The 57,671-nt window shown below is 44.3% G+C and carries 46 protein-coding genes and 1 tRNA gene (1 of these 47 running past the window's edge); 31 read left to right on the plus strand and 16 right to left on the minus strand.

Going from position 1 to position 57,671, the window contains the following annotated elements; all coding sequences use genetic code 11:
• The 8 genes from ACESTD_RS13815 to rplT form a co-directional block, all read left to right on the plus strand.
• A partial coding sequence (locus tag ACESTD_RS13815; RefSeq protein WP_217722568.1) for a hypothetical protein occupies nucleotides 1-187 on the plus strand: 187 nt, incomplete at its 5' end.
• A 6-nt stretch (nucleotides 188-193) separates the two neighbouring features.
• A complete protein-coding gene (gene ruvX / locus ACESTD_RS13820; RefSeq protein ID WP_005827870.1) occupies nucleotides 194-619 on the plus strand; it encodes a Holliday junction resolvase RuvX in 426 nt (141 codons plus the stop codon).
• Between the two features lie 43 nt (nucleotides 620-662).
• Complete coding sequence (gene def, locus ACESTD_RS13825) at nucleotides 663-1,220, plus strand: peptide deformylase (RefSeq protein ID WP_022402114.1); 558 nt, start codon at nucleotides 663-665, stop codon at nucleotides 1,218-1,220.
• A 116-nt stretch (nucleotides 1,221-1,336) separates the two neighbouring features.
• On the plus strand, nucleotides 1,337-3,397 hold the full coding sequence (locus tag ACESTD_RS13830) for a tetratricopeptide repeat protein (RefSeq protein WP_022402115.1): 2,061 nt from the start codon (nucleotides 1,337-1,339) through the stop codon (nucleotides 3,395-3,397).
• A gap of 79 nt (nucleotides 3,398-3,476) precedes the next feature.
• Nucleotides 3,477-5,417: a threonine--tRNA ligase gene (gene thrS / locus ACESTD_RS13835; RefSeq protein WP_005836068.1), complete on the plus strand. Its 1,941-nt coding sequence runs from the start codon at nucleotides 3,477-3,479 to the stop codon at nucleotides 5,415-5,417.
• 120 nt (nucleotides 5,418-5,537) lie between these two features.
• Nucleotides 5,538-6,140 carry a translation initiation factor IF-3 gene (infC, locus tag ACESTD_RS13840; protein ID WP_005827878.1) on the plus strand — a complete coding sequence of 201 codons (603 nt, stop codon included), beginning with the start codon at nucleotides 5,538-5,540 and terminating at the stop codon, nucleotides 6,138-6,140.
• A gap of 67 nt (nucleotides 6,141-6,207) precedes the next feature.
• Nucleotides 6,208-6,405 (plus strand): 50S ribosomal protein L35, encoded by a 198-nt coding sequence (gene rpmI / locus ACESTD_RS13845; RefSeq protein ID WP_005827880.1) that lies wholly within the window; start codon nucleotides 6,208-6,210, stop codon nucleotides 6,403-6,405.
• A 100-nt stretch (nucleotides 6,406-6,505) separates the two neighbouring features.
• Entirely contained in the window at nucleotides 6,506-6,856 is a 351-nt protein-coding gene (gene rplT / locus ACESTD_RS13850; protein ID WP_004289896.1) for a 50S ribosomal protein L20, read from the plus strand.
• A 538-nt stretch (nucleotides 6,857-7,394) separates the two neighbouring features.
• Here rplT and ACESTD_RS13855 read toward each other — a convergent pair.
• The 8 genes from ACESTD_RS13855 to ACESTD_RS13890 form a co-directional block, all read right to left on the minus strand.
• Nucleotides 7,395-8,702: a phenylacetate--CoA ligase gene (locus tag ACESTD_RS13855; RefSeq protein ID WP_195288946.1), complete on the minus strand. Its 1,308-nt coding sequence runs from the start codon at nucleotides 8,700-8,702 to the stop codon at nucleotides 7,395-7,397.
• A gap of 30 nt (nucleotides 8,703-8,732) precedes the next feature.
• Nucleotides 8,733-9,314 carry an indolepyruvate oxidoreductase subunit beta gene (locus ACESTD_RS13860; RefSeq protein WP_009036846.1) on the minus strand — a complete coding sequence of 194 codons (582 nt, stop codon included), beginning with the start codon at nucleotides 9,312-9,314 and terminating at the stop codon, nucleotides 8,733-8,735.
• 4 nt (nucleotides 9,315-9,318) lie between these two features.
• Nucleotides 9,319-10,911, minus strand: a complete 1,593-nt coding sequence (locus tag ACESTD_RS13865) for a thiamine pyrophosphate-dependent enzyme (protein WP_195288947.1) — start codon at nucleotides 10,909-10,911, stop codon at nucleotides 9,319-9,321.
• Nucleotides 10,912-10,987: 76 nt separating this feature from the next.
• Complete coding sequence (gene mltG / locus ACESTD_RS13870; RefSeq protein WP_373158938.1) at nucleotides 10,988-12,019, minus strand: endolytic transglycosylase MltG; 1,032 nt, start codon at nucleotides 12,017-12,019, stop codon at nucleotides 10,988-10,990.
• A 66-nt stretch (nucleotides 12,020-12,085) separates the two neighbouring features.
• Nucleotides 12,086-12,997 (minus strand): TolB family protein, encoded by a 912-nt coding sequence (locus ACESTD_RS13875; RefSeq protein ID WP_373158950.1) that lies wholly within the window; start codon nucleotides 12,995-12,997, stop codon nucleotides 12,086-12,088.
• Between the two features lie 244 nt (nucleotides 12,998-13,241).
• On the minus strand, nucleotides 13,242-13,409 hold the full coding sequence (locus tag ACESTD_RS13880) for a hypothetical protein (protein ID WP_022402117.1): 168 nt from the start codon (nucleotides 13,407-13,409) through the stop codon (nucleotides 13,242-13,244).
• Nucleotides 13,410-13,522: 113 nt separating this feature from the next.
• Nucleotides 13,523-13,768 (minus strand): hypothetical protein, encoded by a 246-nt coding sequence (locus tag ACESTD_RS13885; protein WP_229079697.1) that lies wholly within the window; start codon nucleotides 13,766-13,768, stop codon nucleotides 13,523-13,525.
• Between the two features lie 437 nt (nucleotides 13,769-14,205).
• A tRNA-Thr gene (locus tag ACESTD_RS13890) sits at nucleotides 14,206-14,278 on the minus strand.
• Nucleotides 14,279-14,477: 199 nt separating this feature from the next.
• Between ACESTD_RS13890 and ACESTD_RS13895 the strand changes: the two genes are divergently transcribed.
• The 5 genes from ACESTD_RS13895 (at nucleotide 14,478) to ACESTD_RS13915 (ending at nucleotide 20,659) form a co-directional block, all read left to right on the plus strand.
• Nucleotides 14,478-16,151, plus strand: a complete 1,674-nt coding sequence (locus tag ACESTD_RS13895; protein ID WP_195288949.1) for an SDR family NAD(P)-dependent oxidoreductase — start codon at nucleotides 14,478-14,480, stop codon at nucleotides 16,149-16,151.
• Nucleotides 16,152-16,291: 140 nt separating this feature from the next.
• Nucleotides 16,292-18,760, plus strand: coding sequence for an SLBB domain-containing protein (locus ACESTD_RS13900; protein ID WP_373158939.1), 2,469 nt, complete (start codon nucleotides 16,292-16,294; stop codon nucleotides 18,758-18,760).
• Nucleotides 18,761-18,768: 8 nt separating this feature from the next.
• Complete coding sequence (locus ACESTD_RS13905) at nucleotides 18,769-19,875, plus strand: Wzz/FepE/Etk N-terminal domain-containing protein (protein WP_044468719.1); 1,107 nt, start codon at nucleotides 18,769-18,771, stop codon at nucleotides 19,873-19,875.
• Nucleotides 19,854-20,201 carry a UpxY family transcription antiterminator gene (locus tag ACESTD_RS13910; RefSeq protein WP_195288951.1) on the plus strand — a complete coding sequence of 116 codons (348 nt, stop codon included), beginning with the start codon at nucleotides 19,854-19,856 and terminating at the stop codon, nucleotides 20,199-20,201. Before ACESTD_RS13905 ends, ACESTD_RS13910 begins: the two co-directional genes overlap by 22 nt.
• A complete protein-coding gene (locus tag ACESTD_RS13915) occupies nucleotides 20,201-20,659 on the plus strand; it encodes a WbuC family cupin fold metalloprotein (RefSeq protein WP_057097974.1) in 459 nt (152 codons plus the stop codon). Before ACESTD_RS13910 ends, ACESTD_RS13915 begins: the two co-directional genes overlap by 1 nt.
• Here ACESTD_RS13915 and ACESTD_RS13920 read toward each other — a convergent pair.
• The gene (locus ACESTD_RS13920) at nucleotides 20,656-21,864 is read right to left on the minus strand and encodes an ROK family transcriptional regulator (RefSeq protein WP_373158940.1); all 1,209 of its coding nucleotides are present in this window, start codon (nucleotides 21,862-21,864) and stop codon (nucleotides 20,656-20,658) included. The genes ACESTD_RS13915 and ACESTD_RS13920 overlap by 4 nt on opposite strands.
• 240 nt (nucleotides 21,865-22,104) lie before the next feature.
• Between ACESTD_RS13920 and ACESTD_RS13925 the strand changes: the two genes are divergently transcribed.
• From ACESTD_RS13925 to ACESTD_RS13970, 10 genes are all read left to right on the plus strand, one after another.
• Nucleotides 22,105-23,205, plus strand: coding sequence for a DUF4434 domain-containing protein (locus ACESTD_RS13925; RefSeq protein WP_195288953.1), 1,101 nt, complete (start codon nucleotides 22,105-22,107; stop codon nucleotides 23,203-23,205).
• A gap of 20 nt (nucleotides 23,206-23,225) precedes the next feature.
• A complete protein-coding gene (locus tag ACESTD_RS13930; RefSeq protein ID WP_373158941.1) occupies nucleotides 23,226-24,626 on the plus strand; it encodes a sugar porter family MFS transporter in 1,401 nt (466 codons plus the stop codon).
• Nucleotides 24,627-24,650: 24 nt separating this feature from the next.
• On the plus strand, nucleotides 24,651-25,823 hold the full coding sequence (locus ACESTD_RS13935; RefSeq protein ID WP_195288955.1) for an AGE family epimerase/isomerase: 1,173 nt from the start codon (nucleotides 24,651-24,653) through the stop codon (nucleotides 25,821-25,823).
• A gap of 36 nt (nucleotides 25,824-25,859) precedes the next feature.
• A complete protein-coding gene (locus tag ACESTD_RS13940) occupies nucleotides 25,860-29,006 on the plus strand; it encodes a SusC/RagA family TonB-linked outer membrane protein (RefSeq protein ID WP_272203484.1) in 3,147 nt (1,048 codons plus the stop codon).
• 12 nt (nucleotides 29,007-29,018) lie between these two features.
• Nucleotides 29,019-30,653 carry a SusD/RagB family nutrient-binding outer membrane lipoprotein gene (locus tag ACESTD_RS13945; RefSeq protein ID WP_195288957.1) on the plus strand — a complete coding sequence of 545 codons (1,635 nt, stop codon included), beginning with the start codon at nucleotides 29,019-29,021 and terminating at the stop codon, nucleotides 30,651-30,653.
• Between the two features lie 85 nt (nucleotides 30,654-30,738).
• A complete protein-coding gene (locus ACESTD_RS13950; RefSeq protein ID WP_195288958.1) occupies nucleotides 30,739-32,028 on the plus strand; it encodes a DUF4434 domain-containing protein in 1,290 nt (429 codons plus the stop codon).
• Between the two features lie 11 nt (nucleotides 32,029-32,039).
• Nucleotides 32,040-33,461 (plus strand): calcineurin-like phosphoesterase C-terminal domain-containing protein, encoded by a 1,422-nt coding sequence (locus ACESTD_RS13955; protein ID WP_373158942.1) that lies wholly within the window; start codon nucleotides 32,040-32,042, stop codon nucleotides 33,459-33,461.
• 21 nt (nucleotides 33,462-33,482) lie between these two features.
• Nucleotides 33,483-34,589 (plus strand): SGNH/GDSL hydrolase family protein, encoded by a 1,107-nt coding sequence (locus ACESTD_RS13960; protein WP_098032898.1) that lies wholly within the window; start codon nucleotides 33,483-33,485, stop codon nucleotides 34,587-34,589.
• Nucleotides 34,590-34,615: 26 nt separating this feature from the next.
• Nucleotides 34,616-36,949 carry a glycoside hydrolase family 20 protein gene (locus ACESTD_RS13965; RefSeq protein WP_195288959.1) on the plus strand — a complete coding sequence of 778 codons (2,334 nt, stop codon included), beginning with the start codon at nucleotides 34,616-34,618 and terminating at the stop codon, nucleotides 36,947-36,949.
• 10 nt (nucleotides 36,950-36,959) lie between these two features.
• Nucleotides 36,960-38,471 carry a DUF4434 domain-containing protein gene (locus tag ACESTD_RS13970; RefSeq protein WP_329779307.1) on the plus strand — a complete coding sequence of 504 codons (1,512 nt, stop codon included), beginning with the start codon at nucleotides 36,960-36,962 and terminating at the stop codon, nucleotides 38,469-38,471.
• 64 nt (nucleotides 38,472-38,535) lie between these two features.
• On the opposite strand, the gene dnaJ is transcribed toward ACESTD_RS13970, so the two are convergent.
• Together dnaJ and ACESTD_RS13980 are read right to left on the minus strand one after the other, a co-directional pair.
• The gene (gene dnaJ, locus ACESTD_RS13975) at nucleotides 38,536-39,708 is read right to left on the minus strand and encodes a molecular chaperone DnaJ (RefSeq protein WP_195288960.1); all 1,173 of its coding nucleotides are present in this window, start codon (nucleotides 39,706-39,708) and stop codon (nucleotides 38,536-38,538) included.
• 11 nt (nucleotides 39,709-39,719) lie between these two features.
• On the minus strand, nucleotides 39,720-40,352 hold the full coding sequence (locus tag ACESTD_RS13980) for a nucleotide exchange factor GrpE (protein ID WP_178436947.1): 633 nt from the start codon (nucleotides 40,350-40,352) through the stop codon (nucleotides 39,720-39,722).
• A 221-nt stretch (nucleotides 40,353-40,573) separates the two neighbouring features.
• Between ACESTD_RS13980 and ACESTD_RS13985 the strand changes: the two genes are divergently transcribed.
• Nucleotides 40,574-42,193, plus strand: a complete 1,620-nt coding sequence (locus ACESTD_RS13985) for an ABC-F family ATP-binding cassette domain-containing protein (protein ID WP_373158943.1) — start codon at nucleotides 40,574-40,576, stop codon at nucleotides 42,191-42,193.
• Between the two features lie 258 nt (nucleotides 42,194-42,451).
• Here ACESTD_RS13985 and ACESTD_RS13990 read toward each other — a convergent pair whose 3' ends face one another.
• Nucleotides 42,452-43,504: a leucine-rich repeat domain-containing protein gene (locus ACESTD_RS13990; RefSeq protein WP_373158944.1), complete on the minus strand. Its 1,053-nt coding sequence runs from the start codon at nucleotides 43,502-43,504 to the stop codon at nucleotides 42,452-42,454.
• Nucleotides 43,505-43,616: 112 nt separating this feature from the next.
• Here ACESTD_RS13990 and ACESTD_RS13995 point away from each other — a divergent pair, with 112 nt between their 5' ends.
• Nucleotides 43,617-44,513: a CPBP family intramembrane glutamic endopeptidase gene (locus ACESTD_RS13995; protein ID WP_117887806.1), complete on the plus strand. Its 897-nt coding sequence runs from the start codon at nucleotides 43,617-43,619 to the stop codon at nucleotides 44,511-44,513.
• A 53-nt stretch (nucleotides 44,514-44,566) separates the two neighbouring features.
• Here the strand turns inward: ACESTD_RS13995 and ACESTD_RS14000 are convergent, their stop codons facing one another.
• On the minus strand, nucleotides 44,567-46,702 hold the full coding sequence (locus tag ACESTD_RS14000) for a Tex family protein (RefSeq protein WP_373158945.1): 2,136 nt from the start codon (nucleotides 46,700-46,702) through the stop codon (nucleotides 44,567-44,569).
• Between the two features lie 153 nt (nucleotides 46,703-46,855).
• Here ACESTD_RS14000 and ACESTD_RS14005 point away from each other — a divergent pair, with 153 nt between their 5' ends.
• The 6 genes from ACESTD_RS14005 to ACESTD_RS14030 all read left to right on the plus strand — a co-directional run bounded on the left by ACESTD_RS14005 (nucleotide 46,856) and on the right by ACESTD_RS14030 (nucleotide 55,142).
• The gene (locus tag ACESTD_RS14005) at nucleotides 46,856-48,733 is read left to right on the plus strand and encodes an ATP-binding protein (protein ID WP_373158946.1); all 1,878 of its coding nucleotides are present in this window, start codon (nucleotides 46,856-46,858) and stop codon (nucleotides 48,731-48,733) included.
• Nucleotides 48,734-48,759: 26 nt separating this feature from the next.
• Nucleotides 48,760-50,505, plus strand: a complete 1,746-nt coding sequence (locus ACESTD_RS14010) for a bifunctional UDP-sugar hydrolase/5'-nucleotidase (RefSeq protein ID WP_373158948.1) — start codon at nucleotides 48,760-48,762, stop codon at nucleotides 50,503-50,505.
• 45 nt (nucleotides 50,506-50,550) lie between these two features.
• Complete coding sequence (locus ACESTD_RS14015; protein WP_195288704.1) at nucleotides 50,551-50,889, plus strand: hypothetical protein; 339 nt, start codon at nucleotides 50,551-50,553, stop codon at nucleotides 50,887-50,889.
• Between the two features lie 151 nt (nucleotides 50,890-51,040).
• Nucleotides 51,041-53,365 carry a TonB-dependent receptor gene (locus ACESTD_RS14020; RefSeq protein WP_022402128.1) on the plus strand — a complete coding sequence of 775 codons (2,325 nt, stop codon included), beginning with the start codon at nucleotides 51,041-51,043 and terminating at the stop codon, nucleotides 53,363-53,365.
• Between the two features lie 74 nt (nucleotides 53,366-53,439).
• Nucleotides 53,440-54,318 (plus strand): AraC family transcriptional regulator, encoded by an 879-nt coding sequence (locus ACESTD_RS14025; RefSeq protein WP_009036861.1) that lies wholly within the window; start codon nucleotides 53,440-53,442, stop codon nucleotides 54,316-54,318.
• 62 nt (nucleotides 54,319-54,380) lie between these two features.
• Nucleotides 54,381-55,142 carry a creatininase family protein gene (locus ACESTD_RS14030; protein WP_022402129.1) on the plus strand — a complete coding sequence of 254 codons (762 nt, stop codon included), beginning with the start codon at nucleotides 54,381-54,383 and terminating at the stop codon, nucleotides 55,140-55,142.
• Between the two features lie 187 nt (nucleotides 55,143-55,329).
• Here ACESTD_RS14030 and ACESTD_RS14035 read toward each other — a convergent pair whose 3' ends face one another.
• The 3 genes in view from ACESTD_RS14035 to ACESTD_RS14045 are tightly spaced (at most 46 nt apart) and all read right to left on the minus strand, a layout consistent with a single transcriptional unit that may run on beyond the window.
• Nucleotides 55,330-55,752 (minus strand): BT0820 family HAD-type phosphatase, encoded by a 423-nt coding sequence (locus tag ACESTD_RS14035; protein ID WP_022402130.1) that lies wholly within the window; start codon nucleotides 55,750-55,752, stop codon nucleotides 55,330-55,332.
• Nucleotides 55,753-55,798: 46 nt separating this feature from the next.
• Nucleotides 55,799-57,124, minus strand: a complete 1,326-nt coding sequence (locus ACESTD_RS14040) for a carboxypeptidase-like regulatory domain-containing protein (RefSeq protein ID WP_057097966.1) — start codon at nucleotides 57,122-57,124, stop codon at nucleotides 55,799-55,801.
• 40 nt (nucleotides 57,125-57,164) lie between these two features.
• On the minus strand, nucleotides 57,165-57,671 hold the end of the coding sequence (locus ACESTD_RS14045) for a YjbH domain-containing protein (RefSeq protein WP_373158949.1). Its footprint extends 765 nt past the window's final position; only the last 507 of its 1,272 coding nucleotides appear in the window; its start codon lies off the right edge, out of view — the gene reads right to left on this strand; its stop codon occupies nucleotides 57,165-57,167.

Consider the following 57,671-nt stretch of genomic DNA (forward strand, 5'->3'; position numbering starts at 1 on the left):
ATCTGCATGTGCAGGTCGAAATGCAGAGGATGAAATATTTCACGGGAGGGCTGACATACAAAATTCATTTGAAATAATTAATGAAAAAATCAGCGGAGGGATGTTTGATACTATCAGACATCCCTTTTTTCTGTATTATATATGTAAGATTAACGGAGGAATTCAAATTTTAATCGTAATTTTGTAACCCATTATGAGTAGAATAATAGCCATAGACTACGGTCGGAAACGTACGGGAATAGCCGTGAGTGATACATTGCAGATGATTGCGAATGGACTGACAACTGTGCCTACACACCAATTGTTGCAGTTTCTTCTTGATTATGTGGCTAAGGAGCCGGTAGAGCGTATCTTGGTAGGCCTTCCTAAGCAGATGAATAATGAGGCTTCGGAAAACATGAAGAATATCGAACCTTTTGTCCGTTCGCTGAAGAAGAAACTGCCTGACATGCCGGTTGAATATGTAGACGAGCGTTTTACTTCTGTTCTGGCTCATCGGACGATGCTTGAGGCTGGATTGAAAAAGAAAGACCGCCAAAATAAAGCACTGGTGGATGAAATCAGTGCAACTATTATTCTGCAAACTTATTTGGAGAACAAACGTTTCTCCTTTTTATAATGTATAGAAAATAATTTGTAATTAGTAATTTGTAGTAAAGGAAATGATTTTACCCATTTATGTGTACGGTCAGCCCGTATTGAGAAAGGTAGCAGAGGATATTGCCCCGGACTATCCGAATTTGAAAGAGCTTATTGAGAATATGTTTGAAACGATGGACCATGCCGAAGGCGTAGGACTTGCAGCACCGCAGATTGGGCTTCCCATCCGCGTGGTGGTAATCGATTTGGATGTACTTTCCGAAGATATGCCAGAATATAAAGATTTCCGCAAGGCGTATATCAATGCCCATATTTTGGAGGTGTCCGGTGAGGAGGTTTCTATGGACGAGGGGTGCTTGAGCCTTCCCGGTATTCATGAGTCGGTGAAGCGTGGCAACAAAATACGTGTGCAGTACCTGGACGAGAATCTGGAACCGCACGATGAGATTATCGAAGGCTACCTGGCACGCGTGATGCAGCACGAGTTCGACCATCTGGAAGGAAAGATGTTCATCGACCATTTGTCTCCGTTGCGCAAGCAGATGATTAAAGGAAAACTGAATGCCATGTTGAAGGGCAAGGCACACTGCACTTATAAGGTGAAAACCGTAAAGAAATAAGTCAACCATATAATATGGTATAAAAGGCTCAAAAAATATAAAAAGTGTTCCGCTAATCCTGACAAGTAAACGAAAAGCGTTACTTTTGTTTCGTTTACAAGCATTTATAAAACAAGATGATAAGAAAAATACTGACAGCTATTTTGCTGTTACCCACATTGTTGTATGCGCAAATCAATACGGAACGGGTGATGACCATTGCTCGGAATGCATTGTATTTTGAGGATTACGTGCTTTCTATCCAATATTTTAATCAGGTAATCAACGCGAAACCTTATTTATATGAGCCTTATTTCTTCCGTGGACTGGCAAAAATCAATTTGGATGACTATCAGGGAGCGGAGAGTGATTGTGATGCTGCGATTCAAAGAAATCCTTTTGTGGTAGGTGCTTACCAGATCAGAGGATTGGCACGTATCCGTCAGAACAAGTTTGACGAGGCGATTGAAGATTATAAAACCGCTATCAAATACGATCCGGAGAATGTGGTGCTTTGGCATAATCTTTCCCTTTGCCATATTCAGAAAGAAGATTATGAGGCGGCTAAGGAAGATTTGGGTACGCTTCTGACAATTGCCCCCAAATATACGCGTGCCTATCTGATGCGCGGGGAAGTCTCCCTGAAACAGAACGATACGATACAAGCTTTGCGTGATTTTGACAAAGCTATTGATATGGACCGTTATGACCCGGACGGATGGGGGGCAAGAGCCATTGTACGTCTCCAGCAGGGAAAGTATAAAGAGGCTGAAGCTGATTTGGACCAGTCTATCCATCTGAGTGCAAAGAATGCCGGTAACTATATCAACCGTGCCTTGGCGCGTTTCCATCAGAATAATTTGAGAGGCGCCATGAGTGACTATGATTTGGCTTTGGATATTGATCCGAATAATTTTCTCGGGCACTACAACCGCGGTCTGCTGCGTGCCCAGGTAGGCGATGACAACCGGGCGATAGAGGATTTTGATTTTGTGTTGAAGATGGAACCGGATAATATGATGGCCATTTTCAATCGTGGTTTGTTACGTGCGCAGACGGGGGATTACCGGGGAGCTATCAGTGACTATTCCAAAGTGATTGCAGAATATCCTAACTTTATGGCCGGCTATTATCAGCGTGCCGAAGCCCGTAAAAAGATTGGCGACTGTAAAGGAGCCGAGCAGGATGAGTTCAAAATCATGAAGATGCAGATAGACAAGCGTAACGGTGTTTCTTCCGGTGACAAAAAGGAAGGTGGCGACAGTAAGGATGTTGCGGATAATTCTTCGGGGAACTCCAATGGAGATGGCGGGAAGACCCGTAAGAAATCCGACAAGAATATGGAAAATTATCGGAAAATTGTAATAGCGGACGATTCGGAAGTTGACCAGCGTTATAAGAGCGATTATCGCGGACGTGTACAAGACCGGAATGTGACCATCAAGCTCGAGCCGATGTATGCTTTGACTTATTATGAGAAACTGAGCGATGTGAAGCGTATCGTACATTATCATAAGTATATTGAGGAACTGAACCATTCGAAACTGTTCCCGAAGCCACTGCGCATCACCAATATGGAAGCTCCGCTGACGGAGGAACAAGTACGCTTCCACTTTGCTTTGATAGACGCTCATACGTCTGATGTGGTGGCTGACGAGAAGAACGCCAAGAAACGTTTCATGAGAGGTCTGGACTTCTATCTGGTTCAGGATTTTGCCAGTTCCATAGATGACTTTACAAAGAGTATCTTGTTGGACGACACTTTCTTTCCGGCATACTTTATGCGTGCTTTGGTGCGTTATAAGCAACTGGAATATAAAAAGGCCGAAGCCACAATGAGTGAAGGCGCCACTTCGGGTACAACGGAAATGAAGAAGCCAGAAGTGATGGCCATCGATTATGAAGTTGTGAAGAATGACCTGGACCACGTTATCCAATTGGCTCCTGATTTTGTCTATGGCTATTATAACCGTGGCAATGTGTCTTCGTTGCTGAAGGATTATCGTGCCGCCTTGGCGGATTATGACAAGGCGATTGAGCTGAGCCCCGATTTTGCTGAAGCATACTTTAACCGTGGATTGACGCACATCTTCCTGGGAAATAACAAACAAGGTATTGCCGATTTGAGTAAAGCAGGAGAGTTGGGTATTGTGTCGGCCTATAATATCATAAAGAGGTTTACAGATACACGTGAATAACATTTTTTTGTTAAAAAATAGAATATCAAAAAGAATTAGCTATTTTTGCGTTCTGAAAAATGAAATATACATATAAACTATGATAAAGATAACATTTCCAGACGGCTCTGTTCGTGAATATAACGAAGGAGTAACGGGACTGCAGATTGCAGAAAGCATCAGTTCTCGATTGGCACAAGATGTGCTGGCTTGTGGCGTGAACGGAGAAATTTATGATTTGGGGCGTCCTATCATGCAAGACGCTGAAGTGGTTCTTTATAAATGGGAGGATGAGCAGGGTAAGCATGCCTTTTGGCATACCAGTGCCCACCTGCTGGCCGAAGCTTTGCAGGAACTCTATCCGGGCATCCAGTTCGGTATAGGTCCTGCTATCGAAAACGGTTTCTACTATGATGTGGACCCGGGTGAAACGACTATCAAGGAAGCTGACCTGCCGGCCATTGAGAAAAAGATGGCTGAACTGGTGGCTAAGAAAGAAGCGGTTGTCAGACAAGACATTGCCAAGGCAGATGCTTTGAAGATGTTTGGTGACCGTGGAGAAACTTATAAATGCGAGCTGATTTCCGAATTGGAAGACGGCCACATCACAACTTATACGCAGGGTGCATTTACCGACTTGTGCCGTGGCCCTCACTTGATGACCACAGCTCCTATCAAGGCTATTAAGCTGACTTCCGTTGCCGGTGCTTATTGGCGTGGACAAGAAGACCGTAAGATGATGACCCGTATCTATGGTATCACCTTCCCGAAGAAGAAGATGCTGGATGAGTATCTTGTTCTGCTGGAAGAGGCAAAGAAGCGCGATCACCGTAAAATCGGTAAGGAGATGGACTTGTTCATGTTCTCCGACACTGTAGGTAAGGGACTCCCGATGTGGCTGCCCAAAGGTACTGCACTGCGTATCCGCTTGCAGGACTTCTTACGTCGCATCCAGGCCCGTTACGATTATCAGGAAGTAATGTGTCCACCCATCGGCAACAAATTGCTTTACATCACTTCCGGCCATTATGCAAAATATGGTAAGGACTCCTTCCAGCCCATACATACGCCGGAAGAAGGGGAAGAGTACTTCTTGAAACCGATGAACTGCCCTCACCACTGTATGATTTACAAGAACTCACCCCGTTCTTACAAAGACCTGCCTTTGCGTTTGGCAGAGTTCGGTACGGTTTGCCGTTACGAGCAGAGTGGCGAGTTGCACGGTCTGACACGTGTACGTAGCTTTACGCAGGATGATGCGCATATCTTCTGCCGTCCGGACCAGGTGAAGGATGAGTTCCTCCGTGTCATGGACATTATCTCCATCGTGTTCGAATCTATGGACTTCGAGAACTTCGAGGCACAGATTTCCTTGCGTGACAAGGTGAACCGCGAAAAATACATCGGTAGCGACGAGAACTGGGAAAAAGCAGAACGCGCCATCATCGAAGCTTGTGAAGAAAAGGGGCTGAAGGCAAAAATAGAATATGGAGAAGCCGCTTTCTATGGTCCTAAACTGGACTTCATGGTGAAGGATGCCATCGGTCGCCGTTGGCAGCTGGGTACCATCCAGGTGGACTACAACCTGCCGGAACGTTTCCAGCTGGAATATACCGGTGCTGACAATCAGAAGCACCGTCCCGTAATGGTTCACCGTGCTCCGTTCGGCTCCATGGAACGCTTCGTGGCTGTGCTTATTGAGCATACGGCCGGTAAGTTCCCGTTGTGGCTGACTCCTGACCAGGTTGCCATCCTGCCTATCAGCGAGAAGTTCAACGACTATGCGCATGAAGTGAAACAATATTTGAAGCGATATGACATCCGTGCCATTGTGGATGAACGTAATGAAAAGATTGGTCGTAAGATTCGTGACAATGAGATGAAGCGTATTCCGTACATGCTGGTTGTAGGTGAAAAGGAGGCTGAAAACAAGGAAGTTGCTGTCCGCAAGCAGGGAGAAGGTGATAAAGGAACCATGAAATTTGAAGAATTTGCCAAAAAAATGAACGAAGAAGTTCAGAATATGATAAATAAATGGTAACTTTGCGCCCAATTGTAGAAGCATAGCATATATTAGATGTTCTAAAGTTCGCTTTTACTTAACAAAAACATTAATTTGGGAATAGTAAATAAGAAACAAACTGGAAGTAAACGTTATTTAATGAAGAATGACAGCTTAAAAGGGCAACATCGGATTAACGAACAAATCCGGGCCAAAGAAGTCCGCATAGTGGGCGATGAAGTAGAACCAAAAGTGTATCCGATAGCGCAGGCTTTAAGACTTGCTGAAGAACATGAAGCGGATCTCGTGGAGATTTCTCCAAATGCACAACCCCCTGTTTGTCGTATTATTGATTATTCTAAATTTCTTTATCAGTTAAAGAAGCGTCAGAAAGAACAAAAGGCAAAGCAGGTGAAGGTGAACGTGAAGGAAATACGTTTTGGACCTCAGACTGATGACCATGATTATAACTTCAAGTTGAAGCATGCCAAAGGCTTTTTGGAAGATGGCGATAAGGTGAAAGCCTACGTATTCTTTAAAGGCCGTTCTATCTTGTTCAAAGAGCAAGGTGAAGTGTTGCTGCTCCGTTTTGCCAATGATTTGGAAGACTATGCGAAGGTAGACCAGATGCCGGTTTTGGAAGGAAAGAGAATGACAATCCAACTCTCTCCGAAGAAAGTGGCGGCACCTAAGAAGAGCGCGGCTCCCAAGCCTGCAGAAGATGCGCCAAAGGCTGCGTCGGCTGAAACCGAAGAAGAATAAAGAAGTGAGTAACGCCATAGGTATAGTGCGTTGCCATATAATTTAATAATTAAAAAGTTTAAAAAAGATGCCAAAGATGAAGACTAACTCCGGTTCTAAAAAGAGATTTACTCTTACCGGAACAGGTAAAATCAAAAGAAAGCACGCTTTTCATAGTCACATCCTGACTAAGAAAACTAAGAAGCAGAAAAGAAACTTGTGCTACTCTACACTTGTTAGTACAACAGATGTAAGCCAGGTGAAAGAGCTCTTAGCAATGAAGTAATTGAAAAGCGTACAAAAGTATTAAAGTTATTAACCGAATGCATTAGCTTTAAGTCCGCTGCGTGAAGTAACGGCGCTAACATTCAAAAACAAGTAAAACTATGCCAAGATCAGTAAATCATGTTGCTTCTAAAGCAAGAAGAAAGAAAATTTTGAAATTGACCAGAGGTTACTTTGGTGCAAGAAAGAACGTTTGGACTGTTGCCAAGAATACTTGGGAAAAAGGTTTGACCTATGCGTTCCGTGACCGTAAGAACAAGAAGAGAAACTTCCGTGCTTTGTGGATTCAGCGTATCAACGCTGCCGCTCGTCTGGAAGGTATGTCTTACTCTAAGCTGATGGGCGCTTTGCACAAAGCTGGTATTGAAATCAACCGCAAAGTGTTGGCTGATTTAGCGATGAACCATCCGGAAGCTTTCAAGGCTATCGTTGCTAAAGCAAAGGCTGCATAAAAACAGTTAGCAGATAAATTACGAGGTGCTGATTACTCTTTTGGTAGTCAGCACTTTTTGTTTTCTGATACTCCGGGGAGGGGTTAAAACTTGAAAAGGACTTGAAACAATTTACTGCTTTTACTTGTTTCTTTCATAGAAACTCATTACCTTTGTTATAGAAAAAATAGCCGCATTGATTGGATCGGGAAACTCATCAATTTTTATGAAATACCGAGACAAGCTTCGCTTCTCAATGGCGGGCCACGCCCTTCGGGGTAACTCTTGAGTCGGTGGATTACAAAGAGGAGGAGCACTCAAATCATGTCATACGGAGTTTCATCACATCATCGGTGCGGCTTTCTATAAAAGAGGAACGGTAATCTGTTTGGATAACCGTTCCTCTTTCGTTTTATGCGGATGTGGGTGATTGTGAAACGATGATACGTGATGCTGAAACAGATGATGTGTCAAGGGAAGATAGATGATGTGTTTATACAAGACAGACCATCTGTATCGGGTGAACAGATGGTCTGTTTTGAAAAGAGTTTTTTTAAGTTTATTTGTTGTCCCGTAAGTCTTTTACCCTGACGGCTTTTCCTTCGCTCTGCGGCAAGGAACCTTTCTTTACCAACCGTAACTTCGGAGTTACCAGAATCTCGTCTTTCAGCTGGCGGGTAATGGCTTTGCTAATCTTTTGCAGCTCGATATAATTGTCAGTAGAGAGGTCGCTAAGTTCAACTTCCACAATCATCTCATCCTGGTTATTGACCGTTTCGAGCGTGATGAGGTAATTGCTGCCCAATTCGGGGAATTGTACCAGCACCTTTTCCACCTGCATGGGGAAGATATTGACTCCCTTGATGATGAACATATCGTCGCTACGGCCTTTGATGCGGTCTATACGGATGTGGGTACGTCCGCAAGGGCACTTGCCGGGCAGGATGCGGGTAAGGTCGCGTGTACGGTAGCGGATGAGGGGCATCATCTCTCTGTCCAGCGTTGTCAGTACCAGTTCGCCGATTTCACCTTCCGGTACGGGTTCGCCGGTTTCCGGGTTAATGATTTCGACCAGGTAGCAATCTTCCCAGAAGTGCATGCCGTCTTGTTCGGTGCACTCGAAGGCTACGCCGGGACCGTTCATTTCAGTCATACCAAAGCTGTTATAGGCTTTGACGCCAAGCATGCGTTCAATCTTTCTGCGTTGCTCGTCTGTGTGGGGTTCGGCACCGATAACAAGCGTTTTCAGACTTGTGCCGGCGGGGTCCATCCCTTCTTCCTGGAATACCTCTGCCAAGCGGATGGCATAGCTGGGAATGGCATGCAGGGCAGTGGTCTTGAAGTCGGTGATGAACTTTATCTGACGCTTGCTGTTTCCGGCAGCGGCAGGAACAGTCAGCGCACCCAGACGTTCGGCTCCATACTGAAAGCCCAGTCCTCCGGTGAACATGCCGTAACCGGAGCTGTTTTGGAAAACATCCGTCTTACGGATACCTACCATATAGAGGCAGCGTGCCACTAAGTTAGCCCAAGAGTCCAAATCGTGTTGGGAGTGTACGATGACCGTCGGCGTGCCCGTAGTGCCACTGGAAGAATGGATACGTACTCCGTTCTCACGCATATCGCCTGCTACTAATCCAAAAGGATAATTGGCGCGCATATCGGCCTTGGTAGTAAACGGTATCTTACGTATGTCTTCTATAGACCGGATGCTGTCGGCAGTGATGCCATGCTCTTGGAATACCTTTTTATAATAAGGAGAGTTGGCGGCAATGCTGACAGTCTTTTTTAACCGTTGCAGTTGCAGTTCGCGCAACTGCTCACGGGGCATCGTTTCAATCTCTTCTTCCCAGTATTTGTTATTCATGGTATGTTGAAATTTAGAGTCAATTATAGTTTACATCAGTTTTTCAGCAATCTCTTTGCCGGCAGCCAACGCTTTGAGGTTCAGCTCTACAATGGCGTCGCCCTTGCGTTGGAAGATTTCGCGGATGCTGTCTTGCACCTTTGCGTAGTCGATGCCGAGGAAGGGGATGGTGGCGCCCAGCAGTACGATGTTCGCTACGCGGGGAGAGCCGACTTCTTTTGCCACTTCGTTTACGTTCAGCATGATTTTATGCGGCAGCTTGTTGATTTCGGCCTTGATGTCTTCTTCTGCCGGATAGTTGGGAATGTTGATGAAGGGGGCTTCATTGGTCACCAGCCAACCTTCGGGGCTGAGGTAGGGGAGGTAGCGCAGTGCTTCCATCGGTTCCAGGGAGATGATGAGGTCGCATTTTCCTGTGGGAATGAGGTCCGAAGCGATGGGTTGGTCGCTGATGCGCAGGTTGGACTGCACGTCGCCGCCTCGCTGGCTCATGCCGTGTACTTCTGCCTGCTTCATGTAGAGTCCGTCCTTGAGGGCTGCTTTGCCGATTACGGTGGCGATGGAGAGGATACCTTGTCCTCCTACGCCGGAAAGTATGATGTCTTTTTTCATGGCTTTACTTGTTTCTTTTTTTGCGTGCTAATGTTTGGATACATTCTCTGCGGGGGATGATGACGGATACGCCGTGGTGCTCGATTTCTTCCCGGATGATTTGCTTCATCTCTTCGTAGTTTTTCTTCAAGGGCACTACGACGCGGATGTGTTCGGGAGCTACACCGATGCCGGCGCAGATGGCTTCCAGACGTCCGGTGCCGGCAGAATCTTGTCCTCCGGTCATGGCGGTGGTTTCGTTGTCGGAGATGACGATGGTGACGTCGGCGTTTTCGTTGACGCAATCCAGCAGTCCCGTCATGCCCGAGTGGGTGAAGGTGGAGTCGCCGATGACGGCTACGGCAGGATGCAGGCCGGCATCTGAAGCACCCTTCGCCATGGTGATGGAGGCGCCCATATCCACACAAGAGTTAATGGCGTTGAATGGGGCATTGGCTCCCAGCGTGTAGCAACCAATGTCGCTGAACACCTTATAAGTGGGATATTCTTCTTTCAATACTTGGGTCAGCACCGTGTACATGTCGCGATGGCCGCAACCCTCGCACAAAGCGGGCGGGCGCATCTCTACCAGAGAAGGAACGCTGAATTCAGCCTTGTTCTCCTTGCCTACGGCACGTGCCACGCTGTCCGGGTTCAGCTCTCCGTCTTGTGAAAGAGTGCCGTCCAAACGGCCTTTTACTTTGATGCCGATGCCCAGATAGCCTTTCAGTTGTTTTTCTACGAACGGTTGTCCGTCTTCCAGTACCAGAATCTCGTCACATGCTTCTACCAGCTGCATCAGCTGTTTCTTGGGCAACGGGTATTGTCCGATTTTCAGTACCGGATATTCGCAACCTTCGGGATAGTTCTCCATCAGGTAGTTGTAGCCGATGCCGCATGCCACGATACCCAGCTTTTTGTTGGGGCCGTCGGTATATTTGTTGTAAGCGGAGTTTTCAGAAGCTTTGATAAATTCGTCCTGGCGTTGCAGCAATGCTTTGTAACGTTTGCGTGCATTACCCGGCAGGAGGATGAACTGACGCGGGTCGTCGCTGAAGGAAATCTCATTCTGCGGTTGCTGCTCCTTGCGCTCTACGCCGGAACGGGAGTGTGCCAGGCGCGTAACCATGCGCATCAGGATGGGTTCGCCGGTCTGTTCGGAGAAGCTGAATCCGTTGTACGCCATGTCGTATGCTTCTTGCTGGTTGCTTGGTTCGTACATCGGGATGAGGGAGAAGTCGCCATAGAAACGGCTGTCCTGCTCATTCTGTGAAGAGTGCATACTGGGGTCGTCGGCAGCAATGACTATCAGACCGCCTTTTACTCCGGTAATGGCGGAATTGATGAAACAGTCGGCAGCTACGTTCATACCCACGTGCTTCATGCACACCAGTGAACGCTTGCCTGCAAAGGACATGCCCAGGGCAGCCTCCATCGCAGTTTTCTCGTTAGAGCACCAGCGGTTATGGATGTTCTTTTCGGCAGTAATCGGTGCCATCTGAATATATTCGGTGATTTCCGTAGAAGGAGTGCCGGGATAGGCATATACACCCGAAAGTCCGGCATCTAATGCAGCTTGTGCAATGGCTTCATCGCCAAGTAAGAGTTGCTTGCTCATATCTGAATATTTAAGTGTTAGTCATGGATTAATATTTGACGCAAATATAGGATTTTGCTTTTATTTTATCAGCAAATTACTTAAAAATCTTTCTTTCGTTTAATGCATTCCAATATTTTCTTGCATTTTTCATGTGCTCGGCATAATTGGATGTAAAGTTATGGGTGCCTGAGAAGTCCTCTTTGGCACACATATAGAGGTAGTTGTGTTTCGTATAATTCAGCACAGCATCCAGCCCGATGGGTGAGGGGATGCGTATGGGACCGGGAGGTAGTCCGGTGTTGAGATAGGTATTGTAGGGGGATTCTACTGCCAGATGGGCATTCGTAATTCTCCGCAAGCCGAAGTCCTGCAAGGCAAATTTGATGGTAGGGTCGGCTTGCAGGGGCATGCCGGTGTGCAGGCGGTTGATGTAGAGCCCTGCCACCATTGGTTTTTCGGGATTGTTGTTTGTCTCTTCCTCGACGATGGAGGCGAGGGTGCAGACTTCCGTCAGGGTCATTCCGATGGCGGTGGCTTTGTCTAAGCGTTCCTGGTTCCAGAACTTCTGGTGCTCTTTTTGCATTCTTTCGAAGAACTCTTCTGCACTCATGTCCCAATAGACTTGGTAGGTTTCGGGGATGAAGAGGCAGGGCAGGGTCTCTTTGTTGTATCCCAGTTTTTGTTGGAATGCGGAGTCGTTCATCAATCCGGCTATTTCGGCGGAGTCTATCATGAGCTGTTTGCCTACGCTGCGTGCCAGCCGGTCCAGTGTGCGTACGCTGCCGACGGTGAGGTTCGTAGGTTCTTGATATCCGCGGTACAGACGGCTGAATACGTGATATACGTTTTCCCCCGGCCGGATGGCGTAGCGTCCGGTGTGTATATTTTCGGAATATTTCTTGTATTGGGCCATCCAGCGGAAGCCGGTGAAGCTTCGAGGATGGCCTTGTTGTTCCACCTTATTATATATGGAGTCGGCGGTGTCGTCGCGGTCTATATAGATATAGACTGTCTTTTTCGGATGGAATTGCGGGGCAAACAGATAGTAGTATACTGTTCCTGCACAAGCTGCTCCAATAAGAATCAGTGCGACGAATGTTCCGATAATGATTTTCTTCTTTTCCATTTTGTTTTACTGCATCTTTAGTCGAGCAAAGTTAGTAAAAAATGGAGTGAAAACCATCAAGTCATATCAGTTAATTCGATAGCTGACAAAGGCTATGCGTTTGCTGTCCGGTGCCCATGAGTTGACATTGATGGTGCCTTGTCCACCGAAAAGCTTTAACAATGTCTTGGGCTCTCCACCGTTTGCGAGCATTAGGCGCAGCTCTACGTTCTTGTTTGCCAGGTGCTCTCCCGGTTCCAGGTCACCTTTGTAGTAGGTAATGAATACAACGGATTTTCCGTCAGGGGAGATGTGGGGGAACCAGGAGTTGCGGGTTTCGTCAAAGGTCATCTGGGTCTGTTCGGAGCCGTCTGCCTTCATGCGCCAGACTTGCATGAGTCCGGTGCGTACGGAATTGAACCAGATGTATTGTCCGCAGGGGGAATATTCCGGTCCGTCATCCAGACCTTCGGCAGTGGTCAGGCGGGTTTCTTCACCTCCTTCCGCCGGGATGGTATAGACGTCATAGTTGCCGTTTCGTTCGGCGCAATAGGCAAGCTCTTTGCCGTCGGGGCTCCAACCGTGGAGGTAGCTGGGAGCCATAGGTGTTATTAAACGGGGAGTGCCGCCCGTGATGGGAAGTGTATAAATGCGCGATTTATAGTCTTCTTTCGTCCCGTGGCTGATGGCTATCTGCTGTCCGTCGGTCGAGAGGACGTGGTCGTTGTTGCAGTTTTGGGCAAATCCGGTGTTTATCAGTTCCGGTTCGGCAGGCGAGGTGGGGGAAAGGCGGTAAAGCTTTCCTTCGCTGTTGTATAGCAGCCATTGCCCGTCGGGCGTCCAATTGGGAGCTTCAATCCGGTAGGGAAATTCTTTTACGACGGTCCGGTTACCGTTGGTTACATCCAGTATTTCGAGGACGCTGGTAATCTCGTTTTTTTGTTGAGCGGTTGCGGTCAGTGCAACAGTTGCAAAGAAGGGGATTAGATAGGGTTTCATGTTCATATCGTATTTAATAAATCTCCGCAAGATACATTTTTTATTGGAAACTACATAGTCGGAGCATGCTTTTTTCAGAGAGAATCTGTAGTGATGGTCGAATGCGTAGTGCTTATCATATGAATAGTCTCCGGGATTCTTGAAATAGTTGTCCACATACTGCCAGTTGTCGGTGTCGAGCGGCGTGTGCGAAGTCATGTACGATAGGGAGTTTTTGTCTCTACTATCTCGCTGTCCAGACTAATCAGGTCTTTGCCCAAGCGGACAATGCGGGCATGTAGTCGGTGCCGACTTCCCCCTTTCCGCCTCCACCGAATGACAACCATCCTGTACCTTCGTCATCTATCACGGCACCCGGGTCGAAAGGAGCCCTGCAGTGGCCTAATCCTTGGGTGAACTGGCTCACCAGCATACGTCTTACCGTCCGATTCCACCCGCGATACGATGGATGGCGCCCATGAGGCTATACCCCATGGCGAGAGGGCCTTTACGTCAATCAGTCCGTGATAAGTCCAATTTACCATGTCATCGGTGGACAGCATGACCAGTGAATGGGATGTATTGGTATGTGTTTTTGCCGTCTTTTCCCACACTGTCCAGTTGCTGGGTGTCATTGGTTCCATACACATAGAGCCTTCCGTTGTATTCCACCGATGTCGGGTCGGCCACAAAAATGAAATCCAACAGCGGGTTGGCGTTTCCACTGAAGAATTGGGGTGATTCTACCGGACGCGTGTCTTTCTTTCTTGAATCGGAAAGCGCCCACACCATTTCCTGCGGATATAGCCGCCAGCAGCAAAGCCGCTGTAAATAACTTGATTCTTTTCATTTTTTTATAGTATGTTATAGAAACCTATGGTAGCCTTTTGATTTTGGCTTGTGTTCTTCAATCACCTCAATCCTTTATTTAAGATTGAAAAATCGGGTTATTGAAAAGTTGCCGCAAATATTGGGAATTACTATGTATAATATAAGGTGTATTATGTTTTTAATAATGTGCCTATATGTTTCAAGTTATCATTGTAATCAGATGGTGCTGTTTTAAACTAGCTTTACTTGCTTTGGGATAATTATGCGGCTATGGATTAAACTGTTTGGAAGGGCATTGTGTTTTATGCAAATATATTCGTAGAAGAGCGTTTTTTATTCTAACGATTCTTGAAAAGAAAAAGCACTGATTATTCCAGATAATCAGTGCTTGAATATCGAGCCGCTAGCCAGACTTGAACTGGCGACCTACGCGTTACGAATGCGTTGCTCTACCAACTGAGCTATAGCGGCAATAAGCTTTTGTTTACGGGGTGCAAAGGTACATCTTTATTTGAAAAGGCAAAAAGAATCTCTGTTTTTTTTAGAAATATTTTAGTGGGATAATTTTCTATTTGAATGTCCTGAACTTTATTGCCATAAAAATTGGATAATAAAACGAAAAGAAGCATCTTTGTCGTAGGTCCTATAGCAAATAAGTCTGATACTGATTATGAATTTAAGAATCTATTATAAATATCTTTCTTCACGCATAGCGTCCAAATGGACGGTGTTGTTGGTAGATGTAATTATCGTTGTGATTTCCATGCTTTCTGCATGTTTTTTGCAATATAGGCTTTCGTCCGTATCTTATGAAATTTCTTTGTATGTATGGCTGACCATTTTGGCTGTCTTGTGTAATGTCTGTTTCTTTCATATTCTCCGTACTTATGTGGGTGTTATCCGTTTTTCCTCTTTTGTGGATATTTATCGTGTGTTTTGGAGTCTTACGATAAGCTATGCTGTACTGTTTTTAGGGAATTACTGTTGGTCTGTTTCGGGGCTTGGAGAAACTTTGCCGAACAGCATTCTGTTTATGGCATATATGTTCACCTTCTCTCTGATGGCTTGTATGCGTATTGCTGTGAAGATGCTTTATGAAGCTATTGCTTTTGATGCACGTCATTGCGTGAATGTTTTTATTTATGGATTCCATGGGACTGGAGTCAATGTTGCAAAATCCTTGAGAGTTAGTCGTAATAATCATTATCGCCTGCGTGGCTTTATTTCGGACGAACCTGATATGATAGGTAAACATACGATGGGATGCAGGGTATATCCCAATGATGAGCAGCTGTTTGACCGTCTAAAGAAAAAGAAAGTGGATACAATCATTATCTCTCCAAGCAAGGTGTCGGATTTGGAAAATTCCGGAATGCTGGATAAACTGTTCTCTCATGATATTCATGTAATGACCGTTCCTCCCTTAAGCGATTGTATGGACGATGGACTGATAAAGGACATTCAAATAGAAGATTGGCTCCGTAGAGAACCGGTACAAGTTGACGTGCGTAAAATTACGGCCCATATCGAGGGGCGTAGAGTAATGGTTACGGGAGCGGCGGGAGCTGTAGGAAGGGAAATCGTCCGCCAGTTGGCTACACTGAATCCTTATCAGTTGATTCTGGTAGATCAGGCAGAATCCCCATTGTATGATGTACAGTTGGAATTGTCTGATCATTGGAAGAATCTGGAGGTCCGTGTATTGGTTGCAGATGTTGCTAACCGTACGCGTATGGAGGCTATATTTGAAGAAACACGTCCTCAACTTGTTTTTCATTCTGCTGCTTATAAGCATGTACAACTGATGGATGATTTTGTGTCGGAGGCAATTCAAACGAATATATCGGGGACAGTGAATATTGCAGACCTGGCGGTAAAGTATAGAGTGTCCCGTATGGTTATGATATCTGCTGCTAATGCACGTCATCCGGAAAATGCTATGGAATATAGTAAGCGTGTGGCGGAAATATATGTGCAGTCATCTGATTGCAGGTTGAAACGCGACAAAGGGGAAACTGATATGTTCATAGTACGTTTGGGTGAGGTGTATCCGACGAATACTCATTGTTTGATTACCATGTCTGAAGCTTGTATGCTCACCCTGGAAGTGGGAGTCATGGGGGATGGGGGAGAAGTGTACATTGTGGGAGGGCCTGGGGATGGACTTTTGGATTCTGTAATCAGTGAAAAGATAAAGCGTGAAAAGCCATCTGTTGATGATTATGAACATGTGCGGGAAGAAGTGCTGGCCTTGGTGCAATATAGTTATACTGAAAAAAAGGCTATTTTGATTGGACTAATGAAAAAAATAGTGCCAATTTTCCCGCTTTCTTCTACCCAATGAAAAGACGTGAAAGTGACAGCTTTTTAATGCTTTTTCTGAAACTTAGAGGTGGAATAAATGTATATTATAAAAATAATATATTACCTTTGTGCCCGATTTATATTTATTACAAGAACTCAAAAGATTAATCAGAATATCTTATGCGTAGATTAATAACACTATTCTTTTTGGTATTTACTTTGTCAGGGGTAGCTTTTGCTCAGCAGATGTCAGATGATCAGGTTGTTCAGTATGTAAAAAGCGCTCAGCAGATGGGCAAAAATCAAAAGCAGATTACTACTGAATTAATGCGGCGGGGAGTGACAAAGGAACAAGTTGAAAGAATTCAGAAAAAGTATGAAAACTCTAAATCTGGAAGTCCGCAGAGCAATACCCAAGATGAGAAGCGTTCTCGTCAACGTGGTGAAATGAGTGGCGTAGTCAAAGGGCTGCGTACAACCTCGGAAACTTATTCTGCCAGACAAACGGATGTTGCAGGGGATTCTTTACAAATGATGGATAATCGTTCCTTGTCTCAAGAGAAGGAAACAGAGGATCCGACTTCGCAAATTTATGGTCATAATATTTTTACTAACGATAATTTGACTTTCGAACCCAATGTGAATGTTGCTACTCCCGAGAATTATCGTCTGGGACCTGGTGACGAGGTGATTATTGATGTGTGGGGAGCTTCTGAAACAACGATTCGACAAACAATCTCTCCGGAAGGAAGTATTCTTGTGAATAATTTAGGACCGGTTTATCTGAGTGGCAAAACAGTAAAGGAAGCCAATAATTATTTGAAACAAGAATTTGCCAGAATATATTCTGGAGTAACCGGAAATGTTCCGTCTACCCAAGTTAAATTGACATTAGGAGAAATACGTTCTATTCAAGTAAACGTTATGGGTGAAGTTGTGGTGCCCGGAACTTATACCCTCTCATCATTTGCTTCCGTATTTCATGCTTTATATCGTGCAGGTGGTGTGAATCCGATTGGTAGTTTGCGCAGTATTAAAGTGATTCGCAATGGAAATACAATAGCGGATTTGGATGTTTACGATTTACTTATGAAAGGAAAAATGAAAGATGACATCCGTCTGCAGGATGGTGATGTAATTCTTGTGGATCCTTACCAGTCCCTGGTACAGATATTAGGTAAGGTAAAACGTCCGATGTTTTATGAAATGAAATCCACTGAAACCGTAGGTACATTATTGAAGTATTCAGGTGGTTTTACGGGTGATGCTTATAAGAAAGCATTACGTATAATCCGTAAAAGTGGACGTGAGCATCAAATTTATAATGTGGATGAGATGGATTATTCCGTATTCCGCGTAGATGACGGTGATAAGATAACGGTTGATTCCGTTTTACAGCGTTTTGAGAATCGTGTGGAAGTCCGCGGTGCTGTATATCGTGAAGGTTTGTACCAGTTGGACGGTATGATGAATACAGTGAAGCAGCTGATTAAGAAAGCGGAAGGACTTCGCGGAGATGCATTCTTAAACCGTGCTATAATCGATCGTGAGCTTGAAGACTTGTCGCATGAGATTATACAAGTAGATGTGAAAGGTTTGCTGAACGGGACAGCTGCAGATATTCCTTTGCAGAAGAATGACATTTTATATATTCCAAGTATTCATGACTTGAAGGAAGAAGCTACACTTACCATCCATGGTGAAGTTGCCAATCCGGGTACATATCTCTATTCTGATAAAATGACAGTAGAGGATTTGGTGTTGCAGGCTGGTGGCTTGTTGGAGGCGGCGGCTACAACAAAGGTTGAAGTTGCACGGCGCATGAAAGATCCGAAGAGTACATCTTTCAGTACTACAGTAGGCCAGAATTTCTCTTTTGATTTGAAAGATGGCTTATTGGTGGGAGAAGGAAGCCAGGATTTCCATCTTGAGCCTTTTGATGAAATTTATGTTCGTAAGAGTCCGTCCTATTTTAAACAACAGAATGTTATGGTGGGTGGAGAAGTCCTTTTTAGCGGTAATTATGCACTATCGAAAAAGAATGAACGTTTGAGTGACTTGATAGCTAAGGCTGGTGGAGTAACTCCCGATGCTTATATAAAAGGAGCGCGTCTTATACGTAGGATGATCGAAGAAGAATTCCGCCGTAAGGAAGATGCTCTGCGTATGGCGCAAGCGGGAGGCGGAGATTCCATATCTGTAAAAAGATTGGATTTGTCCGATACCTATTCTGTAGGTATAAATCTGGGAGAGGCCTTGAAAAATCCTGGTTCAGATGCTGATATGGTGCTTCGCGAGGGAGATGTATTATTTGTTCCGGAGTACGTAAGTACAGTGAAAATCAACGGTGCTGTAATGTATCCGAATACAGTTTTATATAAAAAGGGTGAAAGCTTGAAATATTACATCAACCAGGCTGGTGGTTTTGGTAATGTCGCCAAGAAACGCAAGGCCTATGTAATATACATGAATGGTACAGTTTCTCGTTTAAGAGCAGGAAACAAGAAAGCCATTGAACCAGGTTGTGAAATAATTGTTCCAAGTAAAGAACAGAAAAGGAAGATGACTACCACTGAAATTCTGGGAATGGGAAGTACGACAGCTTCTATTGCAGCGATGATTGCGACTATGGTTAATCTCTTTAAGTAATTTGAATTATGAGCGAAGAAAAAATACAAAACATAACCTCTCCACAACCTGAGGAACAAGAAATAGATTTGATAGAACTGGCCCAGAAAGTATGGGCTAGTCGCAAATTGGTTTTTAAGGCGTGTGGTATCGCTGCCCTTGTTGGACTGGTTGTTGCATTTAGTATTCCTAAGGAGTATTCTACAAGTGTGACGTTGGCTCCGGAGAGTGGTGGTAAATCTGGTGGCGGAAGTATGGGAGCCCTTGCAGCCATGGCGGGTATCAATTTGGGTACTTCTTCTGGTGAAGATGCTTTGTCACCCGAACTTTATCCTGATATTGTAAGTTCTACTCCTTTTCTGATTGAACTGTTCGATGTTAAAGTCAAGGATCAGAAAGCAAAAGTAGACACAACTCTGTATGCTTATTTGAAAGAGGAACAGCGTTCTCCTTGGTGGAGTGCAATTTTCTCCGCTCCTTTTAAGGTGTTAGGATGGACATTGTCTTTGTTTAAGGATGAACCGGAAGAGGGGGATGCAAAGCTGGATCCTTTTCGTCTTACTAGAGATGAGTCTGCCATTGCAGATGCTTTAAGTAAACGTATCTCTGTTTCCGTAGACAAAAAGACAGGTGTGACAACCTTGTCTGTTACTATGCAGGATCCTTTGATATCTGCTTCGCTGACGGATACCGTGATGCATTGCCTGCAGAACTACATTACAGATTATCGGACTAATAAGGCTCGTCATGATTTGGCATTTACCGAAAAACTTTATGGAGAAGCAAAGGCCAGTTATGAGTCTGCCCAGAAGAAATACGCAAATTTTGTAGATGCAAACCAGAATATAATATTGCTGAGTTATCGCGCAGAGCAAGAGCGTTTACAGAATGAAATGAATTTAGCCTATCAAGTATATACACAAGTGTCTCAACAATTGCAGATGGCAAGAGCTAAGGTGCAGGAGATTACACCGGTATATACGGTTGTCCAGCCGGCTACGGTACCTTTGAAGCCTGCAAAGCCCAATAAATTGATGATTTTGATCGGCTTCATGTTCTTGGCAGGTGTCGGCAGTGTGGGATGGATATTATTTGTAAAAGATTTATTAAAGGGATGGAAAAAGCAAACAATATGATGACGGATAATGATATGATGTGCTGGCATGCATTGTACACAGCACCCAAGTCTGAACATAAGTTGATGCAGCGTTTGAATGCTGCGGGATATACCACATATTGCCCGATGCAGGCTGTGTTTGTAAAATGGAAAGGGCATACCCGAAAGGTGATTACTCCTCTTTTTTCCGGATGTTTGTTTGTTGCCGGTAATGTGTCGGAAGTTACCTCATTGGCTTCCTCGCAGGAGGCTGCTATATTAGTAGATAATGAAGGAAAAAGTTTGTCTATTGAAGCGGGCAAAGCAGAACTTCCTGCCAAGTTTGCCCAATTGCTGAAGTTATGATGAAGCTGATAACAGAAGAGCTGCTGGATACCGTTACTTCACAAGCTAAGGAGAACTCCCGTTTACGTATGAATTATAATTTTCATGCGTCTATGGATGCTCCTATTCATCGGTTGCTGAATGCTTTGGAACCGGGAACTTATCTTCCTCCTCACCGTCATACAGATAAGGAAGAAACTTATCTGGTTTTGCGTGGGAGTCTGCTGGCATTTTTTTATGATGATGCCGGTAATGTAACAGATAAGGTATGCCTCAATCCTTCGGAAGGTAAATATGGTCTGGAAATTCCTTCTAATACATGGCATAGTATTATTGCCTTGGAGTCAGGTACCGTTATTTTTGAAATTAAAAAAGGCCCATATCAGCCTCTACCCTCAGAGGATTTGGCTTCGTGGGCTCCTCAGACTTCTGATGCAGAAGGAATAAAGGCTTTTATGAAGCGGATGTTGGAACTTTAGCTCTCAAACATCCTGCTTCGTGCAAGCATACATGCCCCTACAATACCCGCCTTGTCTTTTAGTTTGGAAGTTATAATAACCGAATCTTTGTTTACTAGATTCAGAGAATATTTTCTCACAGCGGTTTTTATAGGCTGTGTAATGTAATCCCCAGTCAATGACAGTGTTCCTCCTATAATTACCAGTTCAGGATTGAATAGATTGATTAATCCTGCAATTTGTTTTCCTAACTTTTGGCCAATTTCTTCCACAATTTCAATACAGAGTAAATCTTCTTGGTTTACTGCTGCAATAATTTCGTCCAGTGTGAGTGGGTCTTCTTTAGTGGCTATACGACTGGATAATATGGAACATTCTCCGTTGTTGATACGTTCCAACAAAATACGATGCAAAGCAGAACCGGATGCTTCTGTTTCCAAGCATCCTTTTTTGCCACAGTGGCATAGAATCTCATTGTCGAATACATTGACATGTCCGAATTCTCCAGAAAATCCAGATTTACCGGTATAAACTTTTCCATCTATAATGATTCCAATGCCAAGTCCCCAACTTATATTTACAAAGATGATATTCTTTTCTCCTTTGACACATCCTTGCATATATTCTCCATAAGTCATGGCACGAGTGTCATTATCTATACAAACGGAATATCCGATTTTCTTGGCTAATACTTCTGCTAACGGAAGTTCGGAAAAGTTAAACATGCTGAAGATGTAACCTGATTCAGGATTAACTCGCCCTGATATATTGATACAAATGTTTAATACCTTTTCTGGATTGATTCCTGCTTTCTTTGTAAAATTACTGATGAGTTTACATAGTTTCTCCAAGGCTTCCTGGGTATTTTCAAACTTATATGGGATATTCATTTTCAGTTCTACCATATCACCCTTGAAATTAATAAGTCCAATGTTAATGGCAAACTTTTTGATGTCTACTCCTATAAAGTAACCGGATTTAGGATTGAGTCCATAGAGGCTGGGATGACGTCCTCCACTAGTTTCTAGCTTTCCGTAATCATTAATATAGCCATCATCGCACATTTCGCTGATAAATTTGGTTACTGTAGGCACACTTAAATCCAGCTCTTTGGATAAATCAGTAATAGTGGAACTACCATTATATATATAATGTGTAATGATTTTCTTTTTTAGCAGAGCATTTTTGCTCCCCATTTCTATTTCTTTTAATAATTCTTGCTTCATAATGGTTGCTTTGTGTATCCTTGCCAAAGATATTAAAATTATTTGGTAACTACTCTTATTTGCATGTGGTTTTATAATATATTCCCCTTTATTTTATTATTTATTTATCTTATATTAATTAAAAAGGTTAATTACTGAGTTTAATATAATAAAATCTTTTATTAAATATTGTCTAATTAATAAATATATCTATATTTGTGGCAGATTAAATAGAAGAATACTAAGAAAGACCTACAACAAATGAAAACAAATGACCGAAGAGATTTCTTGAAAAAGTCAGTATTAGCCGGAGCTTCACTGTTTGCAGCTCCTTCCTTTTTGAGTACTGCATCAAACAAAGAGGGGTGCCTATTTCCTATATCAGGAACTGACTTGGGAGATACCTTGATTGTTCCAAAGAATAATGGGTTGAAAATAACCGGAACTTTTCTAGATGAAATTTCGCATGATATTCCTCATCAAAATTGGGGAATGAAAGAATGGGATTTGGACTTTCAACATATGAAAGGGATTGGTATTGATGCAGTTATCCTGATACGTTCTGGATATCGGAAATTTATTACTTATCCTTCCAAGTATTTACTGAAGAAAGGGTGTTATATGCCTTCCATTGATTTAGTAGATATGTTTTTGAGTTTGGCAGCTAAATATGATATGAAATTTTATTTCGGTTTGTATGATTCCGGACGTTATTGGGACACTGGTGATTTAAGTTGGGAAATTGAAGATAATAAATATGTTATTGATGAGGTTTGGCATCAGTATGGTGAACGCTATAAAAGTTTTGGTGGATGGTACATTAGCGGTGAGATTAGTCGTAAGACCAAAGGAGCCATTGATGCATTTTATTCCATGGGTAAGCAATGTAAAGATGTCTCTGGTGGTTTACCTACTTTTATATCTCCATGGATTGATGGGAAGAAAGCGGTAATGGTAAGTGGAGATAAGATAACGAAAGCAGATGCTGTTTCTGTAGAAGAGCATGAAAGAGAGTGGAATGAAATATTTGATGGCATTCATGATGTAGTAGATGCTTGTGCTTTTCAGGACGGACATATCGATTACGATGAATTAGATGCATTTTTTACAGTAAATAAGCATTTGGCGGATAAGTACGGTATGCAATGTTGGACTAATGCAGAGACATTTGATCGGGATATGCCTATTCGTTTCTTACCCATTAAGTTTGATAAACTCCGGATGAAATTGGAAGCGGCTAAACGTGCTGGCTATGACAAGGCTATTACTTTTGAATTTTCTCATTTCATGAGTCCTCAATCAGCCTATTTGCAAGCAGGGCATTTATATGATAGATATAAAGAATATTTTGAAATCAGGTAGTAAATAAAGATGTAATAGGTATGAAATCAGATGTAAATTTTTCTTATTTGACGTTCTTGTCTGTTGTGGCTGCTATAGGCGGTTTCTTGTTTGGATATGATGCCGCGGTCATTTCCGGTACTATATCTCAGGTTACAGCCCAATTCGGATTGGATGAGATTCAAGTGGGCTGGTTTGTGGGATGTGCTTTAATTGGTTCTATAATTGGTGTACTGTTTGCGGGTAAACTGAGTGACATGTGGGGCCGTAAGATGACGATGTTAATTGCTGCTGTCTTTTTTTCGGTGTCGGGTATCGGGTGCGCCTTCATTGATTCTTTTGAGCAGTTGGTTTTTGCACGTATATTGGGAGGAATTGGTATCGGAATTGTTTCTATTGTGTCTCCATTATATATATCGGAAGTCTCAATAGCCCAATATCGAGGAAGGTTGGTTTCTTTGTACCAACTGGCTGTTACTATCGGATTTTTAGGTGCATATCTGGCAAACTTCCAGTTACTTCATTTTTCTCAAAGCGGGATTACCTTAGGTGCTGATTGGGTACATAGAATTTTTGTTTCGGAAGTGTGGAGAGGTATGTTGGGTTTTTCCAGTATTCCATCATTATTATTTTTCTTTATTATCTTTTTCATTCCAGAAAGTCCTCGTTGGTTGGTTTTGAAAGGGCGCGATGGTTTGGCGCGAAGTATTTTCCGGAAAATATATCTCTCTGAGCATGAGGCTGCAGGACAACTGCAAGAAACAAAATCTGTTATTCAATCAGAGTCCAAGTCCGAATGGAAGCTTCTATTACAGCCGGGAATCTCTAAAGCTGTATTGATAGGTGCTGCTATTGCTATCCTTGGGCAATTTATGGGAGTAAATGCTGTTCTTTATTATGGGCCTTCTATTTTTGAAGAGGCGGGTTTGTCAGGAGGAGATGCTTTGTTCAGCCAAGTATTGGTAGGTATCGTTAATGCAGTAACTACAATCATTGCGGTCTTTATTATTGATAAAGTAGGCCGCAAAAAGCTTGTATATTATGGAGTTTCTGGTATGGTTATTTCCTTGTTGTTAATAGGATTTTATTTCCGTTTTGCGAGGACTTTTGATTTACCAAACGGTTTCTTGTTATTCTTTTTCTTGTTTTATGTTTTTTGTTGTGCTATCTCTATTTGTGCAGTCATTTTTGTGCTGCTCTCGGAAATGTACCCTATCCGTGTTCGTGGAATAGCTATGTCTATTGCTGGATTTGCTTTGTGGGTAGGAACTTATCTTGTTGGACAGTTTACGCCGTGGATGCTTCAGAACCTTACTCCTGCTGGAACATTCCTTTTGTTTGCTGTAATGTGTGTGCCTTATATTCTGATTGTGTGGAAATTGATTCCTGAGACTACTGGTAAATCTTTGGAAGAAATAGAACGTTATTGGATGGAAAAATAATTGACCTTATTTAAATTATAAATTATGGAATTTAAACAATTAGCAAAGCAATACAAAAGTGAGCTTTTCGATAGTGTACTCCCTTTTTGGTTATCTCATTCGCAAGATCTTGAATGGGGCGGTTACTATACTTGTCTGAATCGTGATGGTGAAGTATTTGATACGGATAAATTCATCTGGTTGCAAGGCCGCCAAGTTTGGATGTTTTCAATGCTTTACAATAAAGTGGAAAAACGTAAAGAATGGCTTGATTGTGCGATTCAAGGAGGTGAATTCTTGAAAAAATATGGGCATGATGGTAACTATAATTGGTATTTTTCTTTAGATCGGAATGGGAATCCTTTGGTGGAGCCTTATAATATTTTCTCCTACACTTTTGCTACAATGGCTTTTGGACAACTAAGTCTGGCTACTGGCAACCAGGAATATGCAGATATTGCCAAAAGAACTTTTAACATTGTATTATCGAAAGTGGGTAACCCTAAAGGTAAATGGAATAAACTTCATTTGGGAACTCGTAATCTAAAGGGGTTTGCTCTGCCAATGATTCTTTGTAATCTGTCTTTAGAAATCGAACATCTTTTGAGTGAGAATTTTTTAATGGAGACAATCGATACTTGCATTCATGAAGTGATGGAAGTTTTTTATCGTCCGGAATTAGGGGGGATTATTGTGGAAAATGTTCTTACTGATGGAAAACTTTCTGATTCGTTTGAAGGACGTCAGGTTACTCCTGGGCATGATATTGAAGCCATGTGGTTTATTATGGATTTAGGTAAGCGCTTAAATCGTCCTGAGTTGGTTAAAAAAGCCAAGGATATTACCTTGACGATGGCCGAATATGGTTGGGACAAAGAATATGGTGGTATTTTTTATTTTATGGACCGCAAGGGATTCCCTCCACAGCAGCTGGAGTGGGATCAGAAGTTGTGGTGGGTTCATATCGAGACATTGATTTCCATGTTGAAAGGTTATCAGTTGACTGGTGATGAAAAATGCTTGGAATGGTTTGAAAAAGTGCATGATTATACTTGGAGTCATTTCAAAGATTCTGAATATCCGGAATGGTTTGGATATTTGAATCGTAGGGGAGAAGTATTATTACCATTGAAAGGTGGTAAATGGAAAGGATGTTTTCATGTGCCAAGAGGATTGTACCAATGTTGGCAAGTTTTAGAAGACCTAAGTAAAAAGTGATGATATATTGGAACTATTAATTAAACTAATGAGCTTATGAAAAACAATTTGAGACATGAAAGGATGGTGAAAAAAACTGTAACAATCCTTTTCTGTGGATTATTTTGCATTGGTGGTATTAATGCTTATGCAGATACGCCACTAAACAAAGCGCTTGATGTCCAGCAGCAGGACAAGAAGGTGGTAAAAGGAACTATTTTAGATGAAATGGGAGAACCTATTCCTGGAGCTAACATCGTAGTGAAAGGAACTACAGCCGGAACAATCTCTAATTCGGATGGATTTTTTAGTTTAGCTTTACCCAATCAAGATGCTACTTTAATCATTTCTTTTATTGGCTATAAAAATGTTGTTATACAAGTGGGGGAGAAATCTGATTTACGTATTACAATGGAGCCTGAAGCAGAACAATTGAATGAGGTTGTGGTGACAGCTTTAGGTATAAAGCGCGAGAAGAAAGCATTGGGATATGCTATGCAGGAAGTGAAGACGGATGCTTTGATAGAGAACAAATCTATTAGTGTTGCTAACATGCTGCAAGGTAAAATAGCTGGTGTGCAAATTGCTCAATCTGGTACGGGGATGGGAGGGTCAACCCGTATTATTATGCGTGGCCTAAATTCTCTTAGCGGTAATAACCAACCTTTGTGGGTGGTGGATGGTGTGCCCATTAATGATGGAGTTCAGGAAGCTGCCAATGAGTATGGTGGTGTGGATAGATATGGAGCTGCCTCGCAAATTAATCCGGAAGATATAGAGAGTATTTCTGTATTGAAAGGAGCAAATGCTGCAGCACTGTATGGTTCCAGAGCTCAGAGTGGTGCAATTATTGTAACTACTAAAAAAGGTAAACAAGGGCAACCTTTGGAAATAGAATATAATGGTAATTTTGAGTTTAGTTCCGTTTATAATACTTATGACTATCAGAATATTTATGGCCAGGGTTCTGGAGGTAATTTTAGTACTGCAGCCAGAGGAAGTTGGGGGCCTAAAATGGAAGGGCAGATGGTAACCAACTGGCGTAATGCAATATATGGTGATACTAATTATGGTGATTATGCTTTACTGCCTCAGGAAGATTACATAAAAGCATTTTACGATACCGGTGTTCAGTATTCCAATACAGTAACAGCTTCTGCAGGAAGTGAAAACCTTACGGGTAGATTTTCATTTACAGATTCGAGAAATGATGGTATTACTCCGAATCACTCTATAAACCGTCAATATTATGATTTGAATACTGAATTCAAGAATAAATTTTTAACCATTGGGGCCAAGATAAATTTTATGCGGGAGAAGGTAAACAATGCTCCTGCCCAAGGTGAATATGGTACAATGACACAGCTTGTTAATTTGCCTCGTGGTATTCGTTTGTCAGATCTGAGTACAAATATTATTAACAGTAATAATAAGGTCATTAACTGGTCAGGGCCAGCAGAAAATTATAGTAATCCTTATGGATTAATTATGCCTGAAAATGGAAATACCAATCAACGCAATCGTTTGTTGGGACAAATTCGTGCATCTCTTCGTATTACTGACTATTTAAATTTGACGGGACGCATTGGTATGGATTGGTATAATGATAAGAGAAAAGTCTATGCCATATATTTGAGTGATGGCTCTAATGCAACTTCCCAATATGCTCATGTCCAATCTACTAATCAAGAGTTCAATGCTGATTTGATGCTGAATTTTAATAAAACATTAGGAGATTTTTCTGTAACGGCCAATTTGGGTACTGCTATTTATAATACAACTTATGAGGGGTTGGTTGGGGATGCAGGTAATTTCCAAATACCAGGATTTATTTATATGGGGAATGGAGAAAGAAGGTTGGCTTCTGAGAGTTATTCAAAAAAGGAGATTCAGTCTGTTTTTGGAAATGTAAGTGTTGGTTATAAAAGCATGGTATATGTAGATGTTACAGGACGTAATGACTGGTCTTCTACGCTTCCATCGTCTAATTGGTCCTACTTTTATCCTTCAGTAAGTTTGAGTGGCATTGTTTCGGAAATGGTGAAACTGCCAGAGTTTGTTGATTATTTGAAGGTACGTGGTTCTTGGGCTAAAGTAGGAAATGATACCAGTCCTTACAGATTGGACTATGTGTATAGTTCATTCAGCAGTATGGTTAATGGTGGTTCTGTTCTTGAAATGAAATTACCAGATACGTATCCGCTTCGCGATTTGAAACCGGAAGAGACAAATTCTTATGAAGTTGGATTTGACTTCCGTTTATTTAAAAATCGTTTTGGAATTGATTTTACTTATTACAATTCTTCAACTATAAATCAAATTTTGTCTATTAATATACCAGCAACTTCAGGATATACTTCGAAAATCATTAACGCTGGAAAGATGAAAAGTTATGGATATGAATTAATGATTTCTGCTACCCCTATACAGACGAAAACATGGAAATGGGATGTGAATTTAAATTGGGGATTGAACCGTACAGAATGTGTTGAATTAGACGAATCTGTGAAACGTTATACTCTGGGATCGACCCGTATTGCTTCGGTGGTTGTTGAAGAAGGTGGTAAGTTTGGAGACATTGTAGCAAATAACGCTTTTAAGCGTGATGCTAATGGGAATATTTTAGTTGATGACAATGGTTTTCCCATTAAAGAAACGGATAAGGTAATCGGTAATATGCTTCCTAAATGGACCGGTTCCATAGGTACTACTTTACAATGGAAGGATATTACATTCGGTGCTCTGATTGATGTACGTTATGGCGGAAACTTTATTTCTATGACAGATAATTATGCTTGTTATACCGGTAACTCACAAAGAACTCTGGAGGGACGTGATGGCATGGTAGTTAAAGGTATTGTCGAGTCTACGGGACATGAAAACACGAAACAGGTGACAGCTGAAGAATACTATGCTAACATTGGTGGTTCTACAGGTATTGCAGAAGCTTTTATGTATGATGGAACTTACGTAAAGATGCGTGAACTTTCATTAGGATGGAACTTGCCTAAATTGTGGTTAAGGAACACTCCGTTAAAGGCTGTAAAAGTATCTGCGGTGGCGCGGGATTTATTCTACTTCTACAAGGATGCTCCTGTAAATGCAGAATCTGCATTTTCCCGTGAAGATTATGCTCAAGCATTTGAGTTTGGTTCATTGCCTCCAACACGTTCGTTTGGTTTTTCATTAAATGTCAAATTCTAAAATTGGATAATTATGAAATTATATAATAAATTTTTAATAGGCTGTCTGGCATTAGGTGCACTCTCTGCGTGCACAGACAGATTTGAATCAATGAATACTGACCCGTCATCATTGGTAAATGTGAGTCCGGCATACATTTTACCCTTTGTTCAGGAAACTGGGGTTAATCTGGATGCTACCCCCTATCAGCGAGGCGATAATCTGCATTCACAAATGTATTGCCAATATTTCACAAATACTGTTCAAGGATGGACTTCTGATAGATATGGATATAATGATGGATGGGCTGAACCCGGATATTGGACTCCTTATTATACTACATTGAAGCATTTGAAAGAAGTAAAAGCGATGGCAGCGGAAACGCCATCATATACGAATTACTGTCAGATGGTAAGAATAACGGTAGCTTATGGAACAATAGGGATGACAGATACTTTTGGTGATATTCCATATTCTGAAGCTGGGCTTGGGGGCAGTTCTCCTAAATATGATGTACAAAAGAATATATATTATGATGTATTCAATGAATTGACGGAAGCTGTCGATATATTGAAGCAAAATCTTGCGGGTCAAGAACCTTGTGGAGAAAATAATGATTTGGTGTATGCCGGTAATATCCAGAAATGGATAAAATTTGCAAACTCACTTCGTTTACGTTACGCTTTGCGGCTTTCTTATATCGACCCGGATAAGGCAAAATCAGAAGGAGAGGCAGCTTTGCAATCAGGGGTAATGGAAAGTAATGATGATAATGCATATATGAGGATAACTGCTGCTGGTGGCTGGGGACATCCTCTTTATATGATATGTAACTGGAATTGCTTTACAATGAGTAAGACGATGGAGAATATTCTGAAAAAGTCCAGTACAGTAGCCGATCCTCGTATGCCTCTTTGGTTTGGACAGACGGTAGGGTATAAGAACAATCAGAAAGCGCCCAAGCCTTCGTTTAAAGGAGAGCAGTTTCAGGGTGTTCCTAGTGGGCGTACGGATGCAGAATTATTGGCTGCAGATGTTGATGGTTACATAGCAAATTCTCCGGATAATAATTCTTGTGTATATGGATTGAAAGCATTTCCAGACTGGAATGCCAATAGAATGGATGGTAACGCCCCGAGCAATACCGTAGTGCCATTACCATTTAAGGTAATGAACTATGCAGAAGTTTGCCAGTTGAAAGCCGAGGCTGCTTTACGCGGATGGAGTGGTGCTGGAGATATAAAGAACAATTATGAAAATGGTATTCGTGCTTCGTTGGCAGAAGAACGTGATGGAGTAGATGCCAGCTTATATAGCACAGATAATGATGAGATTTATCTTACTACGGGTAATGTTGCTTGGAGTAATACGGATTCAGATGAGAAAAAATTGGAGAAAATCATTACTCAGAAGTGGCTGGCTCTTTATCCTAATGGGATTGAAGCCTGGGCTGAATGTCGTCGAACTGGTTACCCCGTTTTAATGCCAATTTCTCAAAGTGATGATCCTGCTATCAATCCGGGCAATGGTGAATTCATTAAGAAGATACGTTATTGTGATGCAGAACGTCGTGATAATAAAGAAAATGCTACAGCATCTAGTTTAAACCAAGGACAAGGCGATGGCATGAATGTACGTGTCTGGTGGGATACCCAACGTTATAAATAATAATATATTCAAATGTTAACTTAACACACTCCCGGGAACTATCTTGAAGATGTAGAGTTGGAGAGATAGTTCCTTATTTACAGTTATGAATACCACAATGCATAAATACATATTTATATTTTTATCTCTAATCACTTCTGTTTGTTTGCAGGTTAATGCTGGAGATAGCCTATTTATAAAAGGCTCATTTATACAGCCTCATCTGGTTACACAATGGAATGATATCCGTTGGCAAGAAGAATTCAAGACTTTGAAGGAGGCTGGTTTGGAGTTCTTGATTTTTATGCATACGGTCCATACTTCTAAAGAAGGAAAAACGGAAGCGGTGTATCCTTCAAAACTTCCAGACATAAAAAGCGGAAGTGATGATTTGCTGGAGAACTGCTTACGTAATGCAAAACGAGCTGGATTTAAGGTTTTTGTAGGATTAAATTTTAATGAAGGCTGGTGGGATGTCGATTCTCTTACTCCAAAATGGATAATGGGACAGATGGAACTAGGGAATAAAGTTGCAGAAGAACTGATAAATTGCTATAAAGAAAGGTATTCTGATACGATGTATGGCTGGTATTGGGTTTGGGAGGTTGTCAATTCTTGTTGTAAAAAGCAATTTTATCTGGATTGTCTGATAGATGCACTTAATGTGAATTTGGATTTTCTTCATCAACATACGGAAGATATGCCTTTCTTGCTGTCTCCTTTCATGAATAGTGAGGCAGGCACCCCTGAAGAGTGTTCCCGTATGTGGCAGTATATATTATCAAAGGCCCATTTTAAGGACGGAGATATTTTTGCTCCTCAAGATTGTGTCGGAGCAGGTTGGCTTACCATTGATGTGGTAGCAGAATGGTTTAAGAGTTTGTCAAAGGCTATACCTTCTTTCCCTAAAATCCATTTTTGGGCAAATATCGAGATGTTCGACCAACGTTTCTGGACAGTTGCACCTTTGGGTCGTTTAAAGCTTCAGATGGATTTGCTGCGTCCCTATGTCTCCGGATTTATTTCATTTGCCTACAGCCACTATTATAGCCCTGCTTTGAAGAACCCCTTAATACATAATTCATATGTGGAATATGTACAGAAAGGGACTCTGCCTATTTGTGAATCTCCTTTGCCAGTCTCGAATTTAAGGATATATACTGATGAAAATAAAGATGAAGTGATTCTTGAATGGAAACCGGCGAAAGAAAAGAAGGGAGTGATGGGATATCATGTATATAGAGATGACGTTTTAATAGGTAATGTACAATATGACCATAACAATGTATGCAGATATAAATGGAATATTCAAGGGAAGCTTGGTACATATTCCGTAACTTCTTATGATATTTGTGGAACTGAATCAGAAAAGATAGCATTGTCTTTAGTTAAATGACATTTTATAGTATGAAGAAATATATACAATATTTGTTTTTTATAATTGTTCTGGGAGTCCATACCTGTGATTCTTTCGGAAAGGACATTTATGGAAAGGTTTTGTGTGAAGGCAAAGGATTGCCAGGAGTAGTTGTTACAGACGGCATTGATTGTACTTTGACCGATGGGCAGGGAGATTATATGCTTGAGAAGAAAAGAGATACCCGTTTTATCTATTTGACTGTTCCTGCTGGTTTTGTACCTGCTGCGGAACGGACCATTCCTTTATTTTTTCAAAAAGTGGATGTTTCCCGTAGCGAGTATAATTTTGAGCTAAAAAGAAACACCTGGAATGACGAGAAGCATTTGTTTTTGGTACAAGCGGATGTACAAATGACTTCTGAAAGGGATGTGAAGGCATATCCTCGTTTTTTGCAGGATATGCATCAGTTTGTCGAACCTTATTCAAAGGAGTGGGACGTTTTTGGAATAGATTGTGGTGATATTGTCGGTGATACTCCTTCGCTATATCCGTCCTACATCGATACGGTTGCTTCTTTAGGTTTTCCTGTTTATCGTACCATCGGTAATCATGATATGACTTATGGCGGACGTACTTTTGAATATTCATATCAGACTTTTGAAAATTATTTTGGTCCAACCTACTATTCTTTCAATAAAGGTAAAGCGCATTATATTGTGTTGAACAATAATTTTTATGTAAATCGCGATTATCAATATATAGGTTATATCAATGAACGTACTTTTGCATGGATGGAGCAAGACCTGAAATATGTACCCGAAGGGAGCCTTGTGTTTGTCATTGTCCATATCCCCACAAGCCTTACTCCGGAATTGAAGTGGAATACTTTGATACAAGATGAGACGAGCAATGCTTCCGGACTGTACGACCTGTTGAAAGGATATAATGCTCATATTATTTCCGGACATACGCATTTCAACTGGAATGTCTGTTTTAATGATAGTTTGATGGAGCATAATACGGCTGCCGTATGTGGTATCTGGTGGAAAGCTGATATTTGCATGGATGGCACTCCGGTCGGTTATGGGGTTTACGAGGTAGATGGGACGGATGTGAAATGGCGTTATAAGAGTGCCGGCTATCCTGATGATTATCAGTTTCGTACTTATCCCATAGGAAGTTGTGATGATTATCCGTTGGATATTATTGCTAATGTTTGGAACTGGGATTATTTGTGGAAGGTAGAGTGGTATGAGGATGGCAAGAGGAGGGGGGAAATGAGCCGTTTTACCGGATACGATCCTGAGGCTAAAGCTATTTGTGCGGACAAGGAGAGAGTTGAATACGACTGGATTAGTCCGGTAAAGACGGAGCATCTCTTCCGGGCTACTCCTAAAAAAGCCGGAGCACATATTGAAGTCCGGGTGACCGACCGCTTTGGTAGAGTTTATAAACAACGTGTCCAGTGATTCGTTGGAAATGATTTTTTTATGAGATATTGTCATTTATGGATACTTGTTTTCTGTGCAAGCTTGTGTGGTTTACCGGGGGCGAATGCGCAAAATACAAGCTGGACAGTTAAAGGAAGTGATGCTGCCGTACGATATGTAGGGCGTACCCAAGTGCAAGAAGATGGTTCAGTGACTTTTGACTGGGTAGGAACTTATCTGGAGACTCGTTTTGCGGGAGGAAAACTCTCCATAAGGTTATCCGAGACGGGGACGAGCTATTACAATGTTTTTGTCGACGGCAAACTGCATACGGTAGTGAAAGCTTGTGGCACAGATACTGTGATTGACTTCGTTTCTGGAGTAAGTCGTAGACTCCATAGCCTGCGCATACAGAAACGCACGGAGGGTGAATTCGGAAAGACCACTCTCTATCAGTTTCATTTGGCAGCTTCGGGCTATTTGCAGGAGGAGCCTGAAGTCCGGACCCGTCACATCGAGTTTGTAGGAAACTCTCTGACGTGTGGCTATGGTGCGGAGGGGAAAGACCGGAATGAACCGTTCAGATTGGAGACGGAAAACTGTAATCTTTCTTTCTCTACTATAATAGCACGTTATTTTGATGCAGATTACAGTCTGATTGCACATTCTGGCCGGGGGGCTGTCCGTAATTATGGTGATTCGGTACGTGTTTCGGCTATTACGATGAAGGATAAGATGCTCCAAACTTTTGACGAAGGTTCTGCTGAACAATGGAATTTCAAAGCATATCGTCCGGATTTGGTAGTCATTAATTTGGGAACTAACGATTTTTCTCTTGAACCGCAGCCGTATAGGAGTGAGTTTGTAAAGGCCTATACACAGATATTAAAACAATTACGCCAGCATTATGGGCAGATTCCCATTCTTTGTATCTATTGTTGCACTGTTCCTGCTCCAGTTTATACTTTCTACGAAGAGGCTGTTTCCGGGATGAATGATAGGAACATTTATTTGTTGAAACTAAAGGAAGGACTCTTCAATGAAGTGTTGGACTATGGAGCTGTCTGGCATCCCAATTATAGTGGGCAGCGTAAGATGGCTATGAATATCATTCCGTTTATTTCTACAGTCATGGGCTGGGAGCTACCGGAAAAGAAGGTTGAGTAGTATAATAATTTATTTTGATACAGCTTATGTTTATAAAGAGATTACTGATATTGTTTGCTGCATGTGAATTTGCAGTATATGTTCATGGTGAAGGGACGGCATCCTATTCGGTGGTCCCTCTGCCGCAAGAGATTAAGTTGAGTCAGGACAATCCCTTCCGGCTGGACGATAAGGTGGTTGTGGTCTATCCGGAAAGTAATCCGCAGCTAAGACGTAATGCGGAATTCTTGTCCGAATATATCGGGCAGTCTGTTGGCTTCGTACTGCCGGTAAAAGCAATGGCTGGAGGTGAGAAAGTGGAAAATGCTATTGTATTGGCATTGACCCCGCAGATAAGTAATAAGGAAGGCTATCAACTCTCTGTTTCGTCAAAAGGTATTCTGATAGAGGGGCAGACTGAAAAAGGTGTGTTTTATGGTATTCAGACTTTGAGGAAATCCATTCCTATAGGAATCGGTGAAAAGATGGCTCTGATGCCTACCGGTATCGTGAAAGACGAACCTCGTTTTGTGTATCGTGGTATGCATCTTGATGTGGCGCGCCATTTCTTCACTGTGGAGTTTGTCAAAAAGTATATAGATTTATTGGCATTGCACAATATGAATACTTTTCATTGGCATCTGACCGATGATCAGGGATGGCGTATTGAGATTAAGAAATATCCGAAACTTGTGGAAGTAGGGTCTGTCCGCAACCGTACTGTAATCGGTTATCTGGGAAGTGGTGAATACGATAATACGAGTTATGGTGGCTACTATACACAGGAACAAATAAAAGAAGTGGTCCGGTATGCTGAAGAACGCTATATAAATATCATTCCTGAGGTAGATTTACCCGGACACATGTTGGCGGCTTTGGCGGCTTATCCCGAGTTGGGGTGTACGGGAGGCCCTTATGAAGTATGTCCTGATTGGGGTGTTTTTGAGGATGTACTTTGCATAGGAAATGAGAAAACCATGCAGTTTCTGGAAGATGTGATGACCGAATTAATAGAAATATTCCCTTCCAAATACATTCACATTGGTGGAGACGAGGCTCCTCGTATACGTTGGAAAGAATGTCCTAAATGTCAGAGGCGTATCATTGCCGAAGGACTGAAAGCTGATGAAAAGCATAGTGCAGAGGACCGTCTGCAGAGTTACTGCATGCAGCGCATTGAAAAATTCTTGAATGCCCGTGGAAAGCAGATTATCGGTTGGGATGAGATTTTGGAGGGTGATGTGGCTCCTAATGCCACGGTTATGTCTTGGCGGGGCTCTGCCGGAGGAATTAAGGCAGCTAAAATGGGGCATAACGTAGTCATGGCTCCCAATACACATTGCTATTTTGACTTCTATCAGACCGGTGATACCGAAAACGAACCGTTGTCTATCGGTGGTTGCCTGACGGTTGAAAAAGTATATAGTCTTGAACCGACGGAGGCGCTCACGGCAGAGCAGGCTGAACATATACTCGGCGTACAAGCCAACCTTTGGACGGAATACATTTCATCTGCCGCACATGCGGAATATATGGTGCTGCCCCGTATGGCAGCATTGGCAGAAGTTCAGTGGACAAAACCAGAGAAGAAAGACTATGGTGATTTTACAAAACGGATTGTAAATTTGCTGGCTTTGTATCAAAGAAACGGGTGGAATTATGCCAAACATCTTTATGACATCAAGGCTGATTTCACACCGGATATTGAAAAAAAGGCCATGACAGTCACTTTAAGCACTATAGACAATGCTCCTATTTACTATACATTGGATGGAAAAGAACCATCAAAAACTTCAAGAAGGTATACTGTTCCCGTCTCGATTGACTCTTCTGCTGATTTTCGTGCTACAGTTATCCGTTCGGATAGTAAAAACAGCTGCATAAGGAAGACTATTTCCTTTAATAAAGCCACATTGCTTCCTGTTACATTGACGCAGGTGCAGCCGGCTCCCGATTACACTTTCGGAGGAGCTGCCACATTGGTGGACGGAATGGCGGGGAATGATAATTTCTCTACCGGTGCCTGGTTAGGCTTTTTAGGAGAAGATGTGACTGTACTTATTGACTTGAAGCAGCAGACTGAAATTAGTCGGTTAAGTATAAATGCCATGACCTATATGGATGCATGGATTATGGGCCCCGTTGGATTACAAGTCTTTATTTCGGATGACAATGAGCAGTTTGTGAATGTGGCAGATGAGGCATTTCCGGCAGAAGCGGATGTGAAGAAAAGGTGCATCGAAAAATATGACGTCACATTTGCACCTGTAAATGCACGTTATGTAAAGCTGGTAGTCAAGGGGAGTATGGCTTTGCCCAAGGGGCATGTAGGTGAAGGTAAAATGCCTTATTTGTTTATGGATGAGATTCAAATTGATTAGAAATATTTATATGCATGAGATGAAAAATTTTAGCGGTTCTATAGTTCTACTGCTCTTTTTGTTGTACTCAGGAGCAGGCCATTGCAAGGATGTGTCGGTAAAGCCAATCACCGGTACATGGATAAATCTGGCATATCAGGATGTACGTAATAAGTATACCAATCCTCGGTATTTTGACAATACAGATCCGGATTTGTGGGAACAAAAGATACGAGAGTTATCAGATATGGGGATGGAATACTTGGTTTTTATGGCAGTAGCCAATGAAGGAAAGGCATATTATCCTTCCAAACTGATGCCGTGGGTATATCCTGCAAATAGGAAAAGTCCGGTGGATGCCATTATGGATGCGGCAGCCCGATTAGGGATGAAAGTTTTTATGAGTACCGGATGGGCTAAAGATCAGGATGACAATTTGCGTGACCCGGTGGTAAAGCAGAGACAGTTGGACATGATGAAAGAATTGGCGTCGATATATGGAACGCATGAGGCGCTTTATGGATGGTATTTGCCGGTTGAGGATTGTCTGTGCCCGATATTTCCGGAGCATGCGGTGCTTGCCGTCAATGCTCTGACCAAGCAGGCGCGTGCATTGACACCGGATAAGAAAATTTTAATATCCCCTTATGGTATTGTGAACTCTGACCTTGATAGCTCGGAATACGAGAAGCAGTTAGCCAAGTTGAAAGTTGATATCATAGCATACCAGGATGAGATTGGATGTGTACGAGAGGATTTTCCTCTGGTCCGTTTAAAGGAAAACTGGAAGAAACTGCGTACTATTCATGATCGGTTGGATATAGCTTTATGGGCAAATTGTGAAACATTCACATGGGAAAATAGACTTAACGACCGTACTTCCGCTTTGATTCCGGCTGCCTATTCACGCTTACTTTCTCAGCAAGCAGCAGCATCGGCAGCGGGAGTGGAGAATATTGTTTCTTTCATGTTTTGTGGCATCATTGAGAATCCGATGTCATCTTTTCAGTTAGGACAACCTATTTGGTCCAATTGTGCTTTTCAGAACTATATGGATTGGAAGCGGGGTACGAGATATTGGAAATTGCTTGAAGCTTCTTTCCTTGATAAATTGGCTAATGGTGCGACACCTGAGATGATAAGGGACGAAAAGACTCCATCGGCATTATTGGATGGCTTGATTGCTGAGGAAAACACCGGAGACATTTGTTGGATAATCTTTAATAAGGGATATCATGAGCTGCAGGTTGATTTGCAAAAGGAAATGGAGCTCCATGACGTTTTACTGCGTATGTTAAATTATAGGCCGGGAGGTATTAGACTGCCCTCGAAAGTCTATTTATATGCTTCACTAGATGGAGACTCGTATCGTTTATTATCTATTAAAGACACTCCTTCCTTCCAGAATGCCAAGCATGATGCCTGGATTGACGGAGTCTTGTTTGAAGGTATAGATGTCAATACCCGCTATCTCAAAGTTGCTTTTGAGGCAGATACGCCGGTGTATATGGATGAATTATTTGTTAATCCAGTAATCAGATAATAGGAAAGCCTCCCGATATTTTAGTGCATATTGGGAGGCCTTCTTTATTATCTCTATTTTTTTATCAGTCGAACAGGCTCTTGAACTTCTTGAATATTTTCTCCTTAATCGAAGTGTTTGGCTTGAAGTTATCAGATTCTTCCATTTCCTCCAATGCTTTCTTCTCATCCTTGCTCAGCGTTTCGGGTACATATACGCTGACATTTACCAGCAAATCTCCCGTGCCGTACCCGTTCACGCTGGGTAAACCTTTGCCGCGTAGGCGGAGTACTTTTCCCGGTTGTGTACCTGAGTCAATTTTTACTTTCACCTTTCCATCAATCGTGGGAATTTCTACCGCACCACCCAAGGCTGCTGTCGGGAAGCTGAGGAGCAGGTTGTAAATCAAGTCATTTTCGTCGCGTATCAGGTTCGGGTCTTGCTCTTCCTCTACAAGAATCAGCAGGTCACCCGGCACACCGTTGTGCTTGCCTGCATTTCCTTTTCCCCCCATAGAGAGTTGCATACCTTCTGCGACACCTTTCGGGATTTTTACGGTTACTACTTCTTCACCGTATACAATACCTTCACCGGCACATTCCTTACACTTGTTTTTGATGATTTTGCCTTCACCGCCACAAGTCGGACAAGTGGTTCTTGTTTGCATGGTGCCGAGTATGGTTTGCTGGTTACGGATTACCGTGCCGCTGCCGTTACAAGTCGGGCAGGTTTCGGTGCCGCCGTCGCCTTCAGCTCCCGTACCATGACAGTGGGTACAAGGCACGTATTTCTTCAGCTTGAATTTCTTTTCCACACCGGTAGAGATTTCCTTGAGGTTCAGTTTCACCTTGACGCGCAAGTCCGAACCACGGTAACGGCGTTGCTGTGTGCCGCCACCTCCGCCGAAACCTCCAAAACCGCCAAAACCTCCTCCACTGTGTCCGCCAAAGATGTCACCGAACATGGAGAAGATGTCGTCCATGGACATGCCTCCACTGAAGCCGCCGAACGGACCGCCATTACCGGCGGCACCACCCAGTCCGGCATGACCGAACTGATCGTAGCGGGCACGCTTGTCCGGATTGCTTAGTACGTCGTATGCCTCTGCCGCTTCCTTGAATTTCTCTTCGGCTGTTTTGTCGCCCGGATTCTTGTCCGGATGATATTGGATGGCTTTCTTGCGATAGGCTTTCTTTATTTCTTCTACCGTTGCTGTCTTTTCGACTTCCAATACTTCGTAGTAATCTCTTTTTTCCATACAGTTTTATGTTATTCTCCGACTACCACTTTGGCATGACGGATCACTTTGTCGTTTAGGATGTAACCGGTTTGTACGCAGTCCAGAATTTTGCCTTTCAGTGCTTCATTGGGTGCCGGAATCACGGCGATGGCTTCGTGATAGTCTGTATCGAGCGGTTGTTCCTTTGTCTCTATCACCTTAACGCCGTTTTGTCCCAATACAGACATGAACTTGTTGTAGATCAGTTCAACTCCTTCTTTTACGGCGGTTACGTCGGTAGCTGTCTCCATGTTTTTGAGGGCGCGTTCAAAGTCATCCACGATGGGGAGAATACTGCTGATACTCTTTTCACCACCGTTCAGGATAAGTTCTGCCTTCTCCTTCATGGTGCGTTTGCGGTAATTGTCAAACTCGGCAGATAAGCGCAGGTATTTGTCCTTCTGCTCTTCAATCTGTTCATTGGCCTTTTCCAGTTCCTGGGCGAGCTTTTCTTCTTCCGTCAGGGGAGCTTCGTTTTCTTGTGAAGTTTCTTGTCCGACAGTTTCTTCGTCACATTCGTTGGGAGTAGCTTGAGTTTTCAGCTCCTCTTCCTGGTTGTTTTCTTTTTCTTTCGGATTCATATTGTTATGCTTATTATTCTTGTAAAATGATTTTGCTTTCATTGCTGTTAAGGGTTTAAGTTAATACGATACCAGTGCCCCAGCAAAAACTTTGCCAAAATAGATGTTTTTGCCGAAAACGCTGCAAAGGTAATACTTTTATGTCAGATTGACAGCGCTTCTCTGTGTCTATTCATGGAAAAATAACTATCTTTGCACTCGCAATTCGCAGACTAATAGGTATTAAATAGTAAATTGTAAATAAATAAATCGTAAATATAAAGATGATTACAGTCTCTAATGTCTCAGTACAGTTTGGTAAAAGAGTGTTGTTCAATGACGTAAACCTGAAGTTTACAAGTGGTAACTGTTATGGTATCATCGGTGCCAACGGTGCCGGAAAATCTACTTTCCTGAAAACGATTTCCGGGGAGCTGGACCCTACAACGGGCTCCATCATGCTGGCTCCGGGAGAGCGTCTTTCCGTTTTGAGCCAGGACCACTTTAAGTGGGATGCTTTTACGGTGATGGACACGGTGATGATGGGACACACGGTGTTGTGGGACATCATGAAGCAGCGTGAAGTGCTGTATGCCAAAGAGGATTTCACAGACGAGGATGGACTGAAGGTTTCCGAATTGGAAGAGAAATTTGCCGAGCTGGACGGCTGGAATGCCGAAAGCGATGCTGCCGCCTTGCTGAGTGGCTTGGGTATCAAGGAAGACAAGCATTATCTGTTGATGGGTGAGTTGAACAACAAGGAAAAGGTGCGTGTCATGCTGGCGCAAGCTCTCTATGGAAATCCTGATAACTTGCTGCTGGACGAGCCTACCAATGACTTGGATATGGAGACCGTGACTTGGCTGGAAGAGTACCTCTCCAACTTTGAGCATACGGTGCTGGTGGTAAGCCACGACCGTCACTTCCTCGACTCCGTTTGTACGCATACGGTGGACATCGACTACGGAAAGATTAACCTCTTTGCCGGTAACTATAGCTTCTGGTACGAGTCCAGCCAGCTGGCGCTCCGTCAGCAGCAGAACCAGAAGGCAAAGGCCGAGGAGAAGAAGAAAGAGCTGGAAGAGTTTATCCGCCGATTCAGTGCCAATGTGGCAAAGAGCAAGCAGACTACCAGCCGCAAGAAGATGCTGGAGAAACTGAATGTGGAAGAAATCAAGCCGTCATCACGTAAGTATCCGGGTATCATCTTTACGCCCGAACGCGAACCGGGTAATCAGATTCTGGAAGTTTCCGGTTTGACGAAAACGCTGGAAGATGGTACGGTGCTGTTCCGCGACGTCAACTTCAACGTAGAGAAGGGAGACAAGATTGTATTCCTTTCGCACGACCCGCGTGCCATGACCGCCCTGTTCGAGATTATCAACGAGAATATGAAACCGGATGCAGGTACTTTCAACTGGGGTGTGACTATCACCACCGCTTACCTGCCGCTGGACAATACTGCATTCTTTAATACAGACCTGAATCTGGTGGACTGGTTGAGCCAGTTCGGTGAAGGCAATGAAGTCTATATGAAGAGCTTCCTGGGACGTATGCTGTTCTCCGGCGAGGAGGTGCTGAAGAAAGCAAGCGTATTGTCGGGAGGTGAGAAGATGCGTTGCATGATTGCACGTATGCAGCTGCGCAATGCCAATTGCTTGATTCTGAATACACCTACCAATCACCTCGACTTGGAGTCTATCCAGGCATTCAACAATAATCTAAAGACCTATAAAGGCAATATCCTTTTCTCATCCCACGACCACGAGTTCATTCAGACGGTTGCCAACCGTATCATCGAATTGACTCCGAACGGTATTATCGACAAGATGATGGAGTATGACGAATACATCACTTCAGACCACATTAAGGAGTTGCGTGCACGTATGTACGCAACAAAGTGATAACGGAAGCTAAGGACTAAATAAGCATATTTTAAATCGTTCCATCATGAGGAAAAAATCGTTCCACCATGGTGGAACGATTTTTTCCTCATGATGGAACGATTCTTCTTTCATATCTTTTTTGTTTAATAAAGGCTTGTGCGATATTGAAAAAAAGAAGAAGGTGTGTTAGAATGATTTTTAGCTATCATTCTGACACACCTTCTTTTGCTATTAAAAGAGTCTCTTTGTTCTTATTAAGGCGGGGAATAGTCTGAGTTATTGTTTCTCCTTATATATAATTTTGCCTTGGCTTTCGCCGAAAAGGTTGTCGCCTAGCGTGGTAATCTTATTCCCCGTGACAAGCACATAGCGCAGGTTGTCGCATCCCATAAATGCTCCGTACTCAATGGCGGTTACACTGGCAGGAAGCACCAGCGTGCCGCACAAACGGCCGCAGCCACTGAATGCACGCTGTCCGATGCTTCTAAGCTCTTGCGGGAGCCGTACGTTCAGCAGATACTTCTTTTGGGTGAAAGTATAGTCGGGAATTGCAGTGGCATTACTGTTGGTCATGTCGATGGAAACCAGATTGGGCATATAGTCGCGTATCAATGTGAAGTCGGCTTCGTCCATTTTTCCTTCAACGGTCAGAAAGTTAACGTCTTTGGGCTGAAATCCGGCTCTTAACAGTTCGCTGGCAAGGCTGCCCATTTTACCAATCTGCACATTTACTGTCAGTGGTTCTCCTTCAATGAATGCAAAGGTCTCCCATTTCTTTTTGGTACGGTAGGAGTCACTGCATCCCAATGGAACAAATATGGCTGTAACGCTATCGGCCAATGCTTCGGACAACAGATTGGGAGCCGTTTTCTTCCGTATCTGGCATATCTTGAGATTTTTGCATCCCTTAAAGGCAGCATCTTCGATGTTCTTGGTCTTGTCGGAAAGGATAATCCTGGTCAGCGTCTCCTTACCTACAAATGTACTGTTGTCCATTTGCTTGCAGAAGGCATATGCCGGAATGCAATTGGCAGGATATACATAAAAACGGTTTGGATAAGTCCCGTTCTTGCCTGCATACATGCTGATGGAGGCATTGGAAATGTCCAGCAGTTGCAGGTTTTTGAATTCATCCCGTAGATGCCTGAAATCTACGGCATTCAGCTTGCCCTGCAGGGTCAGTTGGGTGATTTCATTGGCTTCCGCTTCTGTCATCAGTTCCACCAGGGTGCCAGGTTTGGCCACGTAGTATCTTTTGGATTTTTGTGCCGAGGCATTCAGCATTAACGCCAGTCCGGCAACGGCTAAAAGTATTTTTCTTAGTTTCATGTTTGTCGATTCCAGATTGATTTTTCAAATATAAGAAGAAACCGGCAGGAATACATGAAGTTTTTTCTTTTTATTATTATTTTTGTCGGATATTAATCAAAATGAGATACAAATGGAGACGGAAGAAACGGTGAAGGAAGAGTGTGTTGCTATGAGTAAAACAAAACGTATTTGGCTGGCATTCGTTGATATAGTACTGTTTACTGTACTTTTTATGATTTTTCTGTTTTTGTTTGCCATACCTTTTGCGATTGCTTTCCCTGAGTTGAAGACACAAGCTGGTGGGATGAGCGTCTATTTAATGATGTTGAATGAAGTCTTGATGTTGGCCAGTGGGCTTATTGCCGCTTGTATGGTGCTGGGCTTCAGGAAGCTTCCTTTTTCGAGCTTGGGCTTGTCTTTGAAGGGATGGGGCAGAAGCCTGCTGAACGGAGCTTTGTTTGTCGTGTTCTTGTATGTAGTTGGTTTTGGCTTGTCTTTATTGTTGGGGGCTGTGGAAGTGGCAGGGGTCTTGTTTTCTCCCATTTCGTTGTTGTCGAGTCTTTTGCTTTATTTTTTAGTGGCAGTTACGGAAGAAGTTATTGGACGCGGTTTCATTTTAGGGCGTATGCTGGATGGAGGCGTCAATAAGTTTGTGGCATTGCTTATCTCTGCGGTGTTATTTTCGTTGATGCATCTTTTCAATCCCAGCTTTGCCTTCGTCCCGTTTTTGAATATCATGCTGGCGGGTTGTTTCTTGGGAGCTTCCTATATATACACGCGCAACCTCTGTTTCCCCATTGCCTTGCATTGGTTCTGGAACTGGATTCAAGGTTCTGTTTTGGGATATAAAGTCAGTGGAAATGAATTTAGCAATGAGAATCTGCTGATTCTTCACTTTCCGGAAGAAAATCTGATAAATGGAGGAACTTTCGGGTTCGAAGGCTCTATTCTGTGTTCACTACTTTTAGTGCTTGGTACAGTAATTATCTTAAGACACTATTATAAGGGATTAGTGATTAGGGATTAATGATTAATACAGAAACCATTAACCACTAACCATTAATCATTAATCCCTAATCACTAATTCTGTTCCACTCCTTTCATTGTCAGCTGTATGCGTTTCCGGTCCATATCTATGCTGAGTACCTTTACGCGTATATGTTGATGAATGGACACTACTTCATTAGGGTCTGATATGAATCTGTCGGCGAGTTGGGAGAGGTGTACCAGTCCGTTTTCCTTGATGCCTATATCGACAAATGCGCCGAAGTTGGTGATGTTTCCTACGATGCCGGGCAATTCCATGCCTTCGCGCAGGTCGTTGATGGTGCGCACGTTCTTGTCAAATTCAAATATCTTTATCGGTCCGCGTGGGTCACGTCCGGGCTTGTCCAGCTCTTGCAGGATGTCTTTCAGTGTCGGCATGCCCACGGTGGGGGAGAGGTAGCGTTCGGGATTAATCTTCAGACGCAGCTCCCGGCTGGCTATCAGCTCGGCTACGCTGCAACCCAAGTCCTTTGCCATTTGTTCTACGATACAATAGCTTTCCGGGTGTACGGCAGTATTGTCCAGCGGATTCTTTGCCTGCGGAATGCGTAGGAAGCCGGCACATTGCTCAAACGCCTTGGCACCCATACGAGGTACTTTCATCAGTTCCTTGCGCGAGGTGAAGGCACCGTTTTCGGCGCGATAGTTCACAATGTTCTGTGCCAGTTGCGGACCCAATCCCGAGATGTAGGTCAGTAGATGGCTGCTTGCGGTGTTCAGGTTGACACCTACCAAGTTTACACAGTTTTCTACGGTCTGGTCCAGTGATTTTTTCAGCTTGGTTTGGTCCACATCATGCTGGTATTGCCCCACACCAATAGATTTCGGGTCAATCTTTACCAACTCTGCCAGCGGGTCCATCAGTCGTCTGCCTATGGACACAGCACCGCGTACGGTGACGTCGTAGTCGGGAAACTCGTCCCGTGCAATTTTAGAGGCCGAATAGATGGAAGCTCCCTGCTCGCTGACGATGAATATCTGTATGTCGCGGTTGAAGCGCTGATGTTTCAAGAACTCCTCCGTCTCGCGGCTGGCAGTTCCGTTACCTATGGCTACGGCATCTATCTTATAAGACTCTATCATCATTTGCAGCTTGGCAAATGCCTCTTTCTGCTTGCTGACCGGAGGGTGGGGGTAGATGTTCTCATTGTGGAGCAGATTTCCTTGTGCATCGAGGCACACAACTTTACAACCCGTACGAAATCCGGGGTCTATACCCATCACACGCTTTTGCCCCAGTGGTGAAGCCAGCAACAACTGACGGAGGTTTTCGGCAAATACCTTGATGGCTTCCTCATCAGCACGTTCCTTACTTTGCGTGGCAAATTCCGTCTCTATGGATGGCTTCAATAGGCGTTTGTAGGAATCCTGCACGGCTTCTGCCACTTGCTGTCCGCAGGGGTTGTTGCTCCGCACGAATTGGCGTTCCAGCCGTTCCACGCACTCCTCATCGTCCGGGCTGATGCTGACTTTCAGCAGGCCTTCCGCTTCGGCACGCCGGATGGCGAGCAGGCGGTGGGAGTTGCATCGCTTCAACGATTCGGAGCAGTCGAAGTAGTCACGGTATTTGGTCGCTTCCTCTTCTTTGCCTTTCACTACTTTGGCGGTCAGTATGCCTTGGCGGGCAAATGCGTTTCGCACGCTGTTTCGGGCACGTTCGTCTTCGCTAACATGCTCGGCTATGATGTCACGGGCACCTTTCAGTGCATCTTCCACGTTCTTCACGTCTCCTTTCACATAACCGGCAGCGCGTTCCTCCGGATGGGGCTCACGTTGCAGCATCAGCAGGGTGGCGAGGGGTTCCAGTCCTTTTTGACGGGCTGCCTCGGCACGTGTTTTTCGTTTGGGCTTGTAGGGGAGGTAGATGTCCTCCAGTAGGGTATTGTCCCAAGTCTCCTCGATGCGTTTCTGAAGTTCGGCGGTCAGTTTGCCTTGTTCCTGTATGGTGTTCAGGATGGTTTCTTTACGTTTGGCGGTTTCGTTCAGTTTCTCATATTGCGTCTGGATAGCTTCAATCTGCACTTCGTCCAGTCCTCCCGTTGCTTCCTTGCGGTAACGGCTGATGAAAGGGATTGTCGCTCCGTCTTCCAGCAGGCCGAGGGTCTGGCTTATTTGTCTTTCTGATATGCCGAGAGCGGCAGATATCATTCGATGAAAATCTTGTATCATTTTGTATCTCATTTTATAATAGGTGCCAAAAGTACAAAAAAACAATTGTTGTTTTTTCTTTAGGTTCCAACTTTTATCTATATTTGTCAAAGCTATGGAGCAATTAAACGAATCAATCAATTGAAACACATATATCGTACAATATTACCATGCATGGTAGCGCTTTTCTGTTGCCTTTTGCCCGCTTTTTCTATTACGGGAGAGCATCCGGTACTGATTATCAGTTCCTATAATCCGGATGCCGGCCGTACTTCCGGCAACATCTCCGACTTTATGGAGGAGTTCCAACGCCTGGGCGGGACAAACACCATCGCATTGGAGAACATGAACTGCAAGAGTTTTTCCGAATCCCCTCTTTGGGAGAGGAGAATGGCTGAGCTGTTGGCTAAATATCAAGGTGATAAAAGTCCGGCGCTGATTGTACTTATAGGGCAGGAAGCCTGGGCTGCCTATCTTTCTCTGGAAGACTCCATATGCGGCAATACTCCGGTAGTGAGTGCACTGTCCAGCCGGAACGCCATATTGCTGCCGGGTGATACCGTTGACCTGAAGACCTGGATGCCCGAATCCGTCGACTTCTTCACGGATTTCCCCAGTTCGCCTATCAAGACCGGCTTCGTTTATGAGTATGATGTGGAGGCCAACATCAATATGATAAAGCAGATGTATCCCGGCACCAAGAATATCGCTTTTGTCTCAGACAACAGTTATGGTGGTGTTGCCATGCAGGCCTATGTAGTGAAGGAGATGCAGAAGTTTCCGGAACTAAACTTGATTTTGCTGGACGGACGCGTCAATACCATATATACCATTTGTGACAGATTGCATGAGTTACCGGAAAATACAGCTATATTGATGGGGACATGGCGTGTGGACATGAACGATGGTTACTTCATGCGGAATGCAACCTACGCCATGATGGAAGCAGCTCCCACTTTGCCCACTTTCTCGCTCAGTTCCGTAGGCTTGGGATATTGGGCTGTGGCAGGTGTCGTTCCTGCCTACCGTGCTTTGGGCAAGGAGATGGCAAGACAGTCCTACCGCCTGCTGACCACCTCGCAGGATAGTGAGACCCATATGGAAATCATTCCGAATGAGACCATACTGGACGGTAAACTTGTGAAGGAAAAGAAACTGAATATCACCGGCCTTCCGCAGCCGGTAAAGATGCTGAACGTAACCCCTTCTTTCTACGAACAGTACAAGTATCATATCTGGTCGGTCGGTGCTGTTCTGTTGGTGCTGTTGGGCGGTTTGTTCGTTTCCCTTTACTTTTATTATCATACAAAGAAGTTGAAGGATGAACTGGAGGTATCTGAGGGTGCCTTGCGCGAAGCAAAGGACCGTGCCGAAGAATCCAGCCGTCTGAAGAGTGCTTTCCTTGCCAATATGAGCCACGAAATCCGTACTCCATTGAATGCGATTGTGGGCTTCTCGGACGTGCTGTCTGCCGGAGGAGCCTCGGAAGAAGAACAGCGTGGCTATTTCGAGATTATTAGGACCAACTCTGATTTGCTGCTTCGGTTGATTAATGACATATTGGATGTGTCCCGTTTGGAGGCCGACCGCGTCATCCTTTCTTTGGAGAGCTGCAATGTAGTGCAGATATGCCAGCAAGTAGTAGCTTCCGTGGCCCAGGCACGCAGGTCGACCAATCAATTCTTATTTGAGTGTGAACGTGAGGTAGTGGAGATGCGGACGGATGTGCAGCGTTTACAGCAGGTTGTGATAAATCTGCTTTCCAATGCGGACAAGTTTACAAAAGAAGGTACGATAACCTTGAAGCTGGAGCCGGATACGGCGGGGAATGTTGCAGTATTCTCGGTGACTGACACTGGTTGCGGCATTCCATTGGACAAACAGAAACGGGTGTTCGAACGTTTCGAGAAGCTGAACGAATATGTGCAGGGAACCGGCTTGGGCTTGTCCATCTGTAAGCTGACCGTTGAGAAGTGGGGCGGCGAGATTTGGATAGATCCTGCCTATACGGATGGAGCGCGGTTTATGTTTACCCATCCTATGAACTTATAAGAACCGACAAGAAATAAGGAAATATAATGAAAAGATTTAGTTGTTTTTTTATCTGGATTTTTGTCCTGACAAGCATACTGCCTGCGCAGGAAAGAGAGGTGAAACTGAAAGTCGTACAGACCAGTGATATACACGGAAACTACTATCCCTACGACTTTATACGCCGCCGGGAGGCAACCGGCAGTCTGGCACGTGTGCATGCTTTGGTGCAAAAGGAACGTGTGGCTTATGGCGAAAACCTGATTCTTTTGGACAATGGCGACATTCTGCAGGGACAGCCCACAGCCTATTATTATAATTACATAGATACCGTTGCCCCTCATCTGGCAGCGGAGATGATGAATTTCATGGGGTATAATGCCGGCAATATGGGTAACCATGACGTAGAGACCGGCCGTACCGTTTTCGACCGTTGGGCAGGTGACTGCCGTTTTCCGATATTGGGTGCCAATATTGTGGATACTGCTACCGGAGAAATCCATTTCAAACCCTATGAGGTGCTGGAACGTGACGGAGTGAAAATTGTGGTTCTCGGTATGATAACTCCTGCCATCCCCGTATGGCTTTCAGAGAATCTGTGGAAAGGGCTGCGTTTCGACGATATGGAGGAGACTGCCCGCAAATGGATGAAGATTATCCGTGAGCAGGAAAAGCCTGATTTGGTTATCGGTATGTTCCATGCCGGCCAGGATGCCCAGCTGATGGGAGGCAAGTATCGCGAAAACGCTTCGGTGGAAGTGGCGTGCAACGTGCCGGGATTCGATATTGTCCTGATGGGGCACGACCATGCGCGCGAATGCAAGAGGGTGTGCAACATAGTCGGTGACTCGGTACTGGTAATGGACCCTGCCAGTAACGGTGTTGTTGTAAGTAATGTGGACATAACCTTGAAATTGCGTGATGGTAAAGTTATAGACAAGAAGATAGACGGCATACTGTCCGATACGCAAGACTACGGCGTCAGCGAAGAGTTCATGCAGCGCTTTGCCCCCGAATATGCAGCTGTGCAGAATTTTGTTTCCAAGAAAATAGGTTCTTTTACCGAGACCATCTCCACACGTCCTGCCTATTTCGGCTCTTCCGCTTTTATAGACCTTATCCATGAATTGCAGTTGGCAATCAGCGGGGCGGATATTTCTTTTGCGGCTCCCTTGTCCTATGACACGGAAATCCGCAAGGGAGACATTTTTGTGAACGATATGTTCAATCTGTATAAGTACGAAAATATGCTTTACACCATGCGTCTGACGGGAAAGGAGATACGCGATGCCTTGGAGATGTCGTATGATTTGTGGACCAATCGGATGAAGTTTCCGGACGACCATATCCTTCTCTTCCGTGAGAAGCTCCGCGAAGGTGCTACGGATAGGGCCTCATTCAAGAATTTCAGCTTCAACTTCGATTCTGCGGCGGGTATTATCTACACGGTGGATGTGACCAAGCCGGATGGCGAGAAGGTAGCCATTCTCAGTATGGCAGACGGTACTCCGTTCGATATGGATAAAATGTATAAGGTAGCGGTGAATTCTTATCGCGGAAACGGTGGCGGCGAATTGCTGACAAAGGGGGCCGGCATCTCGCAGGATGAATTGAAGGAACGCATCATCCACTCTACGGATAAGGACTTACGCTATTATCTGATGCAGTACATTGAGCAGAAGAAGGTGATTGAACCGCGCACGCTGAATCAGTGGAAGTTTATTCCCGAAGAGTGGGCGGCTCCGGCTTCCAAGCGTGATTATGAGTTCTTGTTTGGCAAAGTTAAAGAATAATTCACTATCTTTGCGGCTCAAAATCTATAGTATAAGTTTTTGGACGTGAAGCAGAAGAAAAAAATTATAGGTGCATTGAGCTTGCTGGTACTGTTTATCATGTACCAGGCAAGTATCACTGCGTTCACTCACGTCCATTATGTGAATGGGGTGATGATAACGCACTCGCACCCTTTTCATGGCACACACTCTCACTCCCAGACTTCCCTTCTGGTCATCGGGCATTTGTCGGCATTCTACTCTTCCGGGGTGGATGTGTATGAGATTCAGCACCCGATGCGTCCTTTGCTGGCCATGCTCAGAGCCAAACCGGCAACACCTACTGTTAAGGGGGAAGTGATACGTACCCTTTCCCTTCGCGCTCCTCCCGCTCTTTTTTCATAGTCATTAGGTTTAAAAACGCCTGGATTTTTTGTATGTAGATACCAGGCATTTTAGTCTCGAAGTCCGGCATTTCAGTGAACGAAGTGCGGCATCTCGGATGATTATCTTTTTTCAGACTTGAATTATTTTTTTTATTTAGAGCGCTAATTTGATGAAACAATACATTTTGGCGTTGGTACTTGCAGTGGTAAGTGCCAGCGTAGCTTTTGCCGTAAATCCTATAAAAGAAGGCAATATGATTTCCGGCCATGTGATAGTGAAAGGTACGGAGGAAAATATACCGTATGCCACGGTTTTGATTATCGGCAGTGGTCAGGGAACGGTTTCCAATGAAGAAGGACAATTTGAGTTCCGCAAGCTTCCGGCGGGAAAATACAAGCTCCGTGTGTCGGCAGTGGGTTACAAGACCCAAGAGAAGGAGGTGACGGTGAGCAAGGACTTTACTGCCGTCATACATTTCCCGATGGAAGAGGAGAGTTTCATGACCGATGAAGTGGTGGTATCCGCCAACCGCAACGAGGTAAGCCGCAAGGCAGCTCCGGTAGTTGTAAATGTGATGAGTACCAAATTGTTCGAGATGGTCAACTCCACCGACCTTGCCAAGACACTGAACTACCAATCGGGCTTGCGTGTGGAGAACAACTGCCAGAACTGTGGTTTCCCCCAGGTGCGCATCAATGGCTTGGAAGGTCCGTATTCGCAGATATTGATAAACAGCCGTCCCATCATCAGTGCATTGAGCGGTGTGTACGGATTGGAGCAAATCCCCGTGAACATGATTGAACGGGTAGAAGTGGTGCGTGGCGGAGGCTCTGCCTTGTTTGGGGCCAATGCTGTGGGAGGAACTATCAATATTATAACCAAAGACCCCATCAACAATTCCTTTCAGGTATCGAGCATGTTCTCCAATATGGACGGCAAGTCCTGGGAGCAATATATGGGTGGCAATGTGTCGCTGGTTGCCAAAGATAACTCTTACGGCATTGCCTTTTATGAGAGTTACCGCAACCGCAACCCCTACGACCGCGATGGCGATGGCTTTTCCGAGCTGGGCAAGCTGAACATGAATACTTTCGGCTTCCGCGCCTATTACCGTCCTACGCATTTCAGCCGCATCAATCTGGAATACCATACCACCAACGAACTTCGTCGCGGAGGCAACAAATTCGATTTGCAGCCGCACGAGACGGACATCACCGAGCAGACCAAGCATATCATCAATAGCGGAGGCGTGAGTTATGATTTGTTCTGGAAAGAGTACAAGCATAAGATTTCGGCTTACACCTCCATCCAGCACACCGACCGCAACAGCTACTATGGTGCCCAAAAGAACATGAATGCCTACGGCAAGACGAAAGACCTGACCTGGGTTGCCGGCGGCATGTATGTGGGCAATATGGACAACTGCTTCTTTGCCCCCGCCACCTTCACCGGCGGACTGGAATATCAGAACAACTCCCTGCACGACATCATGACCGGCTATCATCGTGACATGGAGCAGGATGTCCGCATTGCCAGCGCCTTCGTGCAGAATGAGTGGAAGATGAACGTACTGACCATGCTGGTCGGCGCCCGCCTGGACAAACACAACCTGATAGACAAGCTTATTTTCAGCCCCCGCGTCAACCTGCTCTACAAGCCGGCAGATGATTTTCAGGCACGCTTGACTTACTCTACCGGTTTCCGCGCTCCGCAGGCATACGATGAGGACTTGCACGTGACGGCAGTAGGCGGCAAGGGAGTCCAAATCAAACTCGCCGATAACCTGAGTGAAGAACGCTCCAACAGTTACAGCGGTTCGGTGGACTGGACTGCCCATCTGGGACACTGGCAGGCAAACATCCTGGTGGAGGGTTTCTATACAGACCTGCGCCACGTCTTTGTGCTCGAAGATATCGGCAAGAACGAAGTAGGGGATGTCATCAAGGAGCGCCGCAACGGAAACGGCGCACGCGTATACGGTGCCAATCTGGATGCGAAGATTGCCCACGGCAAGGAGGCGCAGTTCCAGCTCGGCTTCACGGCGCAGCGCAGCCGCTATATCCATGAGGAAGCCTGGACGAAGGTGGACGGCAAAGACCTTACCACCAAGCGCATGCCCCGTACACCGGACTATTACGGATATTTCACTTTCTCCTCGGCGCCGGTGAAGAATTTCGACTTCTCCCTTTCCGGCACTTATACGGGAAAGATGATTGTTCCGCACTACGCACCGGAAGATGCTCCCGAAGGTGCCTTCTGCAATATCACCTCGGACCGCATGGAGCATACTCCCCAATTCCTGGACCTGAATGTGAAGCTGAACTATACGTTTGTGCTTCACGACCATATCAAGCTTCAGTTGAATACGGGTGTACAGAATATCTTCAACAGTTTCCAGAAAGACCTGGATAAAGGGGAATTCCGCGATGCGGGCTATTTCTACGGACCTACGCAGCCGAGAACCTTCTTTGTCGGCTTCAAGATAATGAACTAAAAGTTTCCATTTAAGGATTTTTAGAGCTAAATTCCGCAAAATAGTCCTACATTTGTCGCCAAAGCACAAAAACCATGGATACTAAGAGAATACGGAATGTAGATATTTCCCAGATACATCATTTGCCGATGATCGATTTCATCGGCAATGATTTTGCTATTTTTGATGACATCAAGGACATGTCTTTGAGCTCTTATCCCACCCGTTTGAATGCTGCTTGCCTGACTGTCTGCCTGAAAGGGTGGTGCAAACTGGAACTCAACTTGCAGCAATGTGAAATGCGGGAAGGTATGTTGGGTATTATCCTTCCCGACCAGATTGTTCTGCAAGGAGAACGCTCCGATGACTTTGCCGGACTTTTCATTGCCGTCTCAAAAGATTTTATGGATATGGTGATACCCACCATGCAACAGCTTTTCCCCATGTTCTTCATGATTAAGGAACGGCCTTTCGTCCACATCACTCCGGAGGAATCCCAATCATTCCAGGAGTATCACTCTTTCCTCTGGAGCAAGGTGAAGCTGAAGGACAATCCTTTCCGTAAGGAAATCACCCAGGGATTGCTGCTGGCACTGTTCTATGAGATATACAACATCTATCAAGGGCATGCCGTTCAGGAGCGCATACCCAAAAGCAGGAAGGAAGACTTGTTCGAACGCTTTATCCGTGCCGTTTCAGAGTCCTATAAGGAAGAGCGAAGTGTGTCCTATTATGCCGATAAGATGTTCCTCACCGCCAAGCACCTTTCCACCGTAGTGAAGGAAATCAGCGGAAAGACGGCAGGCGAATGGATTGACAGTCTCGTCGTTTTGGAAGCCAAAGCCTTGTTGAAGTCTTCCGAGCTGAGCATTCAGGAAATTGCGGACGAGCTGCACTTTGCCAACCAGTCGTTCTTTGGCAAGTATTTCAAGCATCACACCGGTATGTCACCTAAAGAATATCGCCGGCAATAGGTTCAATGTGACGGAATAATGTTTATTTTTGCGGTAAAGATTTACCCCCAAAATAAACTATCATGGAAAAAAGAGAAATTGACCTTACTGTTTCCTGCTATGGAAAGGTGAAAGGAGTGAAGTATGACGTTGTCATCCTGCCTTGGGGAGCTACGGAGCCCCATAATCTGCATCTGCCTTATCTCACTGATTGTATTCTGCCGCATGACATTGCCGTAGACGCGGCTGCATTGGCTTTACAGAATTCCGGTGTACGCTGCATGGTGATGCCTCCCGTACCTTTCGGTGCACACAATCCGGGGCAGCGCGAACTTCCGTTCTGCATCCATACCCGCTATTCCACCCAGCAGGCCATTCTGGAAGACATAGTTGCCTCCCTCTATGCACAAGGCATGCGCAAGCTGATTATTCTCAGCGGTCATGGCGGCAACAACTTCAAGGGAATGATTCGTGACCTGGCGTTTGTGTATCCCGATTTTCTGATTATCGCTGCCGACTGGTTCAGCATCGTCCCTCCCAAAGACTACTTTGAGGCTGTTGTCGACGACCATGCCGGCGAGTCTGAGACTTCCGTCATGATGCATTACCATCCCGAGCTGGTGAATCTGGCTGAGGCCGGTGACGGAGAATCCCGACCGTTTGCTATTCCTTCCCTGAATGAAAAGGTGGGCTGGGCTCCCCGCCATTGGGATAAGGCTACAGTCGACAGCGGGGTAGGGAACCCCAAAAAAGCTTCTGCCGAGAAAGGAAAACGTTATATGAAACCGGTGGTGGAGAAGTTGGCGAAGCTCTTTACGGAAGTCGGCCTGGGAAGTCTGTATTGATGTACTTGGCTTCCGGCTATATATAAAAATAGGCAATAACCATTGTTGGATATTGCCTATTTTTTTAGTGCACCCTAAAAACTAATCTCTTTACTCTTATAAAACTAATCTTTCTCTATTTCGAGTACAAAATTAGAAGGTTTTTGCGGGTTATGAATTGACATAAGTCAAAAATCTTATTTGGATATTATTTTTTCAAACGTGCCCAAAAGCCCTTCTTTTTCTGCCGGACCGGTTCACTGTTTTCGCGAAACAGTTCTTCGTAGGTCAGCCCGTCATGCACCATGCGGTAGATGCTTCCCCAGTCGGGCAGTCCGCCCAGATTGCGGTCATCGATAAAGAGATCGGCTTTTACTTTGCGCGAAAAACCGGTGTGTGCGATGTCTTCTTCCGGATAGTCCCGGTTGACGGCATAGAATTCCACACCCCGTTTCCTGCACCATTCCACGGCTTCCTCCAGAAGCTTCCCTTCACGTACCGTCCACAGAATCAGCCGGTGGCGCTCGTCCATCAGCATCTTCAGCGTAGCGGTGGCAAAGGGAATCTCTTCTCCTATCCGGGGATAGCGGTGCTCTACGATGGTACCGTCAAAATCAATGGCTATGGTCATAGGCAGATAAATTGCTTAAAGGGGATTATAGGTTATGCCGTTCGCTTTATTTTCCGGTTGTACCGCCTGAATGCTTGTTGATAGGGGTATTGCTGTATTCTTCGGTATAGCCCGTGTAGCAATTCAGTTGGACAACTACCTGTTTTTTCGCACCGTTTACGAATACGGGGAATGTATATGTCTTCGTCTGGGTTTTGCTGCGGCTGCCGAAAACCAGTTGGTTGTTTCCGCTGATGGCGGTCTTCAATTCTTTTTCTACGGTGTAATAGCCATTCTTGCTGCCTTCGGCGTTGGTGATACACTTTTCGATGACAGAAGCCAGTCCTTTAGAGGCTCCCACGGCTTGCAATGCAGCTTCCGGGGTAGTGGTGTAGTCCCAGCCGCACTTGGTGATTACCTTCAGAGTGGCGGTCAGTGCCGAGTAATCTCTGTTTTCAATCTTGATTACACCGTTTTCTCCGTTCACGGTGTTATATCCGCCTTGCTGTATTTTGCTTACAGTTTTGCTTGGCAGGATATTGGTCAGATACTTGCCTTGTATTTTTTCGCCTTCGGGAATTGTAATGACGTAGTTGCCGTCTTTGTAGGTTACGTCTCCAAAGTGTACGGCAGCTCTTGTGACAACAGCATCTTTCAACGCTTCCATGGAGGCAGGGTCAAAGTAAGAGCCGGTGCTTGCACTACCTGTTACCGCTGTCTTTATTTCAATAGGAGCTTTGGCCACCGCATCTTCCGGTGTCACTTTGATGGCTACTGCCGTCACGGGCACCGCTTCTTCTTTCGGAGTTTCTGCCACCTCTTCGCTTGTGCTGGCTTTCGGCTCTTCGTAAGTTACGGCGGCAATAGTCGTGCCTTCTTCAGCAGCTTGTGCCGGTACGGATACGGTTGTGGTAGTGGCTGCTTCTTCCGCAGAGGTTTCGTTCTGGGCAGCTTCCACGTTGGTTTCCTTGTCAGCTTCTACTGTCACTTCTTCTACATTTTCAAAGCTGATGGCTTTCGCCATTTTCACATTCAGAGTGGTTTGTGTACGATTGGCGGCGCTTGCGGCAATGGTCACTTTGCTTTCCATGCTTTCCATGTCGGTAGCTGTGAATTTCAGGTTATATTCACCGGTTTCTTTCACGGTCAGCATGTACACGCCTTGTGCATCGGTAGTAGCTGTCAGGTTGTTTCCGGCATCTACCTGGGCACCGGTCAATGCACCGCCGGTAGCTGTCACTGTGCCCACAATGTAATATTCCTTTTCCGTTTCCAGCGGATCTACTACTTCTTCATTCTCTTTGTCATCGTCACCACAGGCGATGAGTGCTACAGTACTAAAGGCCATGGCAAACATCAGCAGACCTCCAAAAAACAAATTTTTCTTTTTCATAACTTTGTCAATTAATAAAATTCAAGTGTTTAATTAATATTTATTTTGATAACTCCCGTTGTATTTCTTTTGATAGTTCCCGTTGTATTTCTTTTATAAGGAAGTAGCGTATATAGTCCGGCTGGTAGAAGTTGCTGCTCCGGTTCTCGTCAGGGCGTGTGCTGTAACTTCTTCCCAGTCGTTTTTCTATGTATTCTCCATCTGCCACCATGCCGTATGTCCATGTAAAGTAGTCGGCAGGCTTTACCCTGAAGAATCCTTTCTGGCTCCATTTCTTTCCCGGCAGGGGGATGGCAAAATGAAATCCTCCGTTTATCTCTCCGTCCGTACAGAGGGCATACAAGCCGATGGCATACTCTCCGAAGTGCCGCGTACAGTCTCCTCTCACTCCATAATCACCGTAAATATACCTCCCTGCTTTCAGGTCGAACTGCAAGTTGAGGTGCGGTTCGTAGTACGAAGCGTTCAGCGAGGCATTGATACGTTGTTTTCTGCCCATATACCATCCGTCTTCCCGGGTGACGGCGGAGAAACCGGTGGAGCCTGC

The sequence above is a fragment of the Bacteroides sp. AR20 genome (assembly GCF_964250605.1).
GTDB classification, from domain to species: Bacteria; Bacteroidota; Bacteroidia; order Bacteroidales; family Bacteroidaceae; genus Bacteroides; species Bacteroides uniformis.

Excerpts from the sequence above, each read along its gene's own strand:
- ACESTD_RS13980 (WP_178436947.1), bottom strand. The coding sequence starts at position 40,352 with ATGAAAGCAAAATCATTTTACAAGAATAATAAGCATAACAATATGAAT.
- ACESTD_RS14020 (WP_022402128.1), top strand. The coding sequence starts at position 51,041 with ATGAAACAATACATTTTGGCGTTGGTACTTGCAGTGGTAAGTGCCAGC.
- rpmI (WP_005827880.1), top strand. The coding sequence starts at position 6,208 with ATGCCAAAGATGAAGACTAACTCCGGTTCTAAAAAGAGATTTACTCTT.
- ACESTD_RS14025 (WP_009036861.1), top strand. The coding sequence starts at position 53,440 with ATGGATACTAAGAGAATACGGAATGTAGATATTTCCCAGATACATCAT.
- ACESTD_RS13995 (WP_117887806.1), top strand. The coding sequence starts at position 43,617 with ATGGAGACGGAAGAAACGGTGAAGGAAGAGTGTGTTGCTATGAGTAAA.
- mltG (WP_373158938.1), bottom strand. The coding sequence starts at position 12,019 with ATGGAAAAGAAGAAAATCATTATCGGAACATTCGTCGCACTGATTCTT.
- ACESTD_RS13940 (WP_272203484.1), top strand. The coding sequence starts at position 25,860 with ATGAAAAACAATTTGAGACATGAAAGGATGGTGAAAAAAACTGTAACA.
- ACESTD_RS13920 (WP_373158940.1), bottom strand. The coding sequence starts at position 21,864 with ATGAAGCAAGAATTATTAAAAGAAATAGAAATGGGGAGCAAAAATGCT.
- ACESTD_RS13900 (WP_373158939.1), top strand. The coding sequence starts at position 16,292 with ATGCGTAGATTAATAACACTATTCTTTTTGGTATTTACTTTGTCAGGG.
- ACESTD_RS13910 (WP_195288951.1), top strand. The coding sequence starts at position 19,854 with ATGGAAAAAGCAAACAATATGATGACGGATAATGATATGATGTGCTGG.
- ACESTD_RS13860 (WP_009036846.1), bottom strand. The coding sequence starts at position 9,314 with ATGAAAAAAGACATCATACTTTCCGGCGTAGGAGGACAAGGTATCCTC.
- ACESTD_RS13930 (WP_373158941.1), top strand. The coding sequence starts at position 23,226 with ATGAAATCAGATGTAAATTTTTCTTATTTGACGTTCTTGTCTGTTGTG.
- ACESTD_RS13905 (WP_044468719.1), top strand. The coding sequence starts at position 18,769 with ATGAGCGAAGAAAAAATACAAAACATAACCTCTCCACAACCTGAGGAA.
- ACESTD_RS13935 (WP_195288955.1), top strand. The coding sequence starts at position 24,651 with ATGGAATTTAAACAATTAGCAAAGCAATACAAAAGTGAGCTTTTCGAT.
- ACESTD_RS13880 (WP_022402117.1), bottom strand. The coding sequence starts at position 13,409 with ATGCTGGTGAGCCAGTTCACCCAAGGATTAGGCCACTGCAGGGCTCCT.
- ACESTD_RS14040 (WP_057097966.1), bottom strand. The coding sequence starts at position 57,124 with ATGAAAAAGAAAAATTTGTTTTTTGGAGGTCTGCTGATGTTTGCCATG.
- ACESTD_RS13855 (WP_195288946.1), bottom strand. The coding sequence starts at position 8,702 with ATGAATAACAAATACTGGGAAGAAGAGATTGAAACGATGCCCCGTGAG.
- ACESTD_RS14035 (WP_022402130.1), bottom strand. The coding sequence starts at position 55,752 with ATGACCATAGCCATTGATTTTGACGGTACCATCGTAGAGCACCGCTAT.
- ruvX (WP_005827870.1), top strand. The coding sequence starts at position 194 with ATGAGTAGAATAATAGCCATAGACTACGGTCGGAAACGTACGGGAATA.
- ACESTD_RS13955 (WP_373158942.1), top strand. The coding sequence starts at position 32,040 with ATGAAGAAATATATACAATATTTGTTTTTTATAATTGTTCTGGGAGTC.
- ACESTD_RS13945 (WP_195288957.1), top strand. The coding sequence starts at position 29,019 with ATGAAATTATATAATAAATTTTTAATAGGCTGTCTGGCATTAGGTGCA.
- dnaJ (WP_195288960.1), bottom strand. The coding sequence starts at position 39,708 with ATGGAAAAAAGAGATTACTACGAAGTATTGGAAGTCGAAAAGACAGCA.
- ACESTD_RS14005 (WP_373158946.1), top strand. The coding sequence starts at position 46,856 with ATGGTAGCGCTTTTCTGTTGCCTTTTGCCCGCTTTTTCTATTACGGGA.
- def (WP_022402114.1), top strand. The coding sequence starts at position 663 with ATGATTTTACCCATTTATGTGTACGGTCAGCCCGTATTGAGAAAGGTA.
- ACESTD_RS13960 (WP_098032898.1), top strand. The coding sequence starts at position 33,483 with ATGAGATATTGTCATTTATGGATACTTGTTTTCTGTGCAAGCTTGTGT.
- ACESTD_RS13985 (WP_373158943.1), top strand. The coding sequence starts at position 40,574 with ATGATTACAGTCTCTAATGTCTCAGTACAGTTTGGTAAAAGAGTGTTG.
- ACESTD_RS13990 (WP_373158944.1), bottom strand. The coding sequence starts at position 43,504 with ATGAAACTAAGAAAAATACTTTTAGCCGTTGCCGGACTGGCGTTAATG.
- ACESTD_RS13950 (WP_195288958.1), top strand. The coding sequence starts at position 30,739 with ATGAATACCACAATGCATAAATACATATTTATATTTTTATCTCTAATC.
- ACESTD_RS13965 (WP_195288959.1), top strand. The coding sequence starts at position 34,616 with ATGTTTATAAAGAGATTACTGATATTGTTTGCTGCATGTGAATTTGCA.
- ACESTD_RS14000 (WP_373158945.1), bottom strand. The coding sequence starts at position 46,702 with ATGATACAAGATTTTCATCGAATGATATCTGCCGCTCTCGGCATATCA.
- ACESTD_RS13970 (WP_329779307.1), top strand. The coding sequence starts at position 36,960 with ATGCATGAGATGAAAAATTTTAGCGGTTCTATAGTTCTACTGCTCTTT.
- ACESTD_RS13875 (WP_373158950.1), bottom strand. The coding sequence starts at position 12,997 with ATGAAACCCTATCTAATCCCCTTCTTTGCAACTGTTGCACTGACCGCA.
- ACESTD_RS13925 (WP_195288953.1), top strand. The coding sequence starts at position 22,105 with ATGAAAACAAATGACCGAAGAGATTTCTTGAAAAAGTCAGTATTAGCC.
- rplT (WP_004289896.1), top strand. The coding sequence starts at position 6,506 with ATGCCAAGATCAGTAAATCATGTTGCTTCTAAAGCAAGAAGAAAGAAA.
- ACESTD_RS14010 (WP_373158948.1), top strand. The coding sequence starts at position 48,760 with ATGAAAAGATTTAGTTGTTTTTTTATCTGGATTTTTGTCCTGACAAGC.
- ACESTD_RS13885 (WP_229079697.1), bottom strand. The coding sequence starts at position 13,768 with ATGGTGTGGGCGCTTTCCGATTCAAGAAAGAAAGACACGCGTCCGGTA.
- thrS (WP_005836068.1), top strand. The coding sequence starts at position 3,477 with ATGATAAAGATAACATTTCCAGACGGCTCTGTTCGTGAATATAACGAA.
- ACESTD_RS13915 (WP_057097974.1), top strand. The coding sequence starts at position 20,201 with ATGAAGCTGATAACAGAAGAGCTGCTGGATACCGTTACTTCACAAGCT.
- ACESTD_RS13830 (WP_022402115.1), top strand. The coding sequence starts at position 1,337 with ATGATAAGAAAAATACTGACAGCTATTTTGCTGTTACCCACATTGTTG.
- ACESTD_RS13895 (WP_195288949.1), top strand. The coding sequence starts at position 14,478 with ATGAATTTAAGAATCTATTATAAATATCTTTCTTCACGCATAGCGTCC.
- ACESTD_RS13865 (WP_195288947.1), bottom strand. The coding sequence starts at position 10,911 with ATGAGCAAGCAACTCTTACTTGGCGATGAAGCCATTGCACAAGCTGCA.
- ACESTD_RS14030 (WP_022402129.1), top strand. The coding sequence starts at position 54,381 with ATGGAAAAAAGAGAAATTGACCTTACTGTTTCCTGCTATGGAAAGGTG.
- infC (WP_005827878.1), top strand. The coding sequence starts at position 5,538 with ATGAAGAATGACAGCTTAAAAGGGCAACATCGGATTAACGAACAAATC.